The organism is Singulisphaera sp. GP187 (assembly GCF_900129635.1).
Taxonomy (GTDB): domain Bacteria; phylum Planctomycetota; class Planctomycetia; order Isosphaerales; family Isosphaeraceae; genus Singulisphaera.
In genome coordinates, this window is sequence record NZ_FSRB01000002.1 from 1 (window position 1) to 57,671 (window position 57,671).

37 protein-coding genes (1 of these 37 running past the window's edge) are annotated in these 57,671 nt (G+C 62.1%); 6 read left to right on the forward strand and 31 right to left on the reverse strand.

Going from position 1 to position 57,671, the window contains the following annotated elements; translation table 11 throughout:
• Positions 1 to 267 precede the first annotated feature (267 nt).
• The 3 genes from BUS42_RS24555 to BUS42_RS24565 all read left to right on the forward strand — a co-directional run bounded on the left by BUS42_RS24555 (position 268) and on the right by BUS42_RS24565 (position 5,020).
• Positions 268 to 1,152, forward strand: a complete 885-nt coding sequence (locus BUS42_RS24555; protein ID WP_143206497.1) for an FkbM family methyltransferase — start codon at positions 268 to 270, stop codon at positions 1,150 to 1,152.
• Positions 1,153 to 2,308: 1,156 nt separating this feature from the next.
• Positions 2,309 to 3,457: a glycosyltransferase gene (locus tag BUS42_RS24560; protein ID WP_159452288.1), complete on the forward strand. Its 1,149-nt coding sequence runs from the start codon at positions 2,309 to 2,311 to the stop codon at positions 3,455 to 3,457.
• Between the two features lie 375 nt (positions 3,458 to 3,832).
• A complete protein-coding gene (locus tag BUS42_RS24565; protein ID WP_074311450.1) occupies positions 3,833 to 5,020 on the forward strand; it encodes an acyltransferase family protein in 1,188 nt (395 codons plus the stop codon).
• Between the two features lie 728 nt (positions 5,021 to 5,748).
• Here the strand turns inward: BUS42_RS24565 and BUS42_RS24570 are convergent.
• Entirely contained in the window at positions 5,749 to 11,082 is a 5,334-nt protein-coding gene (locus tag BUS42_RS24570; RefSeq protein WP_074311452.1) for a PKD domain-containing protein, read from the reverse strand.
• Positions 11,083 to 12,743: 1,661 nt separating this feature from the next.
• On the opposite strand from BUS42_RS24570, the gene BUS42_RS24580 reads away from it, so the two are divergent.
• The 3 genes from BUS42_RS24580 to rfbB all read left to right on the forward strand — a co-directional run bounded on the left by BUS42_RS24580 (position 12,744) and on the right by rfbB (position 21,347).
• Positions 12,744 to 17,066: a tetratricopeptide repeat protein gene (locus BUS42_RS24580; RefSeq protein WP_074311456.1), complete on the forward strand. Its 4,323-nt coding sequence runs from the start codon at positions 12,744 to 12,746 to the stop codon at positions 17,064 to 17,066.
• 385 nt (positions 17,067 to 17,451) lie between these two features.
• On the forward strand, positions 17,452 to 20,181 hold the full coding sequence (locus BUS42_RS24585) for a galactokinase family protein (protein WP_074311458.1): 2,730 nt from the start codon (positions 17,452 to 17,454) through the stop codon (positions 20,179 to 20,181).
• A 173-nt stretch (positions 20,182 to 20,354) separates the two neighbouring features.
• Positions 20,355 to 21,347 carry a dTDP-glucose 4,6-dehydratase gene (rfbB, locus tag BUS42_RS24590; RefSeq protein ID WP_074311460.1) on the forward strand — a complete coding sequence of 331 codons (993 nt, stop codon included), beginning with the start codon at positions 20,355 to 20,357 and terminating at the stop codon, positions 21,345 to 21,347.
• On the opposite strand, the gene rfbC is transcribed toward rfbB, so the two are convergent.
• The 30 genes from rfbC to BUS42_RS24745 all read right to left on the reverse strand — a co-directional run.
• A complete protein-coding gene (gene rfbC / locus BUS42_RS45340) occupies positions 21,344 to 23,242 on the reverse strand; it encodes a dTDP-4-dehydrorhamnose 3,5-epimerase (RefSeq protein WP_254053770.1) in 1,899 nt (632 codons plus the stop codon). The two genes, rfbB and rfbC, sit on opposite strands and share 4 nt — an antisense overlap.
• A gap of 104 nt (positions 23,243 to 23,346) precedes the next feature.
• Positions 23,347 to 23,985, reverse strand: a complete 639-nt coding sequence (locus BUS42_RS24605) for a TylF/MycF/NovP-related O-methyltransferase (RefSeq protein WP_216821081.1) — start codon at positions 23,983 to 23,985, stop codon at positions 23,347 to 23,349.
• Positions 23,986 to 24,335: 350 nt separating this feature from the next.
• Entirely contained in the window at positions 24,336 to 24,986 is a 651-nt protein-coding gene (locus BUS42_RS24610; RefSeq protein WP_074311464.1) for an HAD hydrolase-like protein, read from the reverse strand.
• 52 nt (positions 24,987 to 25,038) lie between these two features.
• Positions 25,039 to 26,235: an FkbM family methyltransferase gene (locus tag BUS42_RS24615; protein WP_074311466.1), complete on the reverse strand. Its 1,197-nt coding sequence runs from the start codon at positions 26,233 to 26,235 to the stop codon at positions 25,039 to 25,041.
• A 58-nt stretch (positions 26,236 to 26,293) separates the two neighbouring features.
• The gene (locus tag BUS42_RS24620) at positions 26,294 to 27,388 is read right to left on the reverse strand and encodes an N-acetylneuraminate synthase family protein (protein WP_074311468.1); all 1,095 of its coding nucleotides are present in this window, start codon (positions 27,386 to 27,388) and stop codon (positions 26,294 to 26,296) included.
• 133 nt (positions 27,389 to 27,521) lie between these two features.
• Entirely contained in the window at positions 27,522 to 29,246 is a 1,725-nt protein-coding gene (locus BUS42_RS24625; RefSeq protein WP_254053771.1) for a thiamine pyrophosphate-binding protein, read from the reverse strand.
• Between the two features lie 210 nt (positions 29,247 to 29,456).
• Positions 29,457 to 29,852: a nucleoside-diphosphate sugar epimerase/dehydratase gene (locus BUS42_RS45345; protein WP_254053772.1), complete on the reverse strand. Its 396-nt coding sequence runs from the start codon at positions 29,850 to 29,852 to the stop codon at positions 29,457 to 29,459.
• Entirely contained in the window at positions 29,849 to 30,712 is an 864-nt protein-coding gene (locus BUS42_RS24630; protein ID WP_254053773.1) for a class I SAM-dependent methyltransferase, read from the reverse strand. Before BUS42_RS24630 ends, BUS42_RS45345 begins: the two co-directional genes overlap by 4 nt.
• 156 nt (positions 30,713 to 30,868) lie before the next feature.
• On the reverse strand, positions 30,869 to 31,909 hold the full coding sequence (locus BUS42_RS24635; RefSeq protein ID WP_074315269.1) for a glycosyltransferase family 2 protein: 1,041 nt from the start codon (positions 31,907 to 31,909) through the stop codon (positions 30,869 to 30,871).
• A gap of 11 nt (positions 31,910 to 31,920) precedes the next feature.
• Positions 31,921 to 33,000 carry an NAD-dependent epimerase/dehydratase family protein gene (locus tag BUS42_RS24640; protein ID WP_074315271.1) on the reverse strand — a complete coding sequence of 360 codons (1,080 nt, stop codon included), beginning with the start codon at positions 32,998 to 33,000 and terminating at the stop codon, positions 31,921 to 31,923.
• Between the two features lie 112 nt (positions 33,001 to 33,112).
• A complete protein-coding gene (gene rfbH / locus BUS42_RS24645; RefSeq protein ID WP_074311470.1) occupies positions 33,113 to 34,462 on the reverse strand; it encodes a lipopolysaccharide biosynthesis protein RfbH in 1,350 nt (449 codons plus the stop codon).
• A 50-nt stretch (positions 34,463 to 34,512) separates the two neighbouring features.
• Positions 34,513 to 35,490 (reverse strand): NAD-dependent epimerase/dehydratase family protein, encoded by a 978-nt coding sequence (locus BUS42_RS24650; RefSeq protein WP_074311472.1) that lies wholly within the window; start codon positions 35,488 to 35,490, stop codon positions 34,513 to 34,515.
• On the reverse strand, positions 35,487 to 36,266 hold the full coding sequence (gene rfbF / locus BUS42_RS24655) for a glucose-1-phosphate cytidylyltransferase (protein ID WP_074311474.1): 780 nt from the start codon (positions 36,264 to 36,266) through the stop codon (positions 35,487 to 35,489). The genes BUS42_RS24650 and rfbF overlap by 4 nt, the downstream gene beginning before the upstream one ends.
• Before the next feature lie 973 nt (positions 36,267 to 37,239).
• Positions 37,240 to 38,241 carry a glycosyltransferase family 4 protein gene (locus tag BUS42_RS24665; RefSeq protein ID WP_074311478.1) on the reverse strand — a complete coding sequence of 334 codons (1,002 nt, stop codon included), beginning with the start codon at positions 38,239 to 38,241 and terminating at the stop codon, positions 37,240 to 37,242.
• Between the two features lie 201 nt (positions 38,242 to 38,442).
• Complete coding sequence (locus BUS42_RS24670) at positions 38,443 to 39,177, reverse strand: FkbM family methyltransferase (protein WP_074311480.1); 735 nt, start codon at positions 39,175 to 39,177, stop codon at positions 38,443 to 38,445.
• Between the two features lie 243 nt (positions 39,178 to 39,420).
• Positions 39,421 to 41,022 carry a Gfo/Idh/MocA family protein gene (locus tag BUS42_RS24675; RefSeq protein ID WP_074311482.1) on the reverse strand — a complete coding sequence of 534 codons (1,602 nt, stop codon included), beginning with the start codon at positions 41,020 to 41,022 and terminating at the stop codon, positions 39,421 to 39,423.
• Positions 41,023 to 41,104: 82 nt separating this feature from the next.
• A complete protein-coding gene (locus BUS42_RS24680) occupies positions 41,105 to 41,758 on the reverse strand; it encodes a YdcF family protein (protein WP_083670594.1) in 654 nt (217 codons plus the stop codon).
• On the reverse strand, positions 41,755 to 43,716 hold the full coding sequence (gene asnB / locus BUS42_RS24685; protein ID WP_074311486.1) for an asparagine synthase (glutamine-hydrolyzing): 1,962 nt from the start codon (positions 43,714 to 43,716) through the stop codon (positions 41,755 to 41,757). The genes BUS42_RS24680 and asnB overlap by 4 nt, the downstream gene beginning before the upstream one ends.
• Positions 43,716 to 44,864: a glycosyltransferase gene (locus BUS42_RS24690; protein WP_074311488.1), complete on the reverse strand. Its 1,149-nt coding sequence runs from the start codon at positions 44,862 to 44,864 to the stop codon at positions 43,716 to 43,718. The genes asnB and BUS42_RS24690 overlap by 1 nt, the downstream gene beginning before the upstream one ends.
• A complete protein-coding gene (locus tag BUS42_RS24695; protein WP_074311490.1) occupies positions 44,864 to 45,913 on the reverse strand; it encodes a glycosyltransferase family 2 protein in 1,050 nt (349 codons plus the stop codon). Before BUS42_RS24695 ends, BUS42_RS24690 begins: the two co-directional genes overlap by 1 nt.
• A 335-nt stretch (positions 45,914 to 46,248) precedes the next feature.
• A complete protein-coding gene (locus tag BUS42_RS24700) occupies positions 46,249 to 47,019 on the reverse strand; it encodes an FkbM family methyltransferase (RefSeq protein ID WP_074311492.1) in 771 nt (256 codons plus the stop codon).
• A gap of 293 nt (positions 47,020 to 47,312) precedes the next feature.
• On the reverse strand, positions 47,313 to 48,134 hold the full coding sequence (locus BUS42_RS24705) for an O-methyltransferase (RefSeq protein WP_083670598.1): 822 nt from the start codon (positions 48,132 to 48,134) through the stop codon (positions 47,313 to 47,315).
• A gap of 28 nt (positions 48,135 to 48,162) precedes the next feature.
• Positions 48,163 to 49,398 (reverse strand): glycosyltransferase family 4 protein, encoded by a 1,236-nt coding sequence (locus tag BUS42_RS24710; RefSeq protein ID WP_074311494.1) that lies wholly within the window; start codon positions 49,396 to 49,398, stop codon positions 48,163 to 48,165.
• Complete coding sequence (locus tag BUS42_RS24715; RefSeq protein WP_074311496.1) at positions 49,398 to 50,408, reverse strand: CgeB family protein; 1,011 nt, start codon at positions 50,406 to 50,408, stop codon at positions 49,398 to 49,400. Before BUS42_RS24715 ends, BUS42_RS24710 begins: the two co-directional genes overlap by 1 nt.
• Before the next feature lie 134 nt (positions 50,409 to 50,542).
• On the reverse strand, positions 50,543 to 51,559 hold the full coding sequence (locus BUS42_RS24720; protein ID WP_074311498.1) for a methyltransferase domain-containing protein: 1,017 nt from the start codon (positions 51,557 to 51,559) through the stop codon (positions 50,543 to 50,545).
• A gap of 30 nt (positions 51,560 to 51,589) precedes the next feature.
• Positions 51,590 to 52,528, reverse strand: coding sequence for an FkbM family methyltransferase (locus tag BUS42_RS24725; RefSeq protein ID WP_083670601.1), 939 nt, complete (start codon positions 52,526 to 52,528; stop codon positions 51,590 to 51,592).
• A 194-nt stretch (positions 52,529 to 52,722) separates the two neighbouring features.
• Positions 52,723 to 53,658, reverse strand: coding sequence for a glycosyltransferase family 2 protein (locus BUS42_RS24730; protein WP_083670603.1), 936 nt, complete (start codon positions 53,656 to 53,658; stop codon positions 52,723 to 52,725).
• A 5-nt stretch (positions 53,659 to 53,663) separates the two neighbouring features.
• A complete protein-coding gene (locus BUS42_RS24735; protein ID WP_074311504.1) occupies positions 53,664 to 54,659 on the reverse strand; it encodes an NAD-dependent epimerase/dehydratase family protein in 996 nt (331 codons plus the stop codon).
• Positions 54,660 to 54,745: 86 nt separating this feature from the next.
• Entirely contained in the window at positions 54,746 to 56,191 is a 1,446-nt protein-coding gene (locus BUS42_RS24740) for an O-antigen polymerase (protein WP_074311506.1), read from the reverse strand.
• 306 nt (positions 56,192 to 56,497) lie between these two features.
• Positions 56,498 to 57,671, reverse strand: the 3' portion of a protein-coding gene (locus BUS42_RS24745; protein WP_074311508.1) for a lipopolysaccharide biosynthesis protein. The gene runs 413 nt beyond the window's last position; the window shows 1,174 of its 1,587 coding nt (coding positions 414-1,587); the start codon falls outside the window, past its right edge — the gene reads right to left on this strand; the stop codon is at positions 56,498 to 56,500.

Below are 57,671 nucleotides of genomic sequence, written 5' to 3' on the forward strand. Positions count from 1 at the left end.
GGAAATATCCGCAAAGAATGAACGCAAAGATGTTTCGCTCGGCTTGGTGATTAAGAGTCTTCACGAATCCCGTTACATCACAAGTTGGACGGAGGAGGTCGATTCAAGATTGATCTCAGCTCCGGAGTTCAACGCTATGAATGCTTGTTCAAAAATGTTCGTCTGAGACCGGGACGTCAGGTGCTATCGAACTTTGGATGTTCGATGGTGACGTTCTCGACCATATCAGTCTGGCTCGAGTCGTAGACGTCGTCGAGACCGTCCCCTGTGGATTCTCGTCACGTTCCGATCAAGGAGCCTTCCTTTGCGACTATGAATGGACCAAAGTTTAATGGGACATACAATGGCTTCAAGACTGCTGAATGGCTCTTGACAGTCGGTTTTGTAACATCAAATCTGAAGCGGATGACCTTGGCATCGATACTACGTTTTCGGAACTACAAGCTCAGGCAAGCGTCGAAACATCTTTCATCCACCAAGCTCCTCCGACTCAACCTCAAGAGTCCGATTCGCGGCAACGTTTGGCTGCGCGAGACGGGCTCAGATGAGTCGACTTTCAGCGAGATTTGCGAGTCTGAAGTCTATTTGCCCGTCGTGAAGCGAATCCGCGAATGCAACACAATCCTCGATATCGGGGGAAATGTCGGGTTGGCCACGAGATACTTTGCATCTCGATATCCCAATTCACGAATTTTCACGGTTGAACCTGACAATAACAACTTCGCGATGCTTGCCCGGAACACAAATCATTTAGTATCCGAGGGACGATGCCAGATTCTCCAGGCCGCCCTTTGGAGCGTCGAAGCGGAGTTGATCGCTTCGACCCCGGACGATCGCAAAGACGCATTCGACTGTATCTCGGTTCGAGACGCAGGCCCTGGCGAAGTTGGAGTTGTCAATGGGGTCACCATTCAGACACTCATTGAAATGACCGGATTCAATCGGATCGACCTGCTCAAGATTGATGTCGAGGGAGCCGAAGTTGTCCTCTTTCAAAATGACACAAACTGGCTGAATCAGGTGAGAAATATTGCCATCGAATTTCACGGCACGTCTCGGGAGGATATGGATTTCGACCGTATCGTTCGTTCCTATGGTTTTGAAATCGACGAAGGCAACAGCCATACGATCTTGGCACACCGAGCTCCCTAGGAGGAGATTGCGATCGAACTGAGGGCTTGAATTCGACGATCCCATCGTCTTATGTGTTTAGCGTGTCCGAGAGCCATTTTCCTGGGGTTTTCGTGAATCCGACAAAGGTACGGCGGTGTGCTACAAGTGTCAGACTTTCGCGAGGCCCCTATTTTCAGGCTGCGTGATACGCTAAATACGCACCCATCGTCGAATTCTGACCATTCGTGGAGAAAGGCTTCAATCATACGTTATTCCTTCGATACTTCTCTCCGGGCCGCACTGCTGACATAAGGCCATTGGCTTTGGATTGCATGTGGCGTGGATGACAAATTGTGACGGCACATAATGCTGTCCCAATGCACGCAGACATGCAAGCTTTTCTGCTCTTCGATCGGTCTCCGAAAATCCGATAGCAGTCCCGACTTTCTCATCATCGATGAGGATTGACCAGAGATACGCAGTTCGATTTAATGCCCACAAATCAAAATTCAATCAACAATTGATTCAAGACCATGTTTAAACAGCACGACCCAAGAGTACCGCCGACTGACAGGAGATTGGTTCGTGAAATGACTGAAAGCCCGATGACACGGTAACTCCGACTCGCTGACCCGAACGTCATCGTCGCCTTTGTCCATTTCCCGCATCCGGATGAACTCAGTGATGACCTTGTCGGTAACATGCCCTGAACTCGCCAAAGAATCATTCAGAATTTACAATGGCTGGCCCATGAACTACCGCTTAAGGTGGCTGCGCCGTTTGTCTGATACGATCTCGCGGACCTGGAGTTCCACGTCGCCTCAGAGCAACTACTTGCAGCACCTGGTGATCCACACCAGGGAAGCGGCCGCCTAAAGTCGAAGGATCGCAGATTTTACAAATGGACATCGAGTGCCTTAAAGCCAATTCGCAAAATATTCATACGCTCCAAGCTTCGCATGCTTTACATTCAAAAAACTGTGATGTTTGTTCATTTATCAAGTTGTCAATATTTCATTTTCGAGATCAACTCTGAAATAAGGTCTTCACGTCTCTGCATGCCTACGGGGCTCCAAGGCTCGCGACTCTCTACGAGAGATGTCCTCTAACAAAATCTACTGCCATGAATATTCTTACTCTCCTTACTAAAGTGCCTTTTCCCTTGAACAGTGGTGGGATTTTACGATCACATCACATGCTGAAAGCGATTGTTGATGAGCATCGGGTTACTTTCGTGGCCTTGCATCGCCAACCCGTGGATTTGGAGGCCTGGGAACTCCAGGGCCGTTTTGAGGTTCCTCCGATCCTCTCTTCAGTCTGTGAGAATACTGCACTTACCGATCAGGGACGCCGACTGCGAGACTCGGTTCGAAAACACTGGTGGCTTCGTCCTGACTCGATTGCGAATTACGACATTCCCTCTTTATGGAACACACTTGGCTCATTAGATCTCAGCCAGTTTGATGTTATTCATCTGCGCTGGATGTTCCTTGCGCCGTACGCTCTCGCAATTAAGGCGCTGATGCCTCAGATAAAACTCGTTGTCGATATTGATGACATTTTGTCGCTCTCACAATATCGAAATGTCCGTTTCCGTCCTGTCAAGCCGTTCTCTCGGTACTATTACACGAGCTGGCTTGACGTGCTCAGATATCACTTATTTGAATCGGCAACATTGCCGTTTCTCGATTCGATGTGGGTTTGTTCCGCGCGAGACCGCGAGTATCTCGCGCGTCGTGCCGATCCCTCAAAGATCCACGTCGTGCCTAATGGTGCGGATGTTGCTTCGCTCGCGAGGCTTGTCCCTGATTTTGAATCCTGTCGATTGACTTTAGTCGGTGACTATGGAAATCCACCTAACGCACATGCAGCAATCAATTTTGTCCAGCGGACATGGCCGCTGATTCAGCGTGAGTTCCCAGCCGTCGAGCTCTGGCTTGTGGGATCGGCCCCCAACAAAGCCGTTCAAGGCTTGCACGATGAAGCAGGCAAGATCTTCGTGACAGGTTTGGTCCCTGAAGTCACCCCCTATCTCGAAGCCACCGCTGTGTCGATCGCACCCATCATGTTCGGGACGGGCACCCGACTCAAGATCATTGAGGCTATGGCCGCTGGGCTTCCTGTCGTCTCGACCACGGCTGCGGCGGAGGGAATTGATTTTGAGGGCCACGATGTCGCGAGAATTGCGGATCAGCCCGCGGAGTTCGCTCGGGCATGCCTCGATTTTCTCAAACATCCTGAGCTGCGGCGATCGATGGGGGAACGCGCCAGAAAATTTGTTAAAGCAAGATACGATTGGTCTGCGATTAGAAATGATATCGCGGCAATATACAGGACCATTTGATTAATGGCAGTGATGATTCTACAGTGTTTCTCAGTGGCTTCATGGTTGATGCAAATCAAATCTTGGCACACCATAAAAATCCAACGCCAACAAATTCGTGTTTGCTGTGTGTTCTGTTTTGATGCTAAGACGTGTTTGTCCCGATGAGTTGCTGTTTGTCGATGCGATTCAGTCAGGAACTCTTCTGAATCCCAGAGAGCGATTGGCGATCCGCTTGCGTATGACGGGATGCGGCCCCAGGCATCTCGCTCTCCGGACGCCCCGACTTTCCGTTGAGCAACTCTGATCTGCACCCGCATCTCGTTCGATATCGTTTCCCGCCCGAAGCGATTGAGTCACGCTGATCACGCACGGAGATTCCACAAGGGTTTATTCATGAACTCGCCTTCTCGTCTTCCACGACACTTTTACTCCCTCGACGCCTTGCGGGGTTTTGCGTCGCTGGCGGTCATATTCTCGCATTGGGATCACTTCTTTTATCATGGCACGAAACAAGGATCCTTTTCCCCGAATCTCCAACCGCTCTACCAACTATTTTGGCCCTTTTACAACGAAGGTGGCAGGGCTGTTGATTTGTTTTTCTGCCTGTCTGGGTTTATCTTCTTCTGGCTATATAGCTTGAAAATTCGTCGGGGAGAGGTTTCTTTCCGAGATTTTTTTCTGCTCCGCTTCTCTCGACTTTATCCCCTGCATTTCGTGACGCTCCTCCTAGTCGCCGCAGGCCAATATGTGTTTTATCTACGCCACCGAACATTTTTTGTTTATCCATACAATGATCTTTATCATTTTTTCATTCAGTTGTTTTTCGCATCGCATTGGGGCATTCATCGTGGATACTCCTTCAATGCCCCGGTTTGGTCGGTATCGATCGAGGTAATGCTCTATTTTATCTTCTTCGTACTGTGCCGTTTGGGAATCCCTCGCTGGTGGCAGCTCACTCTCCTCGCCTTGGCCGGCATGTTGGTCATGTTGCGAGTCAACCATGACCTTGGCAATGGGCTATGCTCTTTCTTTATGGGAGGGCTATCATTCTATGCTGTGAGTCATCTCTGCAAAGTCGGTTGTTCACCTCGGGTAACCAAGGTCCTTGTTCTTGTTACGCTGCTTGCATGGATCGCCGTACCGGCGTTGGTCTCTTATCTCATCCCCTTGCGGATCTATCGGGCCAGCTTCCCTTCCGGCGACCCGACGATCTTTGGGAAACAGGTCCTCGCTCTCGCTGTCACCCTGTCGACTCCAATCTTGTATAATTGTTTGCTCTTTCCCTTGACCGTGACGACCCTCGCGATGGTCGAGTCATGGTGGGGGGCCTTTGCCAAACGTCTCTCGTTCTTGGGGCATATTAGCTACTCGTCTTACCTCCTCCACTTCCCATTGCAACTCGGTTTCGTGCTGGTCGGACCTCCACTTTCGCCTGAGAGTTCTTTCTACTACTCCCCGGTTTCGCTCCTACTTTTCTTCAGCTTGCTCGTCCCCCTCTCTTTGGCGACTTATTGGTATTTCGAGAGACCGGCACAATCCTTCTTGCGCTTTCGACTGCAAGTGTCATCCCCAGGCCGTTGAATCCTACGGACGCGCACCGTGTGGTGAATCGGGGATGTCGTTAACCAAAGACGCGACCGAACCGTTTGGCGAGGGGGGGGCGGGCGGTTGTGTGGTTTCACGGTACGAGTGCTCCAACACTCGAAGGCTTCCGCACCAACGGCGAATCCACATTTTTAACTCAGATGAACTTCTATTCTTCGCAATGCGATCAAGTGGACGTCGCTCTGAGTCCTGTGTCGGTCAGGTCGTTGCATTGCGTGCACCACGCTAGCGTCCTTCACGCCATCCATCCCTCTTGCGGCTCGAACGATCCAATACCCACCGCTGCGTGTGGGGGATAGACGAGGGATCTGTCGTCACGCCAACCCTCGCGTGGGTTATGCCGCAAGAGCCTTCATCGGTATCTGAAATGGCAGCTCGGCCTCCCGCTGGTCCTACTGCTGGGTAGAACGGACTTGGGAGGGCATCAGGAGTTCGCTGTCGCCGTCGGATCCCAACCGATTTCCGATCGCCAATACATGACGGGGGCAGGGCTTAGACCAGCAGTTCATTTGGAACCAGCCCCACAACTTGAAACTTTCAAGTTGTGAGGCTGGGTACGCGTTCACAGGGTGGAAAGGCTGAAAACACGGCATTTCTGAGAGTTGGGGATGCGGAAACGAGCGTTTTTTGGGGTCTCTTGCCTTCTCAAACCCCTTGTTGTTAAGGGGCTCCGGGGTGTGAACGCGTCACTTGAAACCTTGGGATCACCGACGCCGGTCAATCGCCCAACCTGCGGTGTCGGTCAGCTCCATAGCGATTGAGGGCATCAAGTAGTTATAGGCATCCTGGGCTCCGACCAATCCGTTTCTAATCGCAATCAATAGCATGAGTCGCACGTTTTTTCCGTAGTATCCCACAAACGCGGGCTTCGGATCACCCTCGTGGATGGTGTTCTTGGCCACCTGCGTCAGAGTAGAATAGTAGGTAACGACACCTGTCGCACTTCGATCACCGATGGCGAGCACATAAACTCCCGCAAGTTCTGGGATCGAGCCAGGGACGTTGAAGAGATCAAGCTGGAATTTCACAATCTGATCCCTCATGACATCCCCACCGGAGAATCCCTGGTCATGGGCGTGATCGATGGCCCATGCCAGATAGTCATGCTCCCAGAGGGCGATCGACAATGTGGGATCCGTGTTGCGGGTCGATAGCCAGGCGACACCCAGTGGCCCCGCATTCGCCCGCGCGTTCGTATCCAGCCAGGACAGATTATTGGCGACCTTCTGAGCGAAGTAGGCCTTGGTCGGGTCCTTGTCAGGCATGTAAGCCGCGGCGTCGGTGAGATTCCTCAATCCCCATGCTCTAGCTCGGGTCTGCTCCGTACCGACAAGGCCAAAGCTTCCGCCTCGACCTCCTTCCGCGATAGGTGCGGACCAAGAGCTGATCAAGGAATCATTGCCCCAGAAAGCCAGTTCGTCAGCATAATAACGGTCGCCCGTGGCCAAATAAGGGACGTAGGCCAGGGACGGAACGTGAGCCAGGTCAGGTCGCAGAGGGCCGATACTATCCCCGGAGAGATCTCCTTGGGGACGGTCGCTGGCGGGCGAAATCGACTGGCCGCGATAGTCGAGCCAGAAGTTAGGCTTGCTGTCGATCGAGACCAGGGTTCCATCCACGTTCCGAATATGTACCGGCCATGATCCTGCCAAGTCGCCATTGGCCATGACATAATCGACCTGGCTGGGCGATTGGTGCACAAGATAGCGCGCGGTCCAGTCGGGATACGGCGCGATCTCTGGTCGGCCCCCTGTGTTGCCCATAACATCGTAGGTGTTGCCGCCACGCCCGAGAATGTCAAATGTCGCCCCGGTGGTCGAATAGGTCTCGTCCGTAACCGTATCCTGGAAACGTGGCAAGGCACCGGCCTGGTAGAACGGCTCGAAATCATGGGTGACCTGGGACTCGGTCAGGCCAAGGTCGAACACCTTACGCCAACGGGTGAGGTAGTATTGGGTCACGCCGGTCTGGCTAAATAGCGTCTGCCCTCCGGCTGTGATGTTCACGTCATAGTTCACCTTCGTAGCCCCAGCCACATCGAGGTCGTTCTCGACGGTCACATCCAGGCGATCCTGACCGTCGCGGTAAGCCCGCGTGTCGAAAATGACCCGAAGGAACGGATGGGGGTTGCCGGACGGGTCGACGGGAGCGACCGTCGTCCGCCACTCCGTGACGAGCGGGCCGTCCAACCAGAGATCGCTCGACTTCGTCGCCGGCAGGGCCGCGGTGTAGATCACTCCGCCGATGGTAAACTTGACGGATGCGTTCGGGATTTTCGGGATGAAGGTGCCGGTGCTCGGAGCGGCCTGGTTGATGGGGTAGCTCCCCGTCGCCGGCACCGAGGCGCTGACGATGGCATAACGGATCGAACCGTCGGGCCAGGTGGTCTTGACGTCGGTTTGGGTCACCAGGTTTCCAATTTGCAGGGCGTCACGCGCAGCCCCCTGTGGCACAACCTGGCCGAAGCTGGCCCACCCGGCTGTCAGGACGGTAGTCGCCAACCCGCTGGCCGGGATGAGGCTAAGAATCGTCACCGTCGTGAAAACCACAGGACTGACCGCTCCTTCCTTATCGGTCGCAGTCACCGTGGCCGTGTACTCTCCCGCCGCGGCGTACACGTGACTGGGGTTGGTCAGCCCGAGGCCACTGAGCGGGGCCGAGCCGTCGCCAAAGTTCCAGGTGTAGATGAAGCCGGCCGCGGTGTCAACAGGGCTGGGGTCGGTGGCCGAGGCTTGGAACGTCAGCGTCTGCCCCGGGAGGGCTGAGTAGGACCCGCTCCCAAACACCGTCGGGGCCACGTTGGCAATCGTCACTGTCGCGGAGGCAACGGCAGACTGGCCGGCGGAATCCGTCACTCGAAGCTGGACGGTATAAGAGCCATTATCCGCGAATGTCGATACAACGGTCTGTCCGACGGTCTCGAAGCTGCCGTTGTTGTCGAGGTCCCAGGCGTAGGTGTACGACCCGTTGCCGCCACCGGCCGTCGCCGTGAAGCTCGTCGAGGCCCCCTCGAAACCGGTGTACGGTCCCCCCGCGGACGCGATCAGAGGCGGGTCGGGCGGCTTGGCGACGGTGACCGTCGTCGCGACGGCGGGACTGGTGGCGTTATCCTTGTCGGTGGCGGTGACGAGGACCGTGTAAGTGCCGGGCGTGGTGTAGATATGGCTCGGACTCGACAGCCCTTTACCGCTCACCGGGGCCGTGCCGTCGCCGAAGTTCCAGGTGTAGGTGAAGCCGGCCGCAGTGTCGACGGTACTCGGGTCGGTGGCCGAACCGCCAAGCGTCAGGGTTTGACCCGCGACCACCGTGTACGGGCCGCTCACCGAAGCCGTCGGCGCTACGTTGGCGACGGTGATCGTCGCGGAGGCAACGGCGGACTGGCCCGCGGAGTCGGACACGCGGAGCTTGACGGTATAAGTCCCGTTATCAGCGAATGTCGATACAACGGTCTGTCCGACGGTCTCGAAGCTGCCGTTGTTGTCGAGGTCCCAGGCGTAGGTGTACGACCCGTTGCCGCCACCGGCCGTCGCCGTGAAGCTCGTCGAGGCCCCCTCGAAACCGGTGTACGGTCCCCCCGCGGACGCGATCAGAGGCGGGTCGGGCGGCTTGGCGACGGTGACCGTCGTCGCGACGGCGGGACTGGTGGCGTTATCCTTGTCGGTGGCGGTGACGAGGACCGTGTAAGTGCCGGGCGTGGTGTAGATATGGCTCGGACTCGACAGCCCTTTACCGCTCACCGGGGCCGTGCCGTCGCCGAAGTTCCAGGTGTAGGTGAAGCCGGCCGCAGTGTCGACGGTACTCGGGTCGGTGGCCGAACCGCCAAGCGTCAGGGTTTGACCCGCGACCACCGTGTACGGGCCGCTCACCGAAGCCGTCGGCGCTACGTTGGCGACGGTGATCGTCGCGGAGGCAACGGCGGACTGGCCCGCGGAGTCGGACACGCGGAGCTTGACGGTATAAGTCCCGTTATCAGCGAATGTCGATACAACGGTCTGTCCGACGGTCTCGAAGCTGCCGTTGTTGTCGAGGTCCCAGGCGTAGGTGTACGACCCGTTGCCGCCACCGGCCGTCGCCGTGAAGCTCGTCGAGGCCCCCTCGAAACCGGTGTACGGTCCCCCCGCGGACGCGATCAGAGGCGGGTCGGGCGGCTTGGCGACGGTGACTGTCGTCGCGACGGCGGGACTGGTGGCGTTGTCCTTGTCGGTGGCGGTGACGAGGACCGTGTAAGTGCCGGGCGTGGTGTAGATATGGCTCGGACTCGACAGCCCTTTACCGCTCACCGGGGCCGTGCCGTCGCCGAAGTTCCAGGTGTAGGTGAAGCCGGCCGCGGTGTCGACGGTACTCGGGTCGGTGGCCGAACCGCCAAGCGTCAGGGTTTGACCCGCGGTGGCCGTATAGGGACCGCTCACCGCGGCCGTCGGTGCCACGTTCGCCACGGCGACCGTCGTGGAGACAACGACGGACTGGCCCGCGGAATCGGCCACGCGGAGCTTGACGGTATAAGTGCCGTTGTCGGGGAAAGTCGCCGCGACGGTCTGTCCGACGGTCTCGAAGCTGCCGTTGTTGTCGAGGTCCCAGGCGTAGGTGTACGTCCTGTTGCCGCCTCCGGCCGTCGCCTTGAGACTCGTCGGGACCCCCTCAAAACCGGTGTACGGGCCTCCTGCGGTGGCGGCCAAGATCGGGCCGGTGGGCTTGGTGACGGTGACAGTGGTGCTTGCGGCGGGTCCAGTGGCTCCGTTCTTGTCCGTCGCGGCGACCAAGACATTGTAGGTTCCCGCCGATGCGTAGACATGGCTTGGACTCGACAGCCCCTTCCCGCTGACTTGCGGCGAGGAGTCGCCGAAGTTCCAGGTGTAGGTGAAACCGGCCGCGGTGTCGACGGTACTCGGGTTGGTGACCGAACCACCAAGTGTTAGGGCTTGACCCGCGATCGCCGTGTACGGGCCACTCACCGAAGCCGTCGGCGCTACGTTGGCGACGGTGACCGTCGTCGCGACGGCGGGACTGGTGGCGTTGTCCTTGTCGGTGGCGGTGACGAGGACGGTGTAAGTGCCGGGCGTGGTGTAGATATGGCTCGGACTCGACAGCCCTTTACCGCTCACCGGGGCCGTGCCGTCGCCGAAGTTCCAGGTGTAGGTGAAGCCGGCCGCGGTGTCGACGGTACTCGGGTCGGTGGCCGAACCCTGGAGCGTCAGCGTCTGGCCCGCGGTGGCCGTATAAGGACCGCTCACCGCGGCCGTCGGTGCCACGTTCGCCACGGCGACCGTTGTGAACAACTGCACCGTGGCCCCGGAGCCATCGGTCACTGAGAGCGTGGCGGTATAAGGTTTGTTGTCCCGATAAACATGCTCAGGGGTCAGTGAGCCGCTGGCCCGATCACCGTCACCGAAATCCCAGGCATAGGTTAAGTTGGACCTTCCCAAGGCACTCCCTGAGAAGGTGAGAATGTCGCCTTCGTTTGCGACCAGGTTGGGTCCAGCGGAGGCAAAAAGGACGGGTTCGATCTTCAGGGCGTTGGGCTTCACGTTCAGTGGAGTCTTGCCGGCGCTCGTGAACCTCAGATTGAGTTGACCATCAGTCACGGCGACCTGAAAACTTGGTGGCGCGAGAGGCCGGGACGTCGCCGGCTGCCCCGTGGTCATCAACCGCCCCTCGGCCCAGATCGAAAGTTGATTTCGAACGCGCGGATCTCTCACCGTGACTGACACCTGATAAAGGCCGTTCGGCAAATCCACGCGGAAGTCGTTTTCGGAACCAGGATTCGCGTCGCGTTGCCGAGGACCGGAAGTGGCCCGGGCGGTCGCCTTGAACGGGGTTGCCCAACCGTAGCCCAGGATTGGGCTATAAGGAGCGTTGGATACGGCAATTGTCCGTGGAGCGAAAGCCGCACTGGTCTTGCCGAAATCGAATTGGGACGAAGCGATCCCCGTGGCCATCAGGCTTCGATCTTCGAGGGCCTCGACCTGCAATCGGAGCTGATGCTTCGAGGCTTCCTTGCCTTCCGATCGTAGGAAGCCCCGCCAAAACGATTTTGTCATTTCGATGAGTCCTGTAAATCAGAGCGAAATCGGCATATAAATTAACCCGTCTCGAAGCAGAGGATCCCGATCGCAAAATCAACAAATGCAAATGCGAGTACAGACTCGTTCCGGAATCGACACCCGCCTCTCGATAAAAGGGAGAGAGTGGGGGTGATTGAACGGCTTGCACTCAATGTTGTGAACGAGGCTGACGGATGAAGGATGGAGCGATCGTTTCGGACGGGAATCGATACGGATACTGCACGAACTCTAGGTCATCATTGCAGAATCGGCAAGTCGTCTCGAAGGGAGTTCGAAACCCTCGAAGTTACCGTCCGGGGAGTGTTTCGGCGGAATCAGAAAATCTCGCCCTCAGACTATCGCGTGGCTTGGGCCGATGGGTTACGATCGCTCCGGCTGAATTCAAACGCGCCCGACGCGTGACGAGAAACAAATTCACGCATCAGCGTCAATGCGCATCAACCAACGTTTACCGATCTGGCTTAATCCCTTTAAATATCGCATTCAAGCGGTTGTCTGCACTCCGAACGATTGACTGCGATACGGGTCCAGCCGGCGTCTCGTTCCCTTCCAGGGTGACCCTCGCGTCCATCCACCTCATTTCGTCTGTGGTCTCACGCACGGGAAATCGTCGCTTCGCATACCGGTATTGCAGTCACTTAAAGAGTTACAACCAAATGCAGGTCAAATTCGCCAAAAAACCAAAGGCGGAGGTTGACACATCTCGCAGTCCATTATCACCATGACTGCAACCAACCACGGGTCGTAAGGTGTATGCAATGGGCCGCCGATCAGGGAGCAAGCCGCACGCATTGGCGGGCGGACTTGCGCGGCACTGATCCGATGCGCCCACGCGATCTGAGCCCATTCCTCGATCGCCATCGCTCTGGGTCGGCCTGCTCAGGTGGATGCCGGGGACGCCCGACATGGATCTCGCGTCGAGCGAGGAGTCCGGTCAAGGCGGAGTCGGAGGTGTCGTCGCCGTTGGTCGTTGCCAGGGGCGGGATCATCGATTCGATGGTGTCGGAGTCTGGGCCGTTCGAACGGCGATCCGGTCGTTTCCGCAGTTTGTCCTGGTCTTTCCAAACCCCTTTGGGGATTCCGTGAGCGAATCGGGCGATCCGCACCGAGGCCGGACGCTCCTCGCTTGCCCACGACCCGAACCCAATGAATGAACCGACGTAACTCATCCGAGAGACTCTGCTCACGCTTGCGAAAGCCATCCCAATCCAGACAAGGCTCATAACAAGCTTAAAACAACCAAAAGCCGCCATAAATTGGGTTCGAGTTGTTTTTTGTCTACCTACGGTAATTTCTCTGGAAATCCGCTCCGGCTTATCTCATAGTTCAAAATTAACATTTGTCAAGATTGGCGTTTGATGGGCATTCGACCTTCCCGAAATCGCGTGTTGGATTAGGAAGAACGGCGAAGTTTTCCTGGAAGTCCCGAGGGTCGGCGACTGACGGAATGTTTGGAGCCCGCAACGGCCCCGACGTGGGGGCCAACGGCAGAGATGGACTCTGCCCAGTCAGGGCCTGCAAGCCCGATTCCATACCTGAACCGGCCTTGAACGCAAACGGATTAATGGATCGACTTACCGGCGATCATTCCCGGCCCGAACGGTCCTGGTATGATCGCCTTGAGGATACTGTCTATCATGAGACGAAGGCTGAATATTAAGCTTTTGATTGGCCTCGTGGTCACCTCTGGTCTACTCGGTGGGGTGGTTCACCTCGTCCATGGATTTCAAGAAAAACGCAATATCGGAGCGCTGCTCAAACGGGCTGACCTGGCCGAGCGCAACGGCGATCATGATGAGGCTGAAAAATATTTAAGCCGCTATCTGGCCTTCCGACCCGATGATGGAACGACCCTCGCACGATACGGGCTGGCGCTCGCCAAGGGCGCTCCGGGTGGTGCGGCTCGAGCGAAGGCGTTAATGGTCCTGGAACGGGCGCTTCTGCGCGTCCCCGACCGCGACGACGTCCGCCGCCGAGCGGCGGAGTTGGGGGTCGAACTCGGGCGGCCGAAGGAGGCGAGCGAACCGATCGTCACTTTGCTCCTCAAGCCGGGCCTCGGGCAGGTCCCAAGTCTGGGGGATCGCCGGCGTCTGGAAGCCCAACTCCTCGAATTCTCACGGCGAAAGCCCGAGGAGGGACCGCCCGCCGCGCTCAAGCAACTCCTGACTCGCCCCGATCCCGCGCTCGAAGAACTTCTCGGCCGTTGCTTCGAGGATCAAGGACGAACCAGTCGACGTGACGAAGCCGAGGCTTATTACCGAAAGGCCGCGGCGTGCTACCGGCTGGCCCTGGCTCAGGCACCGGACCAGATCGAAACCTATGGACGACTGAGCGCCCTCCTCCGAGAACGAATGGGCGACCCGGCTCAGGCCGATCGGGTCATGGACGCGAGCGAACTCAAGGACGGGCTCATCGCCAAGAACCCGCAGTCGTTCCGGGCCTATTTGCTTCGCGCCCGCTATCGCAAGGAGAACGGGCTGGCCGGTGCGGCGGAGGACGTTGCCCAGGCGCAGCAACTGGCTCCCCATGAGTTTGAGGTGCTGGTCGCGAACGCGGAATCGGCCCGGTTGGCGGGCAAGCTTGACACGGCCCGGACGCTCCTCCAAGAGGGCGAATCGTCCAACCCGAAGGACGTGCGGATTTATCAGAGTCGGATGGCGGTCGAGACCCAGGCGGGCCGAGTCAACGAGGCGACCGCGGCGCTGCGGCGGGGCCTCAAGGCCTTGCCCGACCAGGTCGATCTGCTCTGGAACCTGGCCGAGTCGCTGATTCAAGCCGGTCAACTGGACGAAGCCGCCGTCGAGCTCAAAAAACTCCGCCAGAAGAACGACATTCTGACCGCTCCGATCGATTACCTTGATGGGCGACTGCTCGTTGCGAAGGGCCGATGGCCCGAGGCCATTCGGATTTTGGAGAAGTCCCGCGCGTTGATGGCGGGAACGCCCTCTCTGAACAGCCTGACCAAACAGGCAGACCTCCTCCTCGCTCAGGGCTACGAATGGCTCGGGCTCCCCGAGCAGCGACTGGCCGCGTGTCGTCGGGCGCTGGCTCTCGATCCTCAATGGGTCCCCGCCCGGCTGGCGCAGGCGGCCGCACTTCTCGCCCTGGGACGAAGCGAGGCCGCCATTGAGTCGTATCGGAGTCTCGTCCCTCAGGCTCCCTCGGTACGACCGATCCTGGCGCGGCTGCTGGTTGCCCAAAACTTGCGTCTGACGGCCGAGCAGCAACGCGACCCTGTCCGCTGGCAGGAGGTCGAGACTCTGCTGGATCAAGCGGAGCAGGCGGCGCCGACATCAGTTGAGGTGCCGCTCCTCCGTGCCGAAATCCTCACAGCGCGGGGCCGGATCGAGGAAGCGCGAGGACGACTCGAGGTGTTCAAGAAGGCTCATCCCGACCGGGTCGAGCCCTGGATTGCGCTCTCCCAACTGGCGGAGGAGGAAGGGAAGCCGGATGACGCGCTCGCGCTCATCAAGCAAGCCGAGAACCAACTGGGTGACCGAGTGGAACTTCGCCTGGCGGAGGCGAGCTATTGGGGACGGCGCGGGGGGGACGAAGCCCCCAAGAAGCTCGGCGAGCTGACCCAAGCCCTCGAAAAGCTCGCGTCCAAGGACCGGCCGCGTCTCGAGGACGGATTGGCGAATGCCTACCTCCGTCTCGGCAACCTCCAAGAAGCCGATCGAATCTGGACCGAGGCGGCCAAGCGGCGACCGGAGGACCGGCAGCTCGCGACCCTCCTGCTCGGTTTGTCCCTCCGCCGCGGCGATGACGAGTCGATTGGGCGGTCGTCGAGCCGATTGCGACAGATCGAGGGGGAGGACGGTGCCCTCTGGCGGTATGCCGACGCGGCCCGACTCGTTTTGAGAGCAAAGCCCGGGAATGGAGCGCTGCTCAGTCAGGCGAGGACTCTCCTGGCCGAAGTCTCCAAGAAGCGGCCGGAATGGGCCCTCGTCTCGCTCCTGGAGGGCGAGATCGCCGAAAAGGAGGGGAAGCCGGATCGGGCCATCGAGTCCTACCTGAAGGCGATTCGGGGGGGCGAGCGGCCTCCGCAAGTGGTGCGTCAGGTGATCCAGTTGCTCAATCAGCACGGGCGCACCGTGGAGGCGGACCGCTTGATCGAAGACCTGCTCAAATCGACCCCGCCTGTCGGTCTGTTGGGGCAACTCGCCGCCGAGAAGTCGTTGCGGAATCGAGACCAGGGCCAGGCCCTGGAACTGGCCCGCCAGGCGATCGCGCCGGATTCCAAGGACTATCACGACCGGATCTGGCTCGCACAGATGCTTTGGGCCGCCAAGAAGCCGGCCGAGGCCGAAGTGGAACTACGTCGCGCAGTCGCGATGGCCGGAAAAGAGCCTGAGGTTTGGATGGCTCTGATTCAGTTCCTCTCCGAGACCGATCAGAAGGTCGCCGCTGAGCAGGCCATTGCCGAAGCGGGGCGGCAACTTCCTCCCGATCTCGTGACGTTGACGCTGGCGCGTTGCTACGATCGGATCGGTGACCGCGCCAAGGCCGAAGAGCAATACGTCGCCGCTCTGAAGACCCACCCCGACAACGCCGCGATCCACCTGACAGTCGCGAACTTCTATCTGGCGACCCAGCGGCCGGAAAACGCCCAAACCTTGCTGCGCAAGGTTCTCGATCCCCAGCTCAAAGCCCCCCAGCAGATCGTGGCGTCAGCGCGACGAAGCCTGGCTCTCAGCCTGGCCAATGGTGACTCCGAATCCTTTCTGGAGGCGGCATCACTTCTTGACAAGAACATCGCCGAGGAGGGGGGACTGATCGAAGATCAGCGTTTCAAGGCGCTGCTGCTGGCTTCGCGCCCGGGGCATCGGCGCGAGGCGATCGCGAAGTACGAAGAGTTGGCACAGCGGTCGACCCCCTCCCCGCTCGAGAAATATCAGCTCGCCCAGCTCCACGCCGCGGGCCGCGACTGGTCCAAAGCACGCGACCTTCTTCTCAGCTTGGTGTCTGTCGACGCTGAGAATCCGGACTATCTGTACTCGCTCTCGCGCGTTCTCCTGGCCCGTGGCGATCTCGACCAGGCCCGACCTTGGATTACCAAGCTGGAGAAGGCGACACCCGAGAGCCTCCAAGTCGTCGAACTCAAGGCTCGCTTGCTTCACAAGGATGGCAAGGGAACGGAAGCGGTTGCCGCCCTCGAAGCCCGCGCCGCGAGCGATCCGAATGACGGCTTGGCCATTGCATCCCTGCTCGAAGAGCTGAACGAGACCGCCGCCGCCGAGCGATTGACCCGCAAGTTCGTCGACCAATCGAAGGATCCAAAGGCTGTCCTCGTGCTTGCTCTCTTCCTCGGTCGGCACGGGCGAGATCGCGAAGCCCTTGACCTTTGCGAGGGCGCCTGGAAAACATGCCCCCCCGTCATGGTCAGCAACGCCGCCCTGAGAATTCTCCACGCCGCGAAAGCCGACGACGAACAGTCCCGCCGGGTCATGACCTGGATTGAGGAGGAGATCCGCAAGTCTCCGAATGAGGTCCAGCTCATGTTCGACCTGGCCAACCTCAAGATCCTCCAACGTCACTATCCCGACGCCGAGGCGCTGATGAGGCGGATCATTGCCCTGAAGCCGGGAACCGGCGGCCCCATGAACAACCTCGCCTGGCTGCTCGCCGCGCGCGGTGAGAAAGCGGAGGAAGCGCTTGACCTCATCAATCGAGCCATCACCCTGGACGGCTCGAATCCCGAAGCTCTCGACACGCGAGGACTCGTCTACTTGGCGCTGGGCAAACCCGAGGCCGCACTGAAGGACCTGACCGAAGCCGCGACCGTCAATCCTTCCCCGCTCTTGTTTTTCCACCTCGCTCGTGCCCAGATGCGCTCTGACCGGCGCGATGCCGCCCGGGAAACGCTCCGCAAGGCGCAAGCCGCGGGCCTCGTCGAAAACGCCATCGATCCGCTCGAACGGGAAGACTATCGCCGATTGGTTGCCGCGCTAAGCCCATGATTGGCGAGGCCAGGCGAGGTGAGCATCCGCCAAAACCTCCCGATGCCCGCATCGTCTCTGAATGGCTGATTCACCAAAAGAAGTCGGGAGGGGCTGGCTACCAGGCCCTCCCGACACTAATCTCGGAGACCAGAAAAAACGGCGGAAGCGGTCGTTGCAGCCTGGCCGAACCTGGCGAAACACTCACCGCATCGCCAAGCTCCACTCACGATCGAGCAAGTGGAATCAACATCAAGCTCGCAAATGCCGGTTCCTCGGGAAACTTGAACCAACATTCCCGTGATCGGGATGGCTGTCCGCTTCCCCTGCTCGCCGCTTCCGGCCGATGCCCACGGGCCGGAAATAAAATCTATTTATTTGCATGTTTCAAATGCGAGCATAGCTAATGGCTTCGACCGACCCCCTGTATACCATCGTCCTCGCCGGCGGGAAGGGTTCGCGGATGCGGAGCCTTGACCGCCACAAGGTCTGTTTTGAGGTCGCCGGGGTGCCCGCGATCGTGCGGGCGATCGACATTTACAATTTGCTCGGCGTGACCAAGAACGTGGTGGTCGTCGGTGAGATGGCCGGGCAAGTCGTCGAGACGGTGGGCCGCCGGTTCGGGAACGTGGTGTTCGCCTACCAACCCGAGGCGCTCGGAACCGGGGACGCGGCGCGTTGCGGGCTGCGGGCCCTGTCGGAGGTCGACGACAATGCCCGGATCCTGGTGATCGCTGGCGATAAGATCATCGAAGGGGCGACGCTGAGTCGGTTTCTCGACCACGCCGACCGGACCGGCGGGGACCTGACCCTGCTGGTTTCCCCCGCCGGGTTAGCTTCCGAGGGGTCAGGGCGCGTCCTCTTCCGCCCCGACGGCCGCCCGCTGGGCATCGTCGAGGCCTCGGACATCCGGGTCCTCGCCTGCCGCAACGCGTTGCGCAAGGCACTCGCCGCCGAGCCGGACGAGACGATCGCCAGGGCAAAAGTCGAGGAGGCCATTGCGCAACACCTGGGGCCGGGGGGGTCGTGGTCGACGGTTCTGGGGTTCTCCAAGAAGTCGGGGCCGTCCAACGAGGAGCGACGTGCGACCTTCCGCCGCGACGAGTGGCTCGCCCGGCTCGAGGACCTTCCCCACGAGCTCCGGCTCGCACCTGACGTTCCGCCGATCGCGGCGGCCGACGCGGCCCGCTCGCAATTCGTCAACGAGTCGATCTATCTCATCCGGAAAGGGGCGCTTCGCTACGGTCTGGATCAGATGACCACCGCGAATGCTCAGGGCGAGGAGTACCTGACCGACGCCGTCGGGGCCGTGATGATCGGAACCGACGGTGAGCGGGGGACGCGCTATCAGTCGAGCTTTCTGGCCACCGAGCGGCCCGGCGAGATCATGTCGTTCAACAACCCCGAGGAGCTGCTGGTCATTGAGGACCGATTTCGAGGGCAACGCGCCCACGCCCTTGACGACCTCAGTGACCGGCTCGGGGAATCGCGCTATCGAACGGCCGAGGAATGGCTCTCCTTGTTTCCCGAGCCGCCTGAACTCGCTCCCTCCACCGACGAGGCGCTTCGGAGCTACTACGGCGACGACCCCGTCCTGATCGCCGACCGGCGGCGGCACTATCGCCGGACCCTGCTCCGGTTCCGCGACGCCTTCGGGGGGGATCGCCGCGTCATCGTGGTCCGATCGCCGGGCCGAATCAACATTCTGGGCCGACATATCGACTGGCAAGGGGGGCACTGCAACCTCATGGCCGTCGACCAAGAGGCGATCGTGGTCGCCTCCCCCCGGACCGACGACATGGTCGAGATCCGCAACGTTCGGCCCGACCAGTTCCCCGACGCGTCGATCGCGCTCGCCAAGCTCGTGAGCCAACTCGATTGGGATGACTGGATGAGTTGCGTCAATGGCCAGGAACTCCAGCGCCGGCTCCGGCGGTCCGCCGGTGACTGGAGCCTCTACTTCGAGGCGGCCATGCTCCGGCTTCAGATGGAGTTCCGCCACCAGCGGCTCGTCGGCATGGATGTCGCCATCGACAGCAATATCCCGATGGCGGCGGGCATGAGCTCGTCGTCAGCGCTGGTGGTCGCCGCGGCGGAGGCGGCCGTGGCCCTGAACGGGCTAGACCTGGCCCCGCGCCAGTTCGTCAATTTCTGCGGCGAAGGCGAATGGTTCGTCGGCACCCGGGGCGGCAGCGCCGACCACGCGGCCATGAAGTTCGGCAGCAAGGGAATGGTCTCGCACGTCAAGTTTCACGAGTTCGAGTTGCTCGAGCGGGTGCGGTTCCCCACGACGCACCGGATGGTCGTCTGCAACTCGTTCGTGCTGGCGAAGAAAGCGGCGGGAGCGAAGGCGGTCTTCAACGCCCGCGTCGCCTCCTACTTGCTCGGAGTGGCACTAGTTCGGCAGAAGTTCCCCCATCTCGCCCCGCTGATCCGGTTCGTTCGCGACATCCAGCCCGACTCGCTCGGGATTCCCGCGTCGCGAATCTACGAGGTCCTGCTGGAACTGCCGGAGTCGATCTCCGCCGCGGAGGCTCGGCGGCTCTTCATTGATGAGGCCGAGACGTGGTCGAACTTGGCGCCCTACCTGACCGGCCACGACGCTCAGGAGGAGTATCCGGTCCGCGGCGTGGTGCTCTACGGGATCAGCGAATGCGCCCGGGCGCGCGAAGCCGTCTCCTGCCTTCGAACCGGCGATATGAGAGCGTTCGGAGCCCTGATGAACCATTCGCACCAAGGCGAGCGCCGGTTTCTCGTGGCCGACGACCTCTCGGTCGAGCCGCATCACTCCGACGTCTCCGACGCCTATCTGCACGCGTTGATCGCCGACCTGGAGAGCGGCGACGAAACCCGGGCCGAACGGGCTCGGCTGGCGAATCAGCCCGGTGCCTATCGCTGCAGTACGCGCGAGGTTGACGCCCTGGTCGACATCGCCTGCCGGACGCCCGGCGTGCTCGGTGCCCAGATCGCGGGAGCCGGGCTCGGTGGCTGCGCCATGGTGCTCGCCGAGGAAGCGGCGGTTCCTGAACTGACGGCGCGGTTGAATGAGCATTTCTACCGCCGCCAAGGCTTACCCTCGGGAGTCTACGTCTGCACTCCCGCGGCAGGCAGTCGGGTCGTCGCCATCGAGTCGTGAACCGACGGTAGCAAGGTGCCGACCTGAGCGGACCGAGGTGGTTCTGATCGGGCTCAGAACCTTAGTTCGGGAGAAATGAACGGCAGGATGAGTTGACCGGCCTGGAGCCAGTAAGGCAGGATATTCAGGAAAATCGCAACCAACTTCCAGGGACGGCGGAGCCTAGACCCCCCATGAAGCGGATTCTCGTTACCGGCGGCTGCGGGTTCATCGGCGCGAACTTCGTGCGGTGGGAGCTCGAAACCGACCCCGATTTGGTGGTGACCAACCTCGATGCGCTGACCTATGCCGGCAACCTCGACAACCTCGCGGATTTGCAGCATGAGCCGCGCTATCGGTTCGTGAAGGGGGATATCGCGGACCGGTCGCTCGTCATGGGCTTGGTGGCCGAGGGGTTTGACGCGATCGTTCACTTCGCGGCCGAGAGCCACGTCGATCGCTCGATCGACGACGCCACGCCGTTCTTGCGGACCAACATCCAGGGGACGCAGTGCCTGCTCGACGCCGCGCGCGCGGCGGGCACGCCCCGGTTCGTCCAGGTCTCGACCGATGAGGTGTACGGCACGCTCCTGCCCAATGACCCGCCCTTCTTCGAGTCGACCCCGCTGGCCCCCAATAGCCCGTATGCCGCCAGCAAGGCCGGGGCCGATCTCCTGGTCCGGGCCGCCTACCACACGCACGGCCTGGAAACCATCATCACGCGGTGTTCGAACAACTACGGGCCTTATCAGTTCCCCGAGAAGCTGATCCCTTTGTTCGTGACCAACGCCCTGGCCGACATCCCCCTGCCCGTCTATGGCGATGGCCGGCAGGTCCGCGACTGGATCCACGTCGTCGACCACTGCCGAGGAGTCGACGCCGCGCTCCGGCGAGGCCGGCCTGGTGAGGTCTACAACTTCGGCGGCCGGAGCGAACGGTTCAACATCGACGTCACCCACGCGGTGCTCGCCTTGACCGGCAAGCCGGCGACCTTGATCCGTCACGTCACCGATCGCCTCGGCCACGACCGCCGCTATGCCGTCGATTGCTCGAAGGCCGAGGCCGAGTTGGGCTGGCAGGCCTTGACCTCGTTCGAGACCGGCCTCGCCGCGACGGTGGACTGGTATCGCACCCACACCTCGTGGGTCGATCGGATTCGCTCGGGTGCCTATCGCAATCGAAATTAAGCGGAAGGAACCATGCCCCCGCCCCAGACGGGCAGCCGTTCCGCCGCGATCGCCCGGAGCCGCGGGGCGGCGCGGTCCTTGGCCGCCAAGATCGGCGCGGCGACGGGCCACTGAATCGCCAGGTCCGGGTCATCCCAGGCGACGCTGCCCTCGAATTCGGGTCGATAGAACTCCGTGCATTTATACATGAACACGGCGAATTCGCTGGTCACGACAAAGCCATGGGCGAATCCAGGGGGGATGTAGAGCTGCCGGTGATCGGCCGCGGACAGGGTCAGGCCCATCCATTGTCCAAAGGTCGGTGAGCCAGCACGGATGTCCACCGCAACGTCGTAGATTTCGCCCTGAAGGACCATAACGAGCTTCCCCTGCCCCGCGGGGTGCTGGTAATGGAGGCCTCGGAGCACCCCCTGCTTGGAGTGCGACAGGTTGTCCTGAACGAACGTCGACGGAATTCCGGCATCGGCGGATCGTGACTGATTCCAGGTTTCCAGAAAGTAGCCGCGCTCGTCCCGGAAGATCCGGGGTTCGAGAATGACGGGACCTTGAAGTTGTATCCCACTCATATGCATCGGGTCGCTCTCGGCCTGAGGAGAGTGAGTTTCAGTTTGCGGGATCATGACGGGGCGGGAGGGTCGCAAGTAACCAGGGTCGACTTCCTCGTCGACATCAGGCAAGTGGCCTGACGCCGCGCTCCGAACGAAAGGCCCCAGGGTGGTGGAAGCCAGCTCCCGCAACATACTCCCTTGCTCTTTTCCTGACCACGGCAGTTCGCTCCTCGCCACCGTTCCTCGTTCCGATCGGGCCCCAGGATCATCCGAGTAAATGACCGAATCCTTCGAGGACCGATCGGGATGGGCATTCCGCTTGAAAAATGCGGGCGAGCTCGCCAGGGAGACGAGAACGCTGACGCAGCTCAGGCCCAGGCCGACACACCGAGCGGCGAGCATGGCCGGTGTCCCGATCGAGTGGCCGATCATGCCGAATAACTCGCCGCTGACCTCCTCGCCGACCCCAAGGGCCCCGAAAGGAAGGGGCGCGATCGCCGTGAACAGAATCAGGGGAATGATGACCAGGCTGGTGCTCAGCGGCGGGGCGATCGGGAACAGTGCACAGATCACCGCATAGAACGCGAAGGCATAGATCGCGTGGCTGGCCATCGCCATCGCCAGGGCCGCGACCACGGCCCGCGGATGGCCGCGATAGGCTGCCGCGGCGTCCCAAAGTCCCGCCAGTTTCGCGGACATCCTCCCCTCCCCCAGGATCCGCCGGAGCAGGACCGCGGTGGCCGGCAGGAACAAGGCGGCAAACCCGAGCAGGCCCGCGCCGGCGACCGCCCAGACGACCGCAATCAGCTTTCGGACGGCGACGGCCGCGGTGGGCCACTGGAGCGCCCCCATCAGGCTGACCAGCAAGAATAGTCCCAGAATCCCGGTGACGCGGTCGAACATCACCGACGCGACCAGAGGCGCCCTGCTCTGGCCTTGCCCGCGCCCGAAGGCGGCCACCTTGACCACGTCCCCGCCGAGTTGCCCGGGAACGATGAGCTCGGACGCGTGGCCGAGAAAACCGATCCGCACCGCCTGGCGGAGGGTCAACGGCACCCCTTGAACCCGTGCCAGGAGATACCAGCGGGCGAAGGTGCTCAACAGGGCAACCTCCCCCAGCACCAGGGCCGCCGCCAGATCACGCAGGTTGGGTTCGCGGCCGATCACCTCCCGGACCGAGGCCTGGTTCTTCCAGAGCGCCCATCCCAGCAAGCCGAACCCGAGCGCGTACGAGCCGGCGCGCACCATGAGCCTCAGCCAACGGTGCTTGGGCACGCTCGGCGCCTGCGCCTGGGGATCCGCCGAGAGTGCCGCGGGAACCGTCCCGACGATCGCGTCGTCGATCAAGGTATCGTTCTCATCAAAAAAAGAGGGGCGAAAAGTCGACTGACTTCGGTTCTCGGACTGATCCGGCGAGCAAACGGCGGGGTCTGCGACGTCCCCAACTTGCGTCACACAACCTTGATAACGATCGCGTGGCCATTGAGGTTGTGCAGCACGATCCGATCCGACAGGGCCCGCTGCTCGTCGACAAGTCGCGTTACTCCCGGCGTGGATTTAAATCCATAATCATCATAGACGACGATTCCGCCGATCACCAAGCGGGGCCAGATCCAGTCCCCGATGTCTTTGGCCGATTGATAAACATCGACGTCGATGTGACAGAAGCGAAAACGATCGTTCTGGGCTTCGTGTCCGGTTTCGTCTGGGAAGATCCCCTCAAGGATCCTGATTCCGGGAAGGTCGAGATCGCGGTGAAGCAGGTTTTCCACAATCCCACGTGTCGTGTCAGAATGCTCCCCACCCCGATAATCAGCGTCTTGTTCGTCGGCCTTGACGACCCCCTTGAAGGTGTCGGCAACGTAGAACGGATCTCTGATTCCGCACTCACGTGCTTTAGCCCCGATCACGCCGGCGGTCCCACCGCGCCATGCCCCGACCTCAAGGAGCGATCCCTCAAGCTTGGCGGATTGCTCGACAAGGGTCCAAAGTTCCCAGAGCCGAAATTTGTCGACCAAGGTATTCGCTGATATCTTTGTCAAGACTTTTTGAAACTGGGGATCTTTATTCCAGGGCGTGTAATTGGACATGGGACGAATCACCTCGTCCCCCTCCTCCATTCGGTAAAACGCGTATCCTCGTCGAGCCAGGATTGTCCCGACCGTAAATTTCAAAGAATGAATCAGACCCATGATGTACCCCGATCGGGGATTGTGAGGTAACGACGTCAAACACGTCTCTGAGCTCGGAGATAGGCCCGGCGCCCGCCTCGTCTCAACAGGATCACGAGAGACGACCCAAATCGATCGAACGTGAGTGCAAACCCTTTGGCGGCAATCCTCGCCTGGAAAGCTTCGCCGCACCCGTTTCCCCCTTCATCGGCACAATCGACCGTGGCGTCATCGTGGGTCCAACGATTTCCGGAGGGTGGGTCCGTGCCTCAGAGCAGATCGAGGAGATCGGCCGGAGTTTTGCAGAAGACCTCCGCCCCGGCCGCGGCCAGTTCTTCTCGAGAACCGAAGCCGTAGAGGACCGCGACCGTCGCCAGGCCATTGGCTCGGGCGGCGATGATGTCATGCTCCCTGTCGCCGATCACGACCGTTTCCGCCGGCGGGAGCCTCCACTCCATCACGATCCGGCGAAAGATCTGGGTCTTGGAGGGAGCAGGCCCGCCAGGGTCGGTCCCATAGATGCCCGAGAATGGGTCGGCCAGGCCGAAGTGGTCCAGAATCCGGCTCGCGAACGAGGTGGTCTTCGACGTCCCCACCCAGAGGGTACGACCGGAAGCGGTCAGGTCGGCAAGCAGTTTTGGAATCCCTTCATAGACATGGGCATCGAAGAGTCCCCCGGCGCCGTAATGTTCGCGATAATAGGCGACGGCAAGTGTCGTGCGATCATCGCCCAGGGGCGTCAACAGACGCGACATGACCTCTTCGAGCGGGGGACCGATCATCGGATCCAGGTCGGTCGCCTCCGGCAGCACATGGCCGAGACGGCCGAGGGTATGCCGAATGCTCCCCTGGATCCCGGCCCGGGAGTCGACGAGCGTGCCATCCATATCGAAGATGAGATGACGAAAAGGTGGTCCCATGCGCTCCTCGAGTGGATCCCCGCCGCCTTCGACGACGAGCGAATTTCAACGTTCAACGAACGAGGACGAGTCGATGCTTGGGAACCGCATAACAAACGAGGTCGAAGACCTCATTCTTATGCGGGCGCAAGTAGTAGTGATAGTCGGGGTTCATGCTCTGAATCAAGAGGGGAAGGACCCAGAGGTGGTCCTGTGTGTGGTAGACGCAGACATTGAGCAGCGGTGAATGCGCCTGGATCAGGCCACGTGCCCCCTTCAATGTTTCGAATTCGGCCCCCTCGACATCCATCTTGATCGTAGTAGGGACGTGCTCGGCCAGGAGTTCGTCGAGCGGGACGCAATCGACCTCCACCGAGCCTTGGCCGATCCGTGAGGAGGCCAGGCCGGACGGATCGATCCGAGTCTTGGTGCGCCGATCACTGCTCGCCAGGGGCAGGGCTGAGATCCGCGCCGCGACGGCCGTGGGCAGCGTCTCCACGTAGGCTCGCAGCTTCTCGAAGTTGAGGGGGTCGGGTTCGAGCGCATAGTAGTGGTCGAATCCGTCGCCCTTGCGCTCGAGGAAGACCTTGAGCGTGTCGCCGTCGAAGGCGCCGCAATCGACGAAGACTTCGTGAGGGTCCGAGGCGAAGAGCGAGTCGCAGAAATACTGCTCCTCCTCGACCGCGGGCGGCAGGCCGTCGAAGTCCTGGAAGAGCCGGTGCCGCACCTGGGCGACGAACTCGCGCCGCGAGGCCTCGTCGGCCATCAGCCGGAACGCCCTGCGGATCTCATCCTTCCGGCCGAGGACCCGGGACGGCAGGTCGATGGCGAAGTAGGGGAGGAACGCGTCGGGATACTTGCAATAGAGCGCCGTGAAGTTGGCGATCCTCTGGCAGCCGAGCCTCTCGAGCTGCGAACGCAGGTGCTTCTGGAGCCGGTTGGCGGAGACCTCGCGCGGCACGGCCCCCCAGATGGTGGTCACGAAGGTCGCGCGGTCGTGATAGCGCGCGACCGCGTCCGCGGGCGAGAGGACGTCGATGCCGTCGATCTTCGTCCCTTGGACCGGCTTCGCGTTATCGGCGAAGGCGAGCGGCTCGATGCCGATCTGGCGCAACTTCGCCAGAGTCATCCGGCCCAGGTTCCCCGCGCCGAAGAGCACGAGGGACTCGGCGTAAGGGGCCGCCACTCGGTCGAACCCGTGCCTCTCGAAATCGAGGACCGACTCGGGGTCGGTGTTGAGCAGCGCTTCGAGCTCCACCTCAGGTGACATGGGGCACTCCGGTTATCGGGAGGCAGGGAATCCGTACGGCCACGCGATCGGGGCTCCGTCAGATGCCGCGTTCGTAGATGAGGCCCTTCAGGTCCTCGTTGTGCGAGTACGGGCTCTCGATCATGTCGATCAGGACCGGCTGATCCTTCGCGCAGGCCTTCAGGAGCACCTCGCCGGTCATCAGCTCGCGGCAGGAAATCTGCCCCTTTTGAAGGGGGACCGCCAGGTAGACGTCATCATCGATGTTGTCGTGATTGAGGATATATCCCTCGGGGAGGTCGCGCCTGGCGTAGACGCCCCGGACCAGGTTGTCCAGATAGTCGATCTCCTTCATCGGCGGGATCCGCTTGCTCTGGCCGCTCCCTCCGCAGAACACCTTGGCCTTGTGGAAGGCCTTGAACCAGGTGTCGGCCTGCTCGGGCAGCGTGCAGTAGGGCGAGACCGGCACGTCGTTCATTTTGATATCGATGTGCCGCTCGAAGGTGCGCGCCCCCTTGGCGTAGGCGATGAGCATGCTGGTCTCCCAGTCGCGATGCTCGTGGGTCGAGAAGCCGATCGTGTGGTGGGGGTAGCGGGAGCGCAGGAAGTCGATCTGGTTCATCTCCAGCTCGGAGTCCTCGGCCGGATAGAGCGAGACGCAGTGGTTGAGGGCGAGCGGGATGTTGCGGTTGTCGAAGAAGGTGACCAGGTCGTCCATGTCCTTCAAGGAGGACCCGCCGGTCGAGGCGATCACCGGCTTGCGCGTCTTGGCAATCTTCTCGAGCAGGAACCAGTCGTTGAGGTCGGAGCTGGCGATCTTGAGGATCTGGACTCCCAACTCCACGCAGAGGTCGACCGACTTCTCGTCGAACGGGGTTGCGCTCGTGATGCAGCCGCTCTTGCGAACCGCATTGAGGAGGAGCGCGACGTTCTCCTTCGACAGTTGGGTATCGATCGTCTTCTTGATGTAGCGGATGTCCGACCGCTCGCGAAAGTCTTGATGGATGAAGCTGCCGACGTCGCGGAGCTGGAGCTTGATCGTCGCCTTGACGTTGTTGAAGCGCACGATCTTGGAGAAATCGCTGATGATCTTCAATCCGCGATTCACGTCGCCCCAGTGGTTGTTGGCAAGCTCCAGGACGAACAGCTCATCAAAAATCTCCTGGCCCTTCATGCGTAATTCTCCAGCATGTTTGATACGGATACCGCCAGGCTCAGGTGGTTGAACGCTCTTGCCGGCCGAGGGCTTGTCCCCGAGCCGGCCGTCCACGGCGAGGCGCCGGGAGCGGCGATCGGCATGCTCGGCCTCATGACTCGGCCGCCGGGATCAGGAGGTTGCTGAGGAATTCCTCGCGGTCGAGGAACGGGAACATATCCTCGGGGGGTGCGGTGACGATCCGACCGTCGGGGAGCTGCCGCGAGCTCAGCCGGGGCTCGAACGTCTGCGCCTGGTCGAGAACCACCTCGCAGAGGAACGGACCGTCACCTTCAAGGGCCTGGTCGATCTGCGCCGCGAAGTCCGGCCCGTCGATCTTCAGGGAGGGGATCCCGTAGGCCGCGGCGAGCTTGCTCATGTCGGGGAAGCTCACACCGCTGGTCGGCCCCTCGCCGACGAGGTTGCCGAAGAAGTTCTTTTGGGTCGTCCGGATCGAGAGATAGCCGCCGTTGCTGAGGACGAAGATCTTGATCGGCAACCGGTTGTGGACGACCGTCTGGAGCTCCTGGACGTTCATCTGGATGCTGCCGTCGCCCGCCAGGCAGATGACCCGCTTGCCCTCGCGGGCGACCGCCGCGCCGATGGCGGCGGGCAGGTCGAATCCCATCGACGCCGACCCCGAGTTGGAGAAGAGGCGCTGGCCGAGCTTCAACTTCGCCGCCTGGAACGGGACGATGCAGGCGGTCGCGTCCCCGCACGCCACCACGTCGTCGTCGGCGAGGTGCTCGAACAGGACCTCAATGAAGTGGTAGGGGTTGATCGCGCCCTGGAACTCACGATGCTTGGGGAGGACGACCGGGTACTTGCGGACCCGCTCCTTGCACCACTCGAGCCAGGCGGCATGGTTCGCGGCGTCGTGGCCGGACGCCGCCAGCTCGCAGCCCAACTCCTCAAGGAAGACCGCGGCGTCGCTGTGGATCGGCAGGTCGGGCTTGACGGTCGGCTTGTCGAGCTCCGCGGCGTCGACGTCGACCTGGATCTTGTAGGCGTGGCGGGCGAACGCCTTCCAGTTGTAGCTGATCTGGCGGATCGGCAGCCGGGCGCCGAGGATCAGCAGGCAATCGGAGTTCTGGACGGTGAAATTCCCCGCGCGGTCGCCGATGCTCCCCTGCCTGCCGCAGTAGAGGGGGTCGTCCCAGGCGATCAGGTCGTGAGTCCAGGCCGTCGTGACGGGGATTCCCAGCCGGCGCGCGACCTCCTGGAACTTGTCGATGGCGTGGGCGAGCCGCACGCCGGTCCCCGCCAGGATTACCGGCCGCTCCGCACGGCTGATCCGCTCGATCACCTCGCGGCATTGGGCGCGGATCGCGTCGCGGTCCCAGTGCGGGTCGTCCTCGGCGGGGTCGTACCCGGGGAGCGACTCGGGGTCGATCATGCTCGACTGCACGTCCACGGGGACGTCGATCCAGCACGGTCCCGGTCGGCCGGCCTCGGCGAGGTAGAGGGCCCGCTCCAGGTGGTAGCGGATCGACTGGGGATCGGTCACGAGGACCGCGTACTTGGTGATCCCGCCGACCATCCGGACGATATCGACCTCCTGATCGCCGAGTTGCCGGAGCGCGGGGAGGTCGTACGAGGCCATGCAGGTCTCGCGCTTGACCTGCCCCGAGACGATCAGCATCGGGATCGAGTCGGTCCAGGCCCCGAAGACCCCGTTCAGGGCGTTGATGCTCCCCGGCCCGGTGGTGACGTTAAGGACGCCGACCCGCTCGGCGACCCGCGCGTACCCTTCCGCCGCGATGGCCGACGCCTGCTCGTGATGGTTGCAGGTGTACTTCAGCCGTTGCTCGGTGCCGAAGGCGTTGTTCAGGAACATCGCCCCCCCCCGGACACCATGAACAGGTGCTTGACCCCGCGGTCGGCCAGCGTCTTTGCGATGAAATCGGCGACTCGGATCATTGTCTCGACATCTCCGTGCCTCGTCCGTCTTGTCTTGCCCGGCAGGACGGCATCCCTTTGCGCCGTATTGGACGGCGAGAGGCCGGCAGCGCCAAGGTGAATTTGCGATTCGACGCGTGTGGCCCGGTCAGGCCGCCCCCCCGGTGGCCGGCGGATCGCCCAGGGTCATCACGCGATGGGTCAGTCCCATCGCGGCGATCCGGTCCACGATTTCCTTCTCGTGCAGGGTCGTCGTGATCAGGATCGGGCGAGGCCGGTGGCGGATCTGCTCGGGCGCGAGGACCGGCACGCCCCGGATCGTCTTGCCGTGGTGGATCGGATTGCCGTCGATGAAGGCCTCGATCTCCGCCTTGCCGAGCGACGTCTGGGCGAGCAGCTTGAGGGCAAGCTGGCCGGCGCCCCAGACGAGAATCGGCCCCGAGTCCTTGAGTGCCTCGCGGAGCCGGCGATCGATCGCCTCGAGTTGCTCCGCCGAGGCTTCGATGTAGGCCTCGATCGCCGGCCTGAGCCCCTCGTCCTTCACGAGCCCCTCGGGGGGGCCTGGGGGTCGTCCTGGAAAACCCCCACCACGTAGATGGCCGGGTAGGGCATCGTGGGGGACGAAGCCACGATCCGCCGGCCCGAGGCCGTCAGGCGAAAGCCGGAGGCGGCGAGCAGGTTGGCGAGCGACTGCGTCGAAAAGTGGTTGATGTGCTCGGTATTGAAGTCCTGGAACGGGGCGAACAGGAACTCGTGGTATCGGGAGGCGTCCGGAACCTCGACGTAGAGGACCGCGCCCGGCTTCATGATCGCCCGGACCGCCGCCAGGGCGGGCTGCAAGTCGCGCACATGCTCGAGCACGTGCGAAAGCAGGACCGCGTCGGCCGGGCCGGCCTCCGCCGGGAGCTGCGTGAGCGACCCCGCGTAGGCTTCGATGCCGTGGTGCATCCGGACGTAATTCGCGCAGGCGGGCGACGGATCGATCCCGCAGAGCTGGCCGTAGCCGAGCCCCTTCAGGGACGCCAGCATCCCCCCGTTGGCGCAGCCGACGTCGACGATCCGCGCGGCCTTGTCCGGGATCAGGCGGGCGAGGTCCTGCCCCATCTGGACCATCCGCTCGGCGTCCCAGGAGGTCCCGCCGCCGCCGGTGGAGGTGACGTTGTCCTCGTACTTCGAGTGCCGGGCGTAGAACGCGTCGTAGTCTTCCTGCGTCGCCGAGGTGTCGGCATAGACGAAACCGCAACCGCAGCAGCAGACCACGTCGTAGCCGTCGCCGAGCGGATGATCCTCGGGCAGCACGAAGCGCTGGGTGTGGAGGACGTCCGCCGCGGGCCCTTCGCAGATCGGGCACTCACGCCCAGCCCGGGACTCCGATCTCCCCGCCTCCGAATGCGATCGTCCCATCGAGTCCCTCCCCTCCGTGAATTCCACCTTCAGTGCGAGCGGCACAGCCGAGGAGCGGGGTGACGAGCCCATCCCTCGTGGGGCCGATTTCGACCCACCCGCGGACTCCCCCCAGCGGGGGAAACGCCCCGGAACGAGCCCCGCCCCGGGGCTGAGCTACTCGTTCACCGAGTCCTCCAGCACCTTCCCGGGCCGGCCATTGTGAAGCGGGCGGGGCGAGTTGTCGTCGAAGTTGAGCCGTTCCTTCTCGATGACGAGAGGGCGTTTCTGAACCTGGGTGTGGATGGCGCCGATGTATTCGCCGATGATGCCGATGAAGAACAACTGGACGGCCGAGAAGAAGAAGAGGCTGATCAGGATCGGAGCCACCCCCACGGTGAACTGGTTCCAGAACAGGAGCTTGCCCACGAGGTAGCCGAACGCAATGAAGAGGCTGACGCCGGCCATCAGGAACCCCGCCATCGTCGCCACCCGCAGGGGGACCTTCGAGTGGTTGGTAACCCCGAGCATCGCGAGGTCGTAGAGCGTGTAGAAGTTGTTCTTCGAGATCCCCCGCCGCCGCAGCGGTTGCCGGTACGGGAGCTTGCAGCAGTCGAGGCCGATGTCGGCGATCATGCCGCGGACGTAGGGGTAGGGATCGTCGACCTCCCGGAAGATCTCGAGGATCCTCCGGTCGTAGAGGCCGAAGCCGGTGACGTGCTGCATCAGCTCGATGTCGGCGAGCCAGGACGCGAGCCCGTAGTAGAGCGACCGCACCACGTACATCAATCGCGACTCGTCGGCTTCCAGCTTGACTCCGACGACGATCTTGTACCCCTCCTCCCACTTGCGGAGGAAGTCGGGGATCATCGTCGGTGGGTCCTGGAAGTCGGACGCCATGATGATCGTCGCGTCCGCGTCGGACTGGAGCAGACCGTGGTAGGGCGAGCGAATATGGCCGAAGTTCCGGGCGTTGAGGATCACCCGGACCTTGGGATCGGCCGCCGCCAGCTCGCGGAGGATCCCGATGGTTCCATCTTTTGACGAATTATCAATATAGATGTGAAAATAGTCATATTGCGGCAGGCCGTCGAAGGTCTCCTTGATGGCCCGATGCAGCTCCCGGACGTTCTCGACTTCGTTGTAGCATGGCGTCACAACGCCGATGAGCGTGCGGCGTCCGCTGGCTTCCTTCACTGGCGATGACTGCGGCAACATGAAGGTCTCACTCATGCCACGGGGTGCGGGGGGGCTCCCCGGCGACTCGTCGGAGGTCGGCGAAGCCACTGGACGGTCCGAGCGATAGCGTCGTCAAATGGGATCATGATGTCGAGCCCAAGCTCATCGCGGGCCCGGGCGGTGGAGGGAACGTAGCGCGCGGGGAGGACACCCGGGTCGGGCTCACGGGCCACCGTCCAGCGCAACCCCAGCGACTCGGCGATCCGCCGCGCGACTTCCCCGATGCTCAGGGCCGCTTCGCTCCCCACGTTATAGGGGCGGCCCGGCACACCGCGCAACAAGATCGACCAGAGCCAGACCATGAGGTCGGCCGCATGCTGGTAGGAGCGATAGGGGGTGCCGTCCCCCCCGACCTGGACCGGTCCTCCGGCCAGAGCGTCGCGGAGGAAGTTGCCGATTGCGAAGTGAGTGTCGAGCGGGAGGTAAGGGCCGACGAACGCAAAGCAACGGGCGATCGTGACCCCGAGCCCGGAGGCGTGGTGCGCCAGCGCCGTGAGGTGCTCGGCCGCCCGCTTCCCCTCGCCGTAGGCCGAGGCCGGGTCGGTGGGGTCGGGAGCCCCCCGATAGTCCTCACCGACATGCGTCAGCGTGGCGGGCTGAGCGCCATAGACCGCCCCCGAGCTGGTCAGCAGGAACCGCGAGGCGCCGGAGCGCTGGGCAAAGTCGAGGGTCCGCCGCGTCCCCTCGACGATCGTGTCGAACATGACCCGAGGCGCCTCGGCGTTCAACGCGGCACTCGCCGCGGTCGCCGCGTGAATCACGTGCGAAAAGCCGCCCTCGGGGTCCGGAAAATCGCGGATGTCGCCTTCGTGGAGCCGCAACGCCCCATGACCGGCAAGGTGCGGCGCCTTCCGCGCGAACGCCTCGGGCGATCGGGTCAGGACCACGACGTCGACCCCAAGCCCGTGCGCGGCGTCGGCCCAGAGCAAACTCTCCAGCAGCCAGCAGCCGAAGAAGCCCGTCCCACCGGTGATGAACAGGCGCGCCCCGCGGAGATCCTCCCAGAGCGGCCCCACATGGGTGAGCACATGGTCCAGGTCGGCAGCCAACGGATTGTGAAAATGCGCCATGGGCGGACTCACGACAAAACTTGATTCAAGGTTTGATTCCTCGAAGCCTTGTTCTTGATCGACCGGCAAACCCAGTTCCTGGTGGAATCCAAAAGGGTCAAACGCAAGGCGATCAGGCCCGTGCCGACGGCACCCGGGTCAGTTGATGGAACGACTCGATCATGTAATCAACCATGGCGTCGCTGAGTCCCGGATAGACGCCGACCCAGAACGCCTGGTTCATCACGAAGTCGGAGTTGGCGAGATCGCCGATCCGCCGGTGCGGGATGCCCTCATATGCGGGCTGACGGAGCAGGTTCCCCGCGAAGATCTGGCGGGTGCCGATCTTCCGGTCGTTCAGAAAGCTCACCGCATCGCGTCGGGTAAACGGAGCGTCGGGACGCACCGCCACGGGATAGCCGAACCAGCTCGGCTCGGAGCCCGGCGTCGCCCGGGGCCGGAGGAAAAAGGCGTCGAGATCGGCCAGGCCCGCGTCCAATCGCGCGAAGTTCCGCCGCCGCGCCGCGACGAAACCGTCGAGCTTGGCAAGCTGCGACACCCCGACGGCCGCCTGCATGTCGGTGACCTTCAGGTTGTAGCCAATGTGCGAATAAATATATTTGTGGTCATACCCTTCCGGAAGGCGACCGAGCTGCCAATCGAACCGTTGGCCGCAGGTATTGTCCATCCCCGGGGCGCACCAGCAGTCGCGGCCCCAGTCGCGGAACGACTCGGCCAGCGTCTTGAGCTTGGGGCGGTCGGTCAGGACGCAGCCCCCCTCCCCCATCGTGATGTGGTGCGCCGGGTAGAAGCTGACCGTCGCCAGGTCGCCGAAGGTCCCGACCGGCTTGCCGCCGAAGCTGGCCCCGAGGGCGTCGCAGCAGTCCTCGATCAGCCAGAGGTCGTGCTGCTTCGCGAACGCGGAGACCGCCGCCAGGTCGAACGGGTTGCCCAAGGTGTGCGCGATCATGATCGCCCGAGTTCGGTCCGACCGCGCGGCCTCGAGTTGGGTCACGTCGATGTTGTACGTCGGCACGTCCACATCGACGAAAACGGGGACCAGGTTGTTCTGGACGATCGGGTTGACCGTGGTCGGGAACCCGGCGGCCACGGTGATGACCTCGTCGCCGGCCTGGAGCCGCTTCTCGCCCAGTTTGGGCGAGGTCAGGCAGCTCAGGGCGACCAGGTTGGCCGACGAGCCCGAGTTGACCAGCAGCGCATGCCGAACGCCGAACGTCCGCGCGAACTCGCGCTCGAATTGCTCGGCGAACCGCCCGGTGGTCAGCCAGAAGTCGAGCGACGAGTCGACCAGGTGGACGATGTCTTCCTCATCGAACACCCGCCCGGCGCAAGGGACCGCCGAGCGGCCCGCATCGAACGATCGGGTGGGGAAGGCGGTCGCGTGGTACTGCCGGACCAGATCGAGAATCTGCCCGCGGAGAGCGTCGGCGGAAGGCGAGCCGTTGAGGGAAGTCTCACTCATGGCAAAGGGTCTCGTCTCACTGGGGGAACAGAGTGGTCGCGATCGCCGCCTCATGGATGAGAGAAGAAATCCTTGTACCAACGGATGGTGCGAGCCATCCCTTCGTCCAGGTCGAACAGCGGCGCCCACGCGAGCTCCCGCCGCGCCTTGGCCGCGCTCAGGTACTGATGGATGATCTCGTTGGACGCCTCGTTGCGGATCTCGGGTTCGAGGTCGCTCTCCATCGCGCGGAGGATCGCGTGAACCAGGTCGAGGACCGTGACCTGCACCTCGTTGGAGAAATTATACGCCGTCCCCGCCAGCTCGGGCCGGTCGGCCAGGGCCTCGGCCAGCACGAGGTAGGCGTTGGCCCCGTCCTCGACGTAGAAGTAGTCGCGGACGAACTTACCGTCGGACCGGATCACCGGCCGCTGGCCGCGGATCACCGAGCGAATCGTCCCGGGGACGATCCGGTTCCAGTTCAGGTCGCCGCCGCCGTAGAAGTTGCCGCACCGGGTGATCGCCACCGGCAGCTTGTAGCTGACCGCGTACGAGTGAGCGATCAGATCCGCACATGACTTACTCACATCATAGGGGTGCTGCCCCTGCAACGGTGTCGACTCGTCGTAAGGGAGCTGCTCCTGGTCGCCGTACGCCTTGTCCGACGAGGCGAGCACCACCTGCTTGACCGCGGGTGAGCGCCGGCAGGCCTCGAGCAGCGCCCAGGTCCCCTGGATGTTCGACTCGAAGGTCGAGACCGGGTTGCGGTTGGCCGTGCCGACGATCGTCTGGGCGGCCAGGTGGAAGACCGTATGGATCTCATGCTCGCCCAGGGCCCGCTCCAGCAGCCCTTGATCGCGAACGTCCCCGCGGACCAGCTTGACCCGATCGACCAGCCGATCACGGATCAGGCCGCTCTGCGGCACCCAGTCGCGCACCAGGCAGGTGACGTCGGCCCCCTCCTCGAGCAGACGGGTCACCAGCCAGCCCCCGACCAGGCCCGTGGCGCCGGTGACAAGCGTCGGCCGATCCTGCCAAAACTTGTTCATTTCGCCCAGACCTTCCACGGCGCCTGGCCGCTGTCCCACAGATCGTTGAGCGCCTTGTATTCGCGGTACGTATCCATCGCGAAGAAGAAGCCGTCGTGGCGGTAAATCATCAACTCCCCCTGCTGCGTGAGCCGTTCCAGCGGTTCGCGTTCGAGGATGCAGGAGTCGCCATCGAGATAGTCGAGCAGCCTCCGATTGAAGACGAAGAACCCGGCGCTCGACCACCCTTCGATTTGCGGCTTCTCCGCGAAGTTGACCACGCGGTCCGCGCCGTCGACCTCAAGGGCTCCGAACCGAGAGTAAGGCCGGATGGCCGTCACGGTCGCGATCCGGCCATGGCTCTTGTGAAACGCGAGGAGCCGGGTGATATCGACGTTAGCGACCCCATCGCCGTAAGTCACCATGAACGTATCGCCGTCCAGGTAACGCGCGGCGCGTTGAATCCGGCCGCCGGTCATCGTCTCCTCGCCGGTATCGGCGAGAGTGACGCGGAAGTCCTGCTCCTCATGCGCATCGTGCAGGGTCACGCTATGCCGTTGCCCCAGGCAGATCGTGAAGTCATTATTCATCGCCTCGTAGTTCAGAAAATAGTCTTTGATCATTTTGCCGCGATAGCCCAGGCAGAGCACGAACTCCCGGAGTCCGTGGTGGGCAAACAGCTTCATGATATGCCAGAGGATGGGGCGCTGGCCGACTTCCACGAGCGGCTTGGGACGGAACTCGGTCTCCTCGCGGAGCCGCGTTCCCTGCCCACCGCAAAGTATCAAGACCTTCATGGGCACCCTTCCGAGGCAAGCGAGTCTTGAACTTCCAAGTCGATTTCTCGACTCCAAAGCGTGCACCTAAACAGTGTTCACGCAACAAGATTATTGATAAGCGGGGCTTTTAACATGGGGTTTGCCGCCTCCCTCCAAACCGAGTGTCCCAAGGCGGTGGAAGCCGTCAGGTGCAACTTACTCCCTCGTCCATTTCATGACTAGGGCAGTTCGCCCCTTCGCCGTTCATCGCCCAGACCTTCCCCCCGGATCTCACATTCTCTGAATCAACGATCCGCGACGGGGCGAGAAACTCGTTGAAATTTCGGCCCAGCCGTATCCCCTCGGCCCATTGTCGATCCCTCGAACTCGCGCCGACCCCGAGGGAATTACGGCCGGTCCGGCCGTGCCACTGCAAACAAGCCCGTTGCGGAAACCGCGAATATCCTCGGTCCTTTGGCTCTGGCGCAGATCATTAAAAAAAACAACGGCGAGCCTGGCCGTCTCACCGTTCGCTTCGTTGCCGAAGGGCGGGAAGGCCAAGCTCGCCGATAACGGCGAACGACGAGTCCGGCGCCTCAAGTCCGACGCCCGCACGGGGATCGTCGCACTCGGGCCGCCAATTTGTTGGCGTAATCAATTCTTGTCAGACTGAGGACATGCGATCACCCACCGGCCTCGAAGCCCCCCTGCTGGCCCACTCGGTCTGCAATGCACGTCCGGCGCAGCCAAAGCCAGGGTAGTCGGTCATGACAGTGGCGAACGGCGGTCGGCCGCCCAGGCCGCGCTCAAGTCGACGACGCGAACGGCGGCCGGTCGGCCAGAGGCCCGCCAGGATCTCCGCGACCCCCGCCTCGAACAGAACTCGGAACTCCCCGGAACGTATATCGCGTTGCGGCATAAACACAATCACAAGCATCGACGAGACCAAATTCCCAAAGGACGCCATTCGCCCGATCGATGAGCTCGTCAACCGTCTCCAGCGGCGTTCCGGTCAGTCCAGCAGCGGAGCGAGCGCCTCGCGGAATCGAGTGACAAAGTGTTCTTCCAGGAACATCCCATTCACGCGAGCCCGGGCCGACCGCCCGATCGTCCCGGCCAGGTCGGGGTCGGAGAGCAACGGGATCGCGGCCGCGGCGATCTGCGGGCCGGTCGCCTCATCGACCAGAACGACCCCAGAGCCCTGGGGAAACAACTCCTCGATCACGGTTCCCCGCAGGCCCAAGACGGGGAGGCCGGCCACTGCGGCTTCGACCGCGACCAGGCCAAAGCCTTCTTGTCGCGAGGGAAAGAGAAAGAGGCGACTCGACCGGTAAAGGGAATCTCGCTCGGAGTTACTGATCCATCCCCGGAATTCGACGCCGGAAATCCCCTCCTTTTCGACGCGCTGCTGGAGGCGGGGGCGATCATCTCCCCCACCGACGATGATCAGCCTGGCTTGCGGGACAGCGAGGCGGATCTTCGGCCAGGCGTCGAGGATCGGGTCATGTCCCTTGAGTCGCTCACTGGCATTCATCCGCCCCACGATCAGCGCAATCGGTTCGCGGGGAACTTCAGGACCCGCGGGCGTGCCAGTCCGCACACCGAGCCAGACGACCCGAGCGTCCGGCAGCCAAGGGTTGGACTTACGCGCAAGCTCCAGCGTGGTGGCCGAGATGGTCATCTTCAGGTCAGCACCAAGGATCGCCACTTTGCGAGGCTCATCGAGCTGCCGCCAAGCCTCGGTGCCGTAGAAGAAAAGGCCGTACCGGATCCCCCGCAGTCCAGGCACCTTGGCATGGATCTGAGCCAGGTCGATGTGTTCGTACAGAATGAAATCGGGTCGGCGAAGGCCTCCCCAGAAGGCTCTTGCGAACAGGTAGGCGAGCCGTAACGGCCGAGGCCAGCGCAAGTGATGGCGCCAGACCGTCAGATCGACGTCCGGTTCGAGTGCGTCGACGACCATCTGCGTGACGACCCCGATCCCTCCGAAGGCCGGCCCGAGTCCCGAGCTCACCAGAACGATCCGAGGCCGCTTCGAAGGCTGGCGCGAGGCGACGGAGTTCCCCTCCCGTGGGGAAACCTCCGCCCTTAACCGCTCCGGTACAGGAGTGAGATCCAATGAGAACTCCTGGCGTTTTACTTCCGCCGATTGAGGATCAGGAAACGAAGAGCCGCGAGGCGCTCCTGAGGGGCCTCAGCGACCCTGCTGGGACTGTTACCGGGCAATGATCTCGTCGACTTGCTCCAACGGCGACCCATCGAGGCTCTCGAGACGATAGCCCAGAGACCCCAAGAATTGGCAGCATTGGGAGTGGATGTCCTTGCCATGCGTCGCGAGGAAGATCGTCGGCCGGTGCTGAGCGAGGATTGTCGCCGCCCCTTTCAGAGCGCCGAGCTCGGCTCCCTCAATGTCCATCTTGATCAGGTTCGGCACAGGAACCTCACCCTGAGCGACGAGCGTATCGAGGGTCACGGAACGGGTGGAACGTCCCCCAGAGGGATCGACCTTGCCCGTAAACCGCGTCGGCCCTTCGAGGAACGTGATCGTGCCATCGTGGTCGGACACCGCGGCCTCAAACATCGACACATTCCCGAATTTATTGAGATCGATGTGCCTTCTCAGGAAGGCCGCATTCTCGGGGAACGGTTCGAAGGCGGCGACATGGCCACTCTCACCGACCAATTGCGACGCGAGCAGCGTATAGAAACCGACGTGCGCTCCGACGTCGAAAACGGTGCCTCCCACGGGAACGTGCTTAATAAACAGCTTCTGTTTGGCATGTTCATAAGAACCGAGCCAGCATCCGTGATCGCTCGAGCCGACGATCCATTTCTTACCTTTGAGCGGGCCCTGGAGAATCGGTACGGTCGTACCTCGTGGGAGCAAGCGCAGAGGCAGGCGGAGGATCTTGCCGAGCGCCGTCTCGGACGTAATGCGCGAAAAGTTCATGGTTTCCTCAGTGGCTGACTCAATACGCTTGGTGACGCGGCCCCTCGATACCGGACGACTGGGCCCGGGAACAGGAGTTCCTTGTACCTGCCTTGTTCGATCCTCGAAGCGGTCCTGGATCGTCTGCCACTCGCGTCCGCGAGGGCGAGTTCGTGGTCGCGGAGCCGTCGGATCACGGCCTCAACCGAAGCCAGCTTCTCACATTCCGTCAGTCCGAGGCAGGGTCGCTTACGCGCGCACCGGTCAGGTCCTGGCCGCGCAGATCCTGGTCAACTCGTCTTCGAGGTCCAGCATGGTCTGTGTCGAGACCTGGACCGACTTCACGCTATCCCCGACGCCCCCTTTGCTGATCCTTCGCGTGATCTCTCGATACATTTCCTTGTACACCGAAAGTTTGTTGATCGAGTGCTTCCGGAGAACCTGTCGGGACGACTCGGCGAAGTAGCGGCTCCCGTTGGTGATCGTGGCAGTCGCCCCGTTGGCCCGAAACTCGACATGTTCTTGGATACCGATTCGACTGCTGCCTCGGTCGGTGAGCGTCATCGAGAACGACGCCCCGTTTTCCAAGTCGAGAAGCGCCGTCATCGAGTTGTCGGCGGCCAGCCAGAGGGCCTGTTTGATCGGCCTGCTGTAATTGTTCAGAAACAGAAAGTGGTCGATCCAGTGACATCCATTGGAAACCAGGCGACTCCGTGATCGCGGCCAGTTGTACCAGTGCTTCTCCGGCAGAGGGATTTCAAAGACGAGGGAATGACACGAGACGGGCTCACCCCGCGCGACCCGAAGGTCTTCGCGGATGGAGCTGTTGAAGACAAGATAGCGCTTCTGGAAGCAAGCAAAGAGACTGGCCTTCGTGGTCTCCATGGCTTTCAGGAGCCGGCTCAACTGCGCGGCATCGGTCGCGAGCGGCTTCTCCACCACGGCGTGAATCCCCTGATTCAAAGCGTGGACCGCAAGATCGGCATGCGTGTGGTGGTAGCCGGCGATAAAGTAAACATCGGCCGATTCGTCGGCCCGCGCGATCGGCGAGGTGTCACAGGCGTAGGGAAACGACGCGATCAGGCCGAGCTGGGTTGGATCCAGCTCGTGGACCGTCTCCACGCGGATTCCGGAGTCGATATTGGGAATGAGAGACGTCTTGGCATAATTGCCAAGTCCGAAGACGACCGCGCGGCGACTCGGCGTTGCCGTGGAATCGGCCGCCGGCATTGCGGGTTGGGGTTGGGATCGCTCGCTGGTCTCACGAGGGGGAACTTCAAGAGTCCGAGTGGCTCCAGGGCCTTGGAGCAGCTTGTCTTCGATCCCTTCCAGGAAGACCTCGATCGCTTCTCGTTCGATGCCGATGCCGGAATCGCTGCTCCAACCCGCCCAATCCTTCCAGGATCGCGTTCCCTCGAGTTCCTGATCGAACTCGCCGTAATGGATGGTCCCATCGCGCAGCCAGGATTCGGCCTTCTGCCAGCGCTCCGGCGAAATCCGCCGGATGAGCGCGTCGTTCAACACGACCCGATCGACGCACCTGGGATGGAAGGGGGCCAGGAAGACGACAGGGTCCGACTGCGCGAACGTGTCCCCCCGCGTGTCGAGCACACGACCCAGACCGCAGGAGACGTGCTTCATGTTGCGCACCCGCTCACGCGTGCGCGAGAGAATCTTCCGGAGGACCAGTCTTGGACCGATCTCAGGGAGATAATTATGGATCAGTCGCCAATCGAACGGTCGCTTGATGAACGCATTGTCGACCACCCCGAGGTTCTGCCAGGTCGCAACCGCGATTCGAGTCTCGCCTTCGCCACACGCGTAATCGAGGTATCCTCCCTTCCACTCCCGCCCAAGCACGAACACGATCCCTCCTCCAAGTCAAACTTGTGTGGCGACGACCGAGGCCCGGCCGATTCGCGTCCTCGAGAAGTGCGCAGGCCAGCATTCAGTACGAGAGTCGATAAAAGAGGGTCTTGATGAATTCCGCAAAGTAAAGCACCAATCCCTCCTCGGTGTGATACCAGTTCGCTTCGTGGAACGCTGGATGGTCCGCGGCGGCCATGCGGATGTCGATGTTCAGGCCCCGTAGCGACCGGCGGAAGATCCAGCGGCCTCGCGCCGTGTGGAAGGCGGTGGTGACGATGGTGACCCGCCGGATCGGCTGGGTCCGGGCGTAGGCGCGGACCCGGATCGCCTCATCGCGGGTGCTCTTGACCTTGCCGCCGGGGAGAATCTGAACGGCCGCGGCTGGAACGCCCTCGTCGACGAGATACTGCCGCGTCAATTCCGACTCGTCGAGCTTCAGAACCGGCTGCACGCCCGACTCGGCCAGGAGGATGATCGGGGCCAGGCCCCGGCGGTAGAGCTCGAGCGCCTTCCGCGGCCGATGGTCCGCGCCTCCAAGCAGGAGGATCAGGGCATCGGAGGGAGCCGGATTGTCGACGCGGAACTGATTCGCGAATCCAACCAGCAGGGGACGGTGCGCCAGTGCCAGCACGACGACGATCAAGCCCAGGACGGCGCCCCCCCCGCGGACCGATCGCCACAAGGAACGTCGCGATACCGGGGCCGGGGCCGGCGTTGGGGTAGGCTCACTCAACGGAGGGACGCCCCGCTTTGGTCAAGGTAACGAGGGGGATCCACCGGGTTCGCGGACCGCCGGTTCAGCCAGGCACCCAGGACGCCAACGATCCAGGCGCGAGACCAGGTCGATCCATTCGGTTCAGCCAGGAAGTCGCGCCAGATGGTGTCGACCCCCGCGGGATCGACGAGTCCGGAGCGCCGCGTGGCGTCGATGAAGCCCTCGAACAGGTCGCGGAGCGGACCGGCCATCCAGCGCGCCTGCGGCAGGGTAAACCCTCGCTTCTTGAGGGCGAGCAACGGGGGGGGAAGACGCCCTTCCAGAGCGCCGGCAAGGAGCGTCTTGTTCGGCCCCCCCCGATCGACTCGCAACGCGCCCGGCAGGGCGTACGCATAATCGGTCAGCCGGCGGTCGAGCAGCGGCACACGGATCTCGAGCCCGTGCGCCATGCCGAAAACATCGGAGTCGCGAAGCAACATGTTACCCATGTAGAAGCGACTCTCGAGAACGCTGACGGTGGCCACCGGGTCGTCCTTGAAGAGGCCCCGATCGGGCTGGCTCAGCTCGGGGAGGTAGGAGTCATTCAGACCGAGCTCGTGAGACCGAAGCCCCAGGCCGGCCATTTCCGCGTCGGACAGGAGCCGGCGACGGCGGAAGTAGAGCCCGGGAACCGAAGGGGCTTCGCCGGCCATTTCGACCGCTTTCTGGCGCTGGGCCTTGGTCTTTCCGGAGTAGAGCAGGCGGGCCATTTCGCGGCGGACGCCTCGCGGCACCCCTCTGGCGGCCCGCGCCAGCCGCGCGAGCCGGGGCACTTCGCGAAACGTGGTGTAGCCTCCGAAGACCTCGTCTCCGCCGAGTCCGGAGAGGGCGACGATGATGCCCCGCTGCCGCACGGCGTGCGAGATGATGTATGTGTTCAGGCCGTCGACGCTGGGCTGGTCGAGGCTCGCAAGCCAGTCCTCCGCCAGGCGTCTCGCCACCGACTCGGTCAGATCGATCTGGTGGTGGCGGACTCCCAGCCGTTTCGCGGTGTCTCGAGCGACCGGCCCTTCGTCCGACTCCGGATCCCCTTCGCGGGCGATAGTGAAGGTATCGAGGTCTCCCTGGCGGGCCTCGGCCGCCAGCACGGCTATGGCCGTGCTGTCGAGACCGCTGGAGAGGAACACGCCGACCGGCACGTCGCTGATCAGGTGCGAACGCACCGCGGACGTCAGCAGCGCGCGGATTTCGTCGTGGGTCCGGGCCCGATCGAATGGATGGTCGCGCGGGGCGGGGAAGTCCCAATAGCGGACGGCGCGAAGCGGCCGGCGCTCCTCCGGGCGGGAGCCGGCCAGGTCGAGTGAGACCCAGGAGCCGGGGTCGAGGATCTTGGCCTCGCGGAGCATGGTGAGCGGGCCCGGTACCGCTCCGAAGGCGAGCAGGCTGGCCAGGGCGGCCCGGTCGATCTCCGGGTCCACCAGACCGCTGGCCTCGAGCCCTCTCAGCTCGGAGGCGAAGGCGAACGCACCGCGGTCCCAGGCGTAGTAGAGCGGCTTGATACCCAGGGGGTCGCGAGCCAGGAGCAGCCGCCGCTCCCGCGCGACGTAGAGACCGAGGGCGAACATCCCCTCGAGCCGGTCGAAGGCACCGGTTCCCCACCGGGCGAACGCGTGAAGGATCGCCTCGGTGTCGCAACGGCTCCGGAGCCTGGCTCCCCCCGACACCAACTCGGCCCTGAGGTCGGGGTAGTTGTAGATCTCGCCGTTGAAGACGATCCAGTCCCCCGTTTCCGGGTTCTCCATCGGCTGGTGGCCCAGCGGCGAGAGATCCTGGATGGAGAGCCGGCGATGCCCCAGCGCCAGGTGTCCCGAGGGGACGTTGAACGTCATCACCCCCTGGTCGTCGGGACCTCGGTGCGTCTGAGTCGCGGTCATGGCCCGTACGGCCGCCTCGGCGGTTCGACCATCGCTTGCCCATACTCCCGCGATCCCACACATTAGATGCCACTCCTGACCCAGGCCGGGGGAGTGCCCCCTCCCACGACCCAGAGGTAGGTCTCATGCATCATCTGCCCCATCCGATTCCAGGAGAAATCCTTCTCCATCCAGTCGCGCCCCCGCTGGCCCATGGCGCGAAGGGCGTCGGGAGGCTGGGCCAGCGCGTCGCGGAGCGACTCGGTCAGCGGGTCTTGGCCGAACTCGATCCACCAACCGCAACGGTTCGCCTCCACCCCGGCCCAGGGAGCCCGGCGGGTGACGATGACCGGCACCTCGTAGGCGAGGGCCTCGGCCACGGACATTCCGAAGTTCTCGAAATGCGTGGGCAGAACGAAGAGGTCCGCCCGTCGGAAGGCCTCGGCCTTCCGTTCCCCGAACAAGGCGCCGTGGAAGGCGACGCGCTCGGCACCAATCTCCCGCGCCAGCCCCTCCAACTCCGCCTGGTAACCCTTCTGGTCTTCCCCGCCCACGATGTCCAGGGTCCAGTCCGGGGCCGTGTCCTGAACGCTCCGCCAGGATCGGATCAAGAAATCCAATCCTTTGGAGGGATGGACCCTGCTCAGGTAGAGCAACCGCCGGGGCCCGTCCGCGGCGCGCCTGGCGACGACCCGATCCGGGAGCGTGACCCCGTTGGGGATGACCGCGATTGGGGCGCGGAGGCCGAAGTCACGCATGTCCTGGGCCTCCGCTTCGGAGGTGGCATGGAGAAGGGCGGCCTGCCGCACCGCCCGACCCTGGCAAGCCAGCCAGATGCTCCGCTTGCGAAGGCTCGACCGCTTCAGGGCCCAGGGCGAAAACGACCCGCGCGGCGAGACGACCACCTGGCACTTCGTCTTCCGGGCCGCCCACGACGGATAGACGTTGGGCATCTGCCAGAGACCGTGGACATGGATGATGTCGGCCGTCGCGACCGCCGCGTACAGAGCTCGCCGCATGGCCGGCGAGATGCCCAGGCGGGGATGCGGGAAACGCCACTGAGGATGAACGACGAGCCGGATCCGGCGCGCCAGCGCTTCGGGGGCCGGAGCCACCACATGCAGGGTCGACCGCGCCCCACTCGCCTCGAGCGCTCCGCAGAGCGCCGGGACCGACTGAGCAGGGCCACCGACCTTTTCATCGACGGTGTACGTGACCTGGATCGTTTCCATCAGGCTGCCCCGCCTGTTCCGCTGTCCTCGACGGCGATCGCGCCGCGATGAGCCGGCGGAGGACCCATCCAGGATTCAGGCGGCTGCGACGCGGGCAGATTCGTGGTCGCGAGCTTGCGAATGAGTCGAGAAGGGGCATCGACCAAAAGGAAGGGGATCCCGGCCGCGAAGTTCCCGTGCTTGATCAAAAGTTTCCCCAACGCATTGGCGTAGGTGTGGTGCCCGCGCAGGTGCTCGAGCACATAATTCGCGAGGTAGCGGGCGGTGAGCCGGGCTGTCAGTCCCTGGTAACGCCGCCACTCACGCCCGAACGGTGGCCTCGGCCGGTAGATTGCGTCGGGGATCTCGAACCAGTCCTGAACATCCCAGAGTTTGAGCGGGTTGACGGAAGAACTCGACTCAGGTTGGGTACGGCCGTAAAAGAGAGGCGCGTCGGAGTGGAGATAATCGCCGACACGGCAAAGCCGCGCGGCCAGGTCGTAGTCGGCCGCGTAGAGAAGCGTGTCGTTGTATCCACCGACTTCGCGGTAAGACGATGCGCGGATGAAGAAGCTGGAGTGCCCCCCGAACCCCTCGGCTCGCGCCATCTGGTCGAGCATCTGCTCTCCGCGAATCAAGGAAACCGGCGATCCGAACAAGAACTGAACGTGCGATGCAACGCCCGCCTCGTTCGTCTGGATCACAGCCGAGGTGGCGATCGTCGCACTCGGAAATTCTTCCATGAGCCCAGAGAGCACCTCGAGACACCGCGGTGCCATCCAGTCGTCCGAGCAGAGCATCTTCAAGTAGCGGCCAGTCCCGGTTTCGGCGGCCCGCTTGACGTTCCCGTTCATCCCCAGTCGGCGCTCGTTGCGGACGTAGCGAATTCTGGGATCCGCGGCCGCGTAGCGGCGGACGACCTCCTCCGTATGATCCGTGGAGCAGTCGTCGCAGATCACGAGTTCCCAGTCGGTGAGCGTCTGGTCCATGACGCTCCGAATACAGTCATCGATGAACCGGGCATAGTTATAGGTGGGAACGCAGACTGAAATCAGTGGCGTTCGGCTCATAATTCGGATGCCCTTCTCAAGCAGCAAAGTTGGACCCGACCCACCGAGGCAATGTCCGCCAACGTGGCCGACCAAAGGCCTCCGTGATCACGCGAGAAACTCACGGCTCAACCATGCCGTGCAGGAAGACATCTTCGCTCGGGTGAGCATTAACGTCCCAAATTGGTTCGTCCGGCAAGTTCTCTGACGTCGCCCCCGCGTGGCAATCGTGTCGGGTGGGCACGGCCCCCTTACAAAACGGAATCGGTCAATTCCAGGGCCAAAAGACTTGCCGGATGCACCACTCCGGCGGAGACTGTCCAAACTTCAGGTCATCGGAGCGCCGGGGAGTGTCTTCAAGAGTAATCGCTATTCACAAAAATTGCGTCAGCCACCAGCGGTCGACCCGAGGGGGAGCAGCCCGGTGCAGAGATACCCCATAATCTCAGAGGGCTGGCGGTCGTGATTAAATTGACCAGGTCCAAGGCACAAGAATCATTCTCGTAATACGAATTATAGACAATTTCGGTCATCAAAATCTTAGTTCTTTTCAGAACGTCCTTGCCGCCTTCGATCACCTGGGATTCGTAGCCCTGAACGTCCAGCTTCAGGAGTGAAATTTCATCGTAAGAAGACAATTCATGATCCAAAGTCGAAATCGGAACCGTAATCTCTTCGGTTCTGCCGCCGGACCCATGGAACTCTCGGGCCCAACCTTTCAAGGGAAGAATCGAAGACATCCTGTGGGACGCTTCCACATTGAAGCCGATCGTTCCAATGTTGGAGCCAATCGCCTTTTGAACGCAGGTGATTCGCTTTTCATGGATTGAATTGCGCAGCAACTGTTCAAAGACCGGAGGATTGGGTTCGAAGGCGATAATTTCCCTCGCGTTCGTGAGGCAAGCGATCCCCAGGGACCATTCCCCCACGTTGGCCCCGACATCGACGACGCGTTTGAGAGCAGTCAGGCTCTCTCGTGGGAAGATTTCAATGCACGAAATCTCCAACGCTTGTCTGTATCGGCGTGAGTAAGACAAACCGGGTGAGATCCCCAGGGCCCGGAGGCGGTTCCGATAGTCCAGGAGTCGACGCAATCCCACAGGTAAAAGCAAGTTGATCCTGGACATGTCGCGCTTCGTTCCCATCTCGATTGGAAGTTGCTTGAAGTTTTCCCATCAGGTCGTTGTGATGAGGAGGGCTGTTATCGCCCTCATGGCTTCATAACCGCTGCATATCTCGAGGGCAGAGACCCAGGTGTCTTGGGGCGAAACCCACGACGATCCTTTATCAATCATCCGATTGCCCACCGCCGTTCCAGCCAAGGGCGAAGATCACCATCCCGATCCGCCGCGGCAATGGGCAGGTCGATTCTGCAAAACCGTACGGAATGTCGTGCAATCGGCCCAGCAGGGCCGAAATATCACGACGTCGTTACGGCTCCGGGAACATGGAGGCCGCGTTCGCACAGGCCGGTCCCGGCCCAGTGCCCGAACGAGGTCAAGTCCAGCTTGGGCCAGCGGAGGTCGCGCCAGATTGAGAGCATGTTCCAGAGCCGGGTATCGTCAAACAGGAAGATGGGACGAGATCGGAACGGCACAGTCTCAAAAAAGCGGATCAGGTTTTGCTCCAGAACGCCGTCCTTGGCGGCGTCGATGAAGATCAGGCCAGCGTCGGCCAGGAACTCGCGGTGGTTATCAAAGACGTCGCTCTGACCAAGGTCCGCCACGATTTGCTTCAGGTTACCTCGACGAAAGTCGTCCTCAACCAGGCACGAGCGTGGATATTGACGCCACGGTACAATGTCGAAGGAGACAATTTGACCGTTATCGGGCAAGTATTTCTGCATACTCAAAGACGAGAGGCCCTCGGCGGTGCCGATCTCGATCACGAGCTTCGGACTCAAGACTTGCACGAGCCCCGCAAGCAGACGGTAATGCTCACCCGGCCAAAGGTTGGCGATGTCGTCCGGATAGGGAAAACGCCCCTTTAGGCGCCCAGCAAGGTCGCCAAGGTCGGTTTGCAAAGCCGCCTCGATAGCCTTGTGGGAGACCTCCAGGAGGTACTCGCTGGGGCGTGAAAGGGCATCGTCCTCGGAATGGAGCATCGAGTATTCCGAGTGCCTCGCTTTTACCGGGTCCGGCAGGCACCTGCGCACCAAAGCCCATTTCAATCGCTCGATCGTCCACCCGAGCATCGCCGTCCCCCTCTTGGCCACCATCGCCGTCCCATCCCGATCAGACATTCACACATCACTCGCGACCAAACGATCTTCAAACCTCGCCGACCCGATCCCGAACTCCCTGCATGGAGCTGTTGCGACCTCGACCGACCACCGTGCGCAGGCCCTCCAGGTATCCGTCGGCCGTCTGCGGGATTCCCCAAGTCGCGATCAGGGCACGCGAGCGCTCGCCCATCCGTATCCTCTGGTCACGGTCACCGGCGAGTTGTTCCAGTCTTCGGGCCAGGGCCGGGACGTCACCACACGGAACGACGAACCCATTCTCCCCCTCCCGAACCAGGTCGGGCGCCGATCCTAAACGGTCGCTCACGACGACGGGGAGGCCGAAGTTCATCGCCTCATTGACGACCAAGCCCCACGGCTCATACGACGAAGGGAGGACCAGGGCGTCGGCCAGCGCATAGTACCGGGGGAGTTCGCTCTGGTTGAGGAACCCCGTGATTCGGACGTTGTTCAGCCCAAGCGCGCCAGCCCTCCGGAGAATCGCGTCGCGGAGCACCCCATCGCCCGCGTAGATCAAGCGGTGCCGACCGACGTCGGGAAGGCGGGCGAACGCCTCGAGGAGGTCCAGGGGACGCTTCACCGGGGAAAGCTTGCCGCAGAAGAGGAAGACCGTCGCGCCATCGGGGATCGACTCCTCCGCCCGGAGTTCGGATCGCCTGGGTGTCAGGAGGGCGTCCTGCTCTTGGAAGGAGGCATTGTCCACACTGTAAGGGGCGAGGAAAATCCGGCCCTCATCGACCCCGTAGTCCCTGTAGAACCGGCGGTTGAGCGAGCCGATCGCCATGAAGCCGGCGGTCGAGCGAAAGAGGCGAGTCAGGAGCGTCCGCTTGACAAGCCGACGCAGCCCGGTCGGTTCGGACAGCCCGTTGCTCTCCCCGCGCAGGAAGACCGGCAGGCCCAAGGCACGCGACGAGCGAAACGCCAACCAGTTGGTCGCCAAGGCCCAGCCATGGACGACCAAAGCGTCGAACCCCCCAGTCTGGAGGCGCGTGCGAATCTCCGGGTTGAAGGCACCCCAAAACCGGCCGGCGCGTGGCGAGCGACTGCGGTTGCGGAGGATGACGTGTTGGTAGCCATCCAGCAGCGGGATGTCCCACTGGATTCGCGTACCGAAGCCAGGGTCATCATAGGGCTTGAGGCCGAAGTCAGCGCAGAAGAAGACGGTCAAGTCGACGCCCGGCCGAGCGGCCAGGTGCCGAAAGAACGGGGCCTGATACTGAATTGGGTGCGAGGCCAAGATCGCCAGGCGGTGAGAAGCGTCCATCAGCATCCATCCACGATCTTCAGGGCGTGTTCGAGCCGGTGCCGGTAGGTGTGCTCGCCATGGGCGCGGCGGCAACCCGCCTCGGCGATCTTCGCGCGTTGTTCGGGGCGGCTCAGGTAGTAGTCCACTTTCTCCTTGAGCTCGTCTCGTGACCGATAGACGACGATTTCCTCGTCGATTCGGAACATGGTCTCCATTTCCGGGCGCCAGTCGGCAATCTGAAACGCTCCGCAGCCGGCGGCTTCGAACGCCCGGACGTTCACTCCCAGGATCTCGGTCGGGTGCAGCGTGTTGATCGTGATCTTGGCGGCGCGAAACGCTTTCGACTTCTCGACCTCCGACACGTAAACGTGGGTGTAATTGGCCCGAAGTGGCGATTCGAGCCACTTCGGAAGCGGGGGGCCGTACAACTTCAGGTCGTAGCCCTCAAAGATGCTCAGGAGCCGAGCCCGATAGTAGTACATATTCCCGGCGGTCGTCAGGTCGCACCCGTACCGCGCCCGGTCCTCAGGCGTGAGCTCGACCGGGAAGTGCCAGCTCGGGTTGCACGCCTCGGGCAGGTAGTGGGCGTTGAGACCGAGCCGGCTGCGGAACATGTCGACCCCAAACGGGTCTTTGAAGAAGAGGGCGTCGTAATCAGCGCCCAAGGGGAACATCCGGGCGAGGTTGGCGAATGCGTCGGGGTAGAGGAACGCGATCTTGGCGGTTCGCCCCAGAACGTCCCGCGCCCGGGCGATCGCCCGCGGTCCCCAGTCCCTGTAGGTGTTCAGGACGATGTGGGGCTTGAACTGGGCCAGTTCCCGATGGATCAGCCGGTCTCGCACCGCCAGAAGCCGTGGGTGCGACTCGGCAATCGCGAAGATCGAGCGTAATCGGCGGCGAAATGGGATCCGCTCGAACGCCCGGTCCTCGTCGATCTCCTGCACCTCCATCCCCATCTGCTTCAACGTGAACGACAGATTATGCGCCAGGGAATCGGAGAATTGCTTACCGATGACGGAGATCTTCATGGCGGCTCGAAACAAGTGATGGGACGACCACCAAAGCCATACCAACGGTGATCAGGAGATCCGTGACTCTCTTTTTATTTCGGACCGCGGTCGGACCGTGAGTCAACCACGGTCCGTATCTCCGCGCTCCCACGTCAGGACTTCCGCTCGCAAGCGACGAGCAGAAAACGAGCCCGATCCAGCGGCAGGAGCGGTTCCATGATATCGTCCCAGGCCGTGACGGAGAACGTATAGGCCGTTGAGAGCAGGCGGTTTCGAGCGATGGCGTCGGTCAGCGGCAAGACGAGCCGGAGCACGCGCGACTTACTCTTGTAAGCCCCGAGCCAGCCCAGCATCGGCAGGTGGACCAGCGACGTCTTGTTGGCCGCATGGTAACCCAAAACCTTGTAGCCCTCGGCCTTGAGCAGTTCGAGGGTCTCCGAGGGGCGCATCAGACCGTAGTGGCCGTCATTCTCGATGAAGGCCGATTGAAACAGGTCCGGGTCGCGCTTGGCCCACTGCCAGAGTCGGTTCGAACAGTCACAGTCGAAAAGCATGATCAATCGGCCGCCGGGCTTCAGCAACCGGGAGAATTCGCGAAGCAGGCCGGGTTTGGTCTCGGGCGACACGTGCTCGAAAAAGAATTTCGCGCAGATGAAGTCGAACGATTCGTCCGGGTAGGGCACCTCGAACGCACTGGCGCGAACCGACTCGTGATACCACCCCTTGCGGTGGAGAAACTTCAGGGAGTTGAGCGAAACATCGAGCCCGACCACGGGGCCGCGCGTCGTCAGGTAGCGGGTCCCGCCGCCGCAGGCCACGTCGAGCACGGCGCCGGGGCGGTTGAAGTATTTCCGCACGAACCAGAGGTAGTGCAGGCTCACGAAGTAAAGCAGCCAACGGTTCCAGAACCGGCCCTCGTTCGGCAGCAAGTTGATCGCGCCGGGCTCATAGCGGGTTTCGTAAAACTCATCGGCTTCGATGAAGGACGGGACCCCCTCGTGGATCGGGTAAGTGGCCTGACATGCCGCGCAGTCATAGCCGGCGTCCGAGCGTCCCAGCGGGCCGCGGCAGTGTGGGCAGACGAGCCCCGGGGTCTGGGGCTGCGGCGTCTTGGCCGCATCAAGCTCTTGGGCTTCCTCGCCCTGCGACGCGATTGCACCCTCTTGCATAAATCCCCCCTTCGTCTAGCCCCAAAGAAACTATGCGTGCTTGGCACGGTCCACGAGCGTTTGGAGGGCGGAGGACAACGGAGTCCCCTCTGGAGCACAGAACACATCGCAGGCCTCCAGTTCACTCGCGGGATCCACTTCTGCGAACGCGGTCTCGCCCCCCCCAAGAATGCCCTGGGGTTGGTAGACTCGATAGAAGCGATAGCCGAAGGGTTGCAAGCGTCCCAATAAGTCCCGCGAGGAGAGCCCGGAGGGTCTGAGCATGTCGGGATTGATCTCCGTCAGCACGAACGGTCGGTCCTCGGCGATCAGTTGACGCATACCGTCCAGGACCGCACACTCGGATCCTTCGACGTCAATCTTGATGAGCCGGATCGGTCGGCGGATCTCGCCTGCGTTCACCAAGTCATCGATTCGAGAGCAAGGGACTTCGATCGTGGTGAGTCCAGTCAGGTGGGTACCATTCACCGCAGTCGACCACCCCAGGACCGGGGAAACGTTGAAGGAGATCGACCCCTCCCGATCGGACGCCGCGATCGGGAACACCTTGACCCAGTCGAACCGATTCTCCCGGACGGTCGTCCGCAACTGCTCGACGGCTCGGGGATCCGCCTCGAACGAGTAAACGCCCCCGTTCGGCCCGACCCATTGTGCCAGGTGGGACGTGATATACCCAAGTTGGGTCCCGACATCAAGGACACGATCCCCCTCGCCGACGGTCATTTTCAACAGCCTCAGGATCTCCGTCGAGTACCTCCCATAGAACATCATGCAACCGGTGTAGGCGCAGGGGTCGAGCATCAGCTTCAACCCCGAGACCGAGCGAACGACCTGCAATCCTCGCCCCAACACTAAAGGGGCTGTCATGTACATAACTCTCGGAATGCCGCGCACGCGAACTCGGCGGAGTCCACGCCCGATGCCCCTGGCAACATCTTGAAGGCGGTCCCGGAAGAAACTGTTTCCCATTTCAGTTTATCTCAACATTTTGAAGCGGAGTGCTTCTCTCGGTGGGCTTATTGTGTGCAGGTTGCTTTCGGGTGGCGCACGGAAAAAGGGGACAGGCAAACGAAAACGGGTCCAGGTGTGCCTCGTCCACCATGAGCTCAACCGGGTGGGCAACGCCCACCTCAAGGACGACGGAAAATCGTCCCTCCAAAAAATTAGCGCAGACGGGCCAGGGTCCGGGAGAGCACACGTCCGTTCTGTCGAATGTACTGGCGGCCCGCGGCGCGTCCGGCCTTATCCTTCCGCTTGACACAGATGAGATAGTGGATCGCGATGTAACGCTCCAGCCTCAAATCGAGCCCAAGACCGGACCACCACCGGGAGACGCCCGAATACCCCTTCGGGCTGTAACGTCGATGGATGCGGGCGAGCGAGTCGATCACGCGCCAGTTCACCCCCAGATACTCGTGATCGGCCTCACGCTCCCTGATCTTGCTGAGCGGCTCGGCCACGAAGCCAACCCCCCCTGCCAGGGAGAGCCTCATCCACATCTCCACGTCCGCGATAAACCCATAGTCGGGGTCGTACAACCCATGGCGCTCGTAGATCGAGCGAGGCACCATCGCGTCGGCGGCCACGGGACATGAGAAGGACGAGAGCAAGAACCGGAGCCATTCCGGCCCCGGCGTGTACCGGCGGAAGTCGCCCACGTGGTCAACGCCGAGGGACGTCCCGTCCTCCCGGATCGTCGAGATCCCCGTATGAACGAAGGCCAGGTCCTCGTGCTCGCCGAACAGGCGGACCATCTTCTCGAGGCGGGTCCGGTCGTGGAGGTCGTGGTCGTGGCAGACGGCAATGTACCGTCCCCGAGCGTCGGCGATTCCCGAGTTGAGGTTGCCCGGCATCGCCAGGCGCTCCGGATTCCGGTGGTAGCGGATCCGCGGGTCGAGGATCGCGGTCACCACCCGCTCGGTCTCGTCGTCCGGACTGTCGTCGCGCACCAGGAGTTCGAAGTCCTGGCAGGTCTGGTCCAGGATCGAATGGACGGTCTCGGCAATGTGATGAGGCCGGCGATAGGTCGGCATCACGACACTGACCAGGGGTCGCCGCGTCCCATTCTCCTCGACTGGCTTCAAGCTAGGAGCGGCCATGGTCCCTACGCTTTCCTCCCGTCCCGAATGTAGTGGAGCGTGTCGCGGATCACCTGGTCGACGTCAGATCGCGGCTGCCACCCCAGTTCTTCGGTGGACCGCTTCGCGTCGGGGTACTTGTCGTTGGCCTCCTCGAACAGGGGGCCGAAGAGGGTCTTGGGATCGACGTGATCGATCCTGGATTGGCTTTCGGCGATTTTCACGACGCGCTGCGCCAGTTCCAAAATGGTGACCTTATTGGCCGGGTTGCCGAGGTTGTACGCCTCGCCATTGGTCCCTCGCTCCATCGTGAGAATCAGACCCTGCACGATGTCCTGCACGTGGGTGAACGCGCGGACCATCGAGCCGTCGCTGTACACGGTTAGGGGCTCGTTCCGCAAGGCCTGGCCGATGAATCGGGGGAGGACGAAGCCCCCCTTGGGGGACTGGCGCGGGCCGGCCACGTTGAACGGCCGGATGATGCAGGCGCGGAGCGGAGTGACCCGCGTGGTATTGACCAGGGAGATCTCGGCCGCCAGTTTCGCCACGGCGTATTCCAGGCGGACCGTCACCTTGGCCGGGATGATCTTCGAGTAATCCTCGGAGCAGTAGCCGTCACGGCCACCACCGTAGACCTCGCTGGTCGAGATGTCTAAGACCTTCGCGTCGTGTTTGAGCCCGAGGTTGATGACGTGGTAAGCGTCGCCGCAGATCATCTCGGTCATCTTGCCCGCGTAGGCCAAAACGCCGACCGGCCCGACCGGCGAGGCCAGGTGATAGATCTCGCGGAACGCCTTCCCCTTATCCCCCTCGCGCGTGCAGTATTCGGCGATCGAGCAGATGTCGTATGAAAGGTTGGGGGGGTTGCCCACCACCTCGAGGAACGCGGTGACATCAATCGGACTGGTCGAGAGATTGTCCACGACGTGGACGCGGTTTCCCGGCTCGGCCAGAAGCTGTTCGACCAGCGTCGAACCGATGAAACCGAACCCGCCAGTCACCAAAATATTCTTATCAGTCATACTGATCGCTCCTCTCCCATTTTATCATGACTCCATGATAAAGGCGATACGACGGATCAAGGCGGCCCTCGGGTCTTGCACCCGTGTCAAGGCTGGCGGTCCCCGGCTCCCAATCGATGGACACGGGGGGTAAGGAAGACAAGGACCAGGGAATAGATCACAATGGTCCGGATCAAGTTGGTCAGGTGGGCACCCAAGTCTGAGATAGGCATACCAAAGCCGTGGATGAGGAAAGGGGCCAGGGGAATCAAGCGGATTGAGGTCAACCGAATCGCGACGGCCCCTGCGATCCGGCCCAGCATCCCGAAGACGAAGAGTCCAAAAACGACGCCCATCCAGCCGAAATTCAGGTACATGTCGCCGGGGACCGTCTGCGACTCCGCCGAGTCACCGGGCATTCTGTAGATTTCCTTGTACACCCAACCGCCATGCGAAGGGCTGGGCTTCGACGGCCAGACCGCTCGCGGGATGACGCTGAAGATAGGGTAAAGGTAATCGATCCCGTACCAGCGCGTTCCGGTCGTGTCCACGTACTGCATCACCATCGCGAACTGCTCGAAGTTCCCCGAGACCAGGACGATTTCCTTGCCGGAGTCCGCAAACGAATCCAAGACCGAGACCGATTCGAACGACTCCGCCATCCCGTCGATAAGCCCACGCCCGATGGACCCAATGTCACCGCGTTGGACCCGCCCTTCGTTATAGGCCCTGCGTGCGGCAAGGTTGATCGGAAAGAGCACCAAGAGCACAAGGGCACCTGTCAGCATGAGTCGATACGGCCCACGCCGTCTTATGACCGCGTAAATGATCCCCAAATAGATGAACCGATAGATCAGCATTCCCTTAAAGCCGAGCAGCAGGATGGTGCCCAACTCCACACCCAGCATCGCCAAGAACGGAGTCCATCGAGGCCTTTCCTGCTTCAAAAGGATGCAAGCGTAGAGCAGCATCGACAGCGTGGCGAACCCGTCGATCAGGTTGAGGAACTGAATGTAACCTGACGCCTCTGAGACCAACGTCAAGTCGGAGAAATAGCCAGTGATTCCACTGACAATCATGTACAGACGGGCGGAGATCCCGATGCCGAATGCGCCCCAGATCCGAAGCATCATCGGCTCAAATTGGTCGTCCGCGGTCAACTTGGCGAGTTGGTTGGCCAACCGCTCGCCCAGCCGCCGGGCCACGGGTTGCGCAAATCCCAACCAGAGCATGGCGTTGCCCGCCAGAACAAGCATCGCGGCCTTTTTGAGTGCTTCGTCCGTTAAGTCAGAGTGCCAGCTGTTCTCATTGTATCTAATGATGTTGAACCACCCCAGGCGGAGCGTCATCGATTCCAGGCCGAAGAGCACGGTCGGAGTCAGGAGCAAGTACGCGAGGGGATCAAGCCCTGAGGGCTTGAGCACAACCATGCCAGCAATCGTCAGAATCGTCAAAATCAGCAGATAAGCCCAAGCATCCCACATCTCGGGATCGATCATGGAGAAGCTCAGCATGAGCATCGTGCCGAAGAAGCACGCAAGAGCGGGTCTCATGCTAATCCTCCTTTGGCCACGAAATGATGAACCGGGGGGACGAGCCGTCCTCTGCTGCGTAGGACAGACGCCTGGTCCATCACAGTTGAGCGGGGCTGAGGCCTCCTGGTTTCCTCCACCGGACACGCGGGCCGGCCGGAGTGAGGCCGTTAACGACGCACCGGTGAATTCCGCCCGAATCGGAGACGCAAATCTTGACGTCCCGCGCGACCATGGCGAATGCCCTGGTCCAGTGGATCGCCGGATCCCGATCCGGTTGCCACGCCCTCAGCAATCAACCACGAGACGGCCAACAATCCACGGCCTTCATGCCCATCCCACACGTTTGCGGATCGTACGCAACAGGTCCTTTTCATTCGGTCCCAACCCGAAGCGCAGGAACAGAGAGGCGTGTGCGAGAGTCGTCGCCACCGCACCCAGGACGAGATGAGCCCAACTCGGCTCGAGCGGCAACAGGAGAAAGAGACGGGCCACAACCACGGCGGCGACGATGGCCGGCAGCACGGGCAGGATCGAGCACCGAACCAATTCTCCGAACCGGCAACCGGCGATCCGAAGCCCGACGTAAGGGAGATACCACCCACTGCACACCGTCTGAGCCACGAGCGTTCCCAGCGCCACGCCCAACAGTCCCATTCGGCGCACCAGGACAATCGACAGGACCAGGTTCAGCAATCCCTCGAAAATCAGTAGGATCGAGTATCGCTTATGATTCAACGTCCCCAATACGATCATCTCGAACAACACGCCAAACGTCTTGATCGCGAAAATCGCCACCAGCACCAGGAACACAGGCAGGGAGACCACTCGCTCCGGTCCGACCCAGAGCCGCAGAAATTCCTGGCCAAAGCTGGCGTAGCCGACAAGCAGTAGCGCCTCCAGGGCCAGGCCGATCTTGGCGATCGTGAGGACCATCCCCCGAAGTCTTGACTCCTCCCCCAGCGCGTGGAGGGAAGTCGTCATGTGCGTCAACGCGTTGAGGACCGTCGAGAACATGACGTTCGAGAAGCTCAGCAACTGCATCGCCACTGCGAACGGTGTCACCGCCGCCGTGCCCAGCGCCACCGAGATCACAATGTTGTCCGTGCTCCAGATCAAGGCGCTGCCCATCGCGACCACGCAGTACTGGAGGCTCGGGGCGAAAATGCTCCGGGCGATCTTGACGTCGAATTGCGACGAACGCAGATTCAGATCCGGGAAGGCCCGCCGGGTCACTCTCCAGTAAAGAAACGCGGTACCCGCCTGGTGCAGGGACGTCACGATCGCGAGCGAAATCACTCCGCCACCAAGCAAGACGACGGCGATCCCCGCCCCCAAGAGGACCAACCGGAGCATCGCCGAGATACTCTGCTCGAGGTCGACTCGCTGGAGAACACGGATTGCTCCCGCGAACACCTCTGAGAACTGCGAGACCAACGACCCTGCCGCGAGGACGAGCAGGACGCAGAGCATCATGAAGAACTGGGGGTCATGTCCCCCG

Excerpts from the sequence above, each read along its gene's own strand:
- BUS42_RS24640 (WP_074315271.1), bottom strand. The coding sequence starts at position 33,000 with ATGGCGCATTTTCACAATCCGTTGGCTGCCGACCTGGACCATGTGCTC.
- BUS42_RS24585 (WP_074311458.1), top strand. The coding sequence starts at position 17,452 with ATGGCTTCGACCGACCCCCTGTATACCATCGTCCTCGCCGGCGGGAAG.
- rfbF (WP_074311474.1), bottom strand. The coding sequence starts at position 36,266 with ATGAAGGTCTTGATACTTTGCGGTGGGCAGGGAACGCGGCTCCGCGAG.
- BUS42_RS24565 (WP_074311450.1), top strand. The coding sequence starts at position 3,833 with ATGAACTCGCCTTCTCGTCTTCCACGACACTTTTACTCCCTCGACGCC.
- BUS42_RS24740 (WP_074311506.1), bottom strand. The coding sequence starts at position 56,191 with ATGAGACCCGCTCTTGCGTGCTTCTTCGGCACGATGCTCATGCTGAGC.
- BUS42_RS24715 (WP_074311496.1), bottom strand. The coding sequence starts at position 50,408 with ATGAAGATCTCCGTCATCGGTAAGCAATTCTCCGATTCCCTGGCGCAT.
- BUS42_RS24720 (WP_074311498.1), bottom strand. The coding sequence starts at position 51,559 with ATGCAAGAGGGTGCAATCGCGTCGCAGGGCGAGGAAGCCCAAGAGCTT.
- BUS42_RS24735 (WP_074311504.1), bottom strand. The coding sequence starts at position 54,659 with ATGACTGATAAGAATATTTTGGTGACTGGCGGGTTCGGTTTCATCGGT.
- BUS42_RS24615 (WP_074311466.1), bottom strand. The coding sequence starts at position 26,235 with ATGTCACCTGAGGTGGAGCTCGAAGCGCTGCTCAACACCGACCCCGAG.
- BUS42_RS24580 (WP_074311456.1), top strand. The coding sequence starts at position 12,744 with ATGAGACGAAGGCTGAATATTAAGCTTTTGATTGGCCTCGTGGTCACC.
- BUS42_RS24695 (WP_074311490.1), bottom strand. The coding sequence starts at position 45,913 with ATGAGCCGAACGCCACTGATTTCAGTCTGCGTTCCCACCTATAACTAT.
- BUS42_RS24635 (WP_074315269.1), bottom strand. The coding sequence starts at position 31,909 with ATGTTGCCGCAGTCATCGCCAGTGAAGGAAGCCAGCGGACGCCGCACG.
- asnB (WP_074311486.1), bottom strand. The coding sequence starts at position 43,716 with ATGTGTGGGATCGCGGGAGTATGGGCAAGCGATGGTCGAACCGCCGAG.
- BUS42_RS24670 (WP_074311480.1), bottom strand. The coding sequence starts at position 39,177 with ATGAACTTTTCGCGCATTACGTCCGAGACGGCGCTCGGCAAGATCCTC.
- BUS42_RS24690 (WP_074311488.1), bottom strand. The coding sequence starts at position 44,864 with ATGGAAACGATCCAGGTCACGTACACCGTCGATGAAAAGGTCGGTGGC.
- BUS42_RS24630 (WP_254053773.1), bottom strand. The coding sequence starts at position 30,712 with ATGGGACGATCGCATTCGGAGGCGGGGAGATCGGAGTCCCGGGCTGGG.
- BUS42_RS24605 (WP_216821081.1), bottom strand. The coding sequence starts at position 23,985 with ATGTCCAATTACACGCCCTGGAATAAAGATCCCCAGTTTCAAAAAGTC.
- BUS42_RS24650 (WP_074311472.1), bottom strand. The coding sequence starts at position 35,490 with ATGAACAAGTTTTGGCAGGATCGGCCGACGCTTGTCACCGGCGCCACG.
- BUS42_RS24560 (WP_159452288.1), top strand. The coding sequence starts at position 2,309 with ATGCTGAAAGCGATTGTTGATGAGCATCGGGTTACTTTCGTGGCCTTG.
- BUS42_RS24610 (WP_074311464.1), bottom strand. The coding sequence starts at position 24,986 with ATGGGACCACCTTTTCGTCATCTCATCTTCGATATGGATGGCACGCTC.
- BUS42_RS24705 (WP_083670598.1), bottom strand. The coding sequence starts at position 48,134 with ATGTCTGATCGGGATGGGACGGCGATGGTGGCCAAGAGGGGGACGGCG.
- BUS42_RS24625 (WP_254053771.1), bottom strand. The coding sequence starts at position 29,246 with ATGTTCCTGAACAACGCCTTCGGCACCGAGCAACGGCTGAAGTACACC.
- BUS42_RS24570 (WP_074311452.1), bottom strand. The coding sequence starts at position 11,082 with ATGACAAAATCGTTTTGGCGGGGCTTCCTACGATCGGAAGGCAAGGAA.
- BUS42_RS24710 (WP_074311494.1), bottom strand. The coding sequence starts at position 49,398 with ATGGACGCTTCTCACCGCCTGGCGATCTTGGCCTCGCACCCAATTCAG.
- BUS42_RS24700 (WP_074311492.1), bottom strand. The coding sequence starts at position 47,019 with ATGTCCAGGATCAACTTGCTTTTACCTGTGGGATTGCGTCGACTCCTG.
- BUS42_RS24620 (WP_074311468.1), bottom strand. The coding sequence starts at position 27,388 with ATGAAGGGCCAGGAGATTTTTGATGAGCTGTTCGTCCTGGAGCTTGCC.
- BUS42_RS24725 (WP_083670601.1), bottom strand. The coding sequence starts at position 52,528 with ATGGGAAACAGTTTCTTCCGGGACCGCCTTCAAGATGTTGCCAGGGGC.
- rfbB (WP_074311460.1), top strand. The coding sequence starts at position 20,355 with ATGAAGCGGATTCTCGTTACCGGCGGCTGCGGGTTCATCGGCGCGAAC.
- BUS42_RS24730 (WP_083670603.1), bottom strand. The coding sequence starts at position 53,658 with ATGGCCGCTCCTAGCTTGAAGCCAGTCGAGGAGAATGGGACGCGGCGA.
- rfbH (WP_074311470.1), bottom strand. The coding sequence starts at position 34,462 with ATGAGTGAGACTTCCCTCAACGGCTCGCCTTCCGCCGACGCTCTCCGC.